This window comes from Streptomyces sp. NPDC088923, assembly GCF_044749745.1.
Classification (GTDB): Bacteria; Actinomycetota; Actinomycetes; order Streptomycetales; family Streptomycetaceae; genus Streptomyces.
In genome coordinates this window covers 114,236-171,906 of the sequence record NZ_JBIVIO010000007.1, presented here as the reverse complement: position 1 = coordinate 171,906, position 57,671 = coordinate 114,236, and the positions used below count along the sequence as shown (strand labels likewise).

43 protein-coding genes and 3 pseudogenes (2 of these 46 running past the window's edge) are annotated in these 57,671 nt (G+C 71.6%); 11 read left to right on the top strand and 35 right to left on the bottom strand.

Annotated elements, in window-relative coordinates; translation table 11 throughout:
* On the top strand, positions 1–888 hold the 3' portion of the coding sequence (locus ACIP4O_RS24505; protein ID WP_401577525.1) for a hypothetical protein. 81 nt of this gene lie to the left of the window's left edge; only the last 888 of its 969 coding nucleotides appear in the window; its start codon lies beyond the left edge, outside the window; it ends in the stop codon at positions 886–888.
* Positions 889–934: 46 nt separating this feature from the next.
* Here ACIP4O_RS24505 and ACIP4O_RS24500 read toward each other — a convergent pair whose 3' ends face one another.
* Positions 935–1,585, bottom strand: coding sequence for a TetR/AcrR family transcriptional regulator (locus ACIP4O_RS24500; RefSeq protein ID WP_164282977.1), 651 nt, complete (start codon positions 1,583–1,585; stop codon positions 935–937).
* Between the two features lie 80 nt (positions 1,586–1,665).
* Here ACIP4O_RS24500 and ACIP4O_RS24495 point away from each other — a divergent pair, with 80 nt between their 5' ends.
* Positions 1,666–3,051, top strand: coding sequence for a carotenoid oxygenase family protein (locus ACIP4O_RS24495; RefSeq protein WP_401577523.1), 1,386 nt, complete (start codon positions 1,666–1,668; stop codon positions 3,049–3,051).
* 146 nt (positions 3,052–3,197) lie between these two features.
* Here the strand turns inward: ACIP4O_RS24495 and ACIP4O_RS24490 are convergent, their stop codons facing one another.
* The 3 genes from ACIP4O_RS24490 to ACIP4O_RS24480 form a co-directional block, all read right to left on the bottom strand.
* On the bottom strand, positions 3,198–4,571 hold the full coding sequence (locus ACIP4O_RS24490) for an MFS transporter (RefSeq protein WP_401577782.1): 1,374 nt from the start codon (positions 4,569–4,571) through the stop codon (positions 3,198–3,200).
* Between the two features lie 284 nt (positions 4,572–4,855).
* Complete coding sequence (locus tag ACIP4O_RS24485) at positions 4,856–5,212, bottom strand: metalloregulator ArsR/SmtB family transcription factor (protein ID WP_361327177.1); 357 nt, start codon at positions 5,210–5,212, stop codon at positions 4,856–4,858.
* On the bottom strand, positions 5,209–5,655 hold the full coding sequence (locus ACIP4O_RS24480) for an SRPBCC domain-containing protein (RefSeq protein WP_164282983.1): 447 nt from the start codon (positions 5,653–5,655) through the stop codon (positions 5,209–5,211). The genes ACIP4O_RS24485 and ACIP4O_RS24480 overlap by 4 nt, the downstream gene beginning before the upstream one ends.
* A 473-nt stretch (positions 5,656–6,128) precedes the next feature.
* On the opposite strand from ACIP4O_RS24480, the gene ACIP4O_RS24475 reads away from it, so the two are divergent.
* The gene (locus ACIP4O_RS24475; protein ID WP_164282985.1) at positions 6,129–6,470 is read left to right on the top strand and encodes a glyoxalase/bleomycin resistance/extradiol dioxygenase family protein; all 342 of its coding nucleotides are present in this window, start codon (positions 6,129–6,131) and stop codon (positions 6,468–6,470) included.
* 140 nt (positions 6,471–6,610) lie between these two features.
* On the opposite strand, the gene ACIP4O_RS24470 is transcribed toward ACIP4O_RS24475, so the two are convergent.
* The 8 genes from ACIP4O_RS24470 to ACIP4O_RS24435 form a co-directional block, all read right to left on the bottom strand.
* Positions 6,611–7,018, bottom strand: coding sequence for a GFA family protein (locus tag ACIP4O_RS24470; protein ID WP_401577521.1), 408 nt, complete (start codon positions 7,016–7,018; stop codon positions 6,611–6,613).
* 98 nt (positions 7,019–7,116) lie between these two features.
* Positions 7,117–7,833, bottom strand: coding sequence for an NADPH-dependent F420 reductase (locus tag ACIP4O_RS24465; RefSeq protein ID WP_401577519.1), 717 nt, complete (start codon positions 7,831–7,833; stop codon positions 7,117–7,119).
* Positions 7,834–7,890: 57 nt separating this feature from the next.
* On the bottom strand, positions 7,891–9,075 hold the full coding sequence (locus tag ACIP4O_RS24460; protein ID WP_401577517.1) for an acyl-CoA dehydrogenase family protein: 1,185 nt from the start codon (positions 9,073–9,075) through the stop codon (positions 7,891–7,893).
* A gap of 33 nt (positions 9,076–9,108) precedes the next feature.
* Positions 9,109–10,056, bottom strand: coding sequence for an alpha/beta fold hydrolase (locus tag ACIP4O_RS24455; protein ID WP_401577515.1), 948 nt, complete (start codon positions 10,054–10,056; stop codon positions 9,109–9,111).
* 273 nt (positions 10,057–10,329) lie between these two features.
* Positions 10,330–11,076: an SDR family NAD(P)-dependent oxidoreductase gene (locus tag ACIP4O_RS24450; protein WP_401577513.1), complete on the bottom strand. Its 747-nt coding sequence runs from the start codon at positions 11,074–11,076 to the stop codon at positions 10,330–10,332.
* 141 nt (positions 11,077–11,217) lie between these two features.
* Positions 11,218–11,916: a DUF899 domain-containing protein gene (locus tag ACIP4O_RS24445; protein ID WP_164282997.1), complete on the bottom strand. Its 699-nt coding sequence runs from the start codon at positions 11,914–11,916 to the stop codon at positions 11,218–11,220.
* A gap of 23 nt (positions 11,917–11,939) precedes the next feature.
* The gene (locus ACIP4O_RS24440) at positions 11,940–13,502 is read right to left on the bottom strand and encodes an AMP-binding protein (RefSeq protein WP_401577511.1); all 1,563 of its coding nucleotides are present in this window, start codon (positions 13,500–13,502) and stop codon (positions 11,940–11,942) included.
* Entirely contained in the window at positions 13,499–14,323 is an 825-nt protein-coding gene (locus ACIP4O_RS24435; protein ID WP_401577509.1) for a p-hydroxycinnamoyl CoA hydratase/lyase, read from the bottom strand. The genes ACIP4O_RS24440 and ACIP4O_RS24435 overlap by 4 nt, the downstream gene beginning before the upstream one ends.
* Before the next feature lie 495 nt (positions 14,324–14,818).
* On the opposite strand from ACIP4O_RS24435, the gene ACIP4O_RS24430 reads away from it, so the two are divergent.
* Positions 14,819–15,592 (top strand): DUF6008 family protein, encoded by a 774-nt coding sequence (locus ACIP4O_RS24430; protein WP_401577507.1) that lies wholly within the window; start codon positions 14,819–14,821, stop codon positions 15,590–15,592.
* A gap of 1,300 nt (positions 15,593–16,892) precedes the next feature.
* A complete protein-coding gene (locus ACIP4O_RS24425; RefSeq protein WP_401577505.1) occupies positions 16,893–17,711 on the top strand; it encodes a helix-turn-helix transcriptional regulator in 819 nt (272 codons plus the stop codon).
* 342 nt (positions 17,712–18,053) lie between these two features.
* Here ACIP4O_RS24425 and ACIP4O_RS24420 read toward each other — a convergent pair.
* The 4 genes and pseudogenes from ACIP4O_RS24420 to ACIP4O_RS24405 form a co-directional block, all read right to left on the bottom strand.
* Positions 18,054–18,516: pseudogene (locus tag ACIP4O_RS24420) on the bottom strand (IS5 family transposase); the annotation flags it as partial.
* 70 nt (positions 18,517–18,586) lie between these two features.
* A pseudogene (locus tag ACIP4O_RS24415) lies at positions 18,587–18,721 on the bottom strand (IS5/IS1182 family transposase); the annotation flags it as partial.
* A gap of 143 nt (positions 18,722–18,864) precedes the next feature.
* Positions 18,865–20,079 carry a glycosyltransferase gene (locus ACIP4O_RS24410; RefSeq protein WP_401577503.1) on the bottom strand — a complete coding sequence of 405 codons (1,215 nt, stop codon included), beginning with the start codon at positions 20,077–20,079 and terminating at the stop codon, positions 18,865–18,867.
* Positions 20,076–20,876 carry a MerR family transcriptional regulator gene (locus ACIP4O_RS24405; RefSeq protein WP_401577780.1) on the bottom strand — a complete coding sequence of 267 codons (801 nt, stop codon included), beginning with the start codon at positions 20,874–20,876 and terminating at the stop codon, positions 20,076–20,078. The genes ACIP4O_RS24410 and ACIP4O_RS24405 overlap by 4 nt, the downstream gene beginning before the upstream one ends.
* Before the next feature lie 161 nt (positions 20,877–21,037).
* On the opposite strand from ACIP4O_RS24405, the pseudogene ACIP4O_RS24400 reads away from it, so the two are divergent.
* The 5 genes and pseudogenes from ACIP4O_RS24400 to ACIP4O_RS24380 form a co-directional block, all read left to right on the top strand.
* Positions 21,038–21,193 (top strand): annotated as a pseudogene (locus ACIP4O_RS24400) (IS5/IS1182 family transposase); the annotation flags it as partial.
* A 388-nt stretch (positions 21,194–21,581) separates the two neighbouring features.
* A complete protein-coding gene (locus ACIP4O_RS24395; RefSeq protein WP_401577501.1) occupies positions 21,582–32,552 on the top strand; it encodes a LamG-like jellyroll fold domain-containing protein in 10,971 nt (3,656 codons plus the stop codon).
* A 6-nt stretch (positions 32,553–32,558) separates the two neighbouring features.
* Positions 32,559–33,107 carry a HEAT repeat domain-containing protein gene (locus ACIP4O_RS24390; RefSeq protein WP_401577499.1) on the top strand — a complete coding sequence of 183 codons (549 nt, stop codon included), beginning with the start codon at positions 32,559–32,561 and terminating at the stop codon, positions 33,105–33,107.
* A 249-nt stretch (positions 33,108–33,356) separates the two neighbouring features.
* Entirely contained in the window at positions 33,357–33,860 is a 504-nt protein-coding gene (locus tag ACIP4O_RS24385; RefSeq protein ID WP_401577498.1) for a hypothetical protein, read from the top strand.
* 102 nt (positions 33,861–33,962) lie between these two features.
* The gene (locus ACIP4O_RS24380) at positions 33,963–34,547 is read left to right on the top strand and encodes a BMP family ABC transporter substrate-binding protein (protein ID WP_401577496.1); all 585 of its coding nucleotides are present in this window, start codon (positions 33,963–33,965) and stop codon (positions 34,545–34,547) included.
* A gap of 132 nt (positions 34,548–34,679) precedes the next feature.
* On the opposite strand, the gene ACIP4O_RS24375 is transcribed toward ACIP4O_RS24380, so the two are convergent.
* From ACIP4O_RS24375 to ACIP4O_RS24345, 7 genes are all read right to left on the bottom strand, one after another.
* The gene (locus ACIP4O_RS24375) at positions 34,680–36,383 is read right to left on the bottom strand and encodes a RecQ family ATP-dependent DNA helicase (RefSeq protein WP_401577494.1); all 1,704 of its coding nucleotides are present in this window, start codon (positions 36,381–36,383) and stop codon (positions 34,680–34,682) included.
* Between the two features lie 213 nt (positions 36,384–36,596).
* Positions 36,597–37,604 carry a YdcF family protein gene (locus ACIP4O_RS24370; protein ID WP_401577492.1) on the bottom strand — a complete coding sequence of 336 codons (1,008 nt, stop codon included), beginning with the start codon at positions 37,602–37,604 and terminating at the stop codon, positions 36,597–36,599.
* Between the two features lie 81 nt (positions 37,605–37,685).
* Positions 37,686–38,477 (bottom strand): phosphatase PAP2 family protein, encoded by a 792-nt coding sequence (locus ACIP4O_RS24365; RefSeq protein ID WP_401577490.1) that lies wholly within the window; start codon positions 38,475–38,477, stop codon positions 37,686–37,688.
* 3 nt (positions 38,478–38,480) lie between these two features.
* Positions 38,481–39,434 (bottom strand): YihY/virulence factor BrkB family protein, encoded by a 954-nt coding sequence (locus ACIP4O_RS24360; protein WP_361327231.1) that lies wholly within the window; start codon positions 39,432–39,434, stop codon positions 38,481–38,483.
* A complete protein-coding gene (locus ACIP4O_RS24355) occupies positions 39,435–41,180 on the bottom strand; it encodes a diacylglycerol kinase family protein (RefSeq protein WP_401577488.1) in 1,746 nt (581 codons plus the stop codon).
* 199 nt (positions 41,181–41,379) lie between these two features.
* Entirely contained in the window at positions 41,380–41,526 is a 147-nt protein-coding gene (locus tag ACIP4O_RS24350) for a hypothetical protein (RefSeq protein ID WP_401577486.1), read from the bottom strand.
* A 111-nt stretch (positions 41,527–41,637) separates the two neighbouring features.
* Entirely contained in the window at positions 41,638–43,863 is a 2,226-nt protein-coding gene (locus ACIP4O_RS24345) for a catalase (protein ID WP_401577485.1), read from the bottom strand.
* A 461-nt stretch (positions 43,864–44,324) separates the two neighbouring features.
* On the opposite strand from ACIP4O_RS24345, the gene ACIP4O_RS24340 reads away from it, so the two are divergent.
* The gene (locus tag ACIP4O_RS24340; protein ID WP_401577483.1) at positions 44,325–45,137 is read left to right on the top strand and encodes a SigB/SigF/SigG family RNA polymerase sigma factor; all 813 of its coding nucleotides are present in this window, start codon (positions 44,325–44,327) and stop codon (positions 45,135–45,137) included.
* A gap of 241 nt (positions 45,138–45,378) precedes the next feature.
* Here the strand turns inward: ACIP4O_RS24340 and ACIP4O_RS24335 are convergent, their stop codons facing one another.
* The 12 genes from ACIP4O_RS24335 to ACIP4O_RS24280 form a co-directional block, all read right to left on the bottom strand.
* A complete protein-coding gene (locus tag ACIP4O_RS24335; protein ID WP_401577481.1) occupies positions 45,379–46,272 on the bottom strand; it encodes a glycosyltransferase family 2 protein in 894 nt (297 codons plus the stop codon).
* Positions 46,269–47,201, bottom strand: a complete 933-nt coding sequence (locus ACIP4O_RS24330; RefSeq protein ID WP_401577479.1) for a glycosyltransferase family 2 protein — start codon at positions 47,199–47,201, stop codon at positions 46,269–46,271. Before ACIP4O_RS24330 ends, ACIP4O_RS24335 begins: the two co-directional genes overlap by 4 nt.
* Positions 47,194–48,168, bottom strand: a complete 975-nt coding sequence (locus ACIP4O_RS24325) for a glycosyltransferase family 9 protein (protein ID WP_401577478.1) — start codon at positions 48,166–48,168, stop codon at positions 47,194–47,196. The genes ACIP4O_RS24330 and ACIP4O_RS24325 overlap by 8 nt, the downstream gene beginning before the upstream one ends.
* 15 nt (positions 48,169–48,183) lie before the next feature.
* Positions 48,184–49,653 (bottom strand): PfkB family carbohydrate kinase, encoded by a 1,470-nt coding sequence (locus tag ACIP4O_RS24320; protein ID WP_401577476.1) that lies wholly within the window; start codon positions 49,651–49,653, stop codon positions 48,184–48,186.
* Positions 49,650–50,396, bottom strand: coding sequence for an SIS domain-containing protein (locus ACIP4O_RS24315; protein ID WP_401577474.1), 747 nt, complete (start codon positions 50,394–50,396; stop codon positions 49,650–49,652). Before ACIP4O_RS24315 ends, ACIP4O_RS24320 begins: the two co-directional genes overlap by 4 nt.
* Complete coding sequence (locus ACIP4O_RS24310; protein ID WP_401577472.1) at positions 50,393–51,652, bottom strand: glycosyltransferase; 1,260 nt, start codon at positions 51,650–51,652, stop codon at positions 50,393–50,395. Before ACIP4O_RS24310 ends, ACIP4O_RS24315 begins: the two co-directional genes overlap by 4 nt.
* A complete protein-coding gene (locus tag ACIP4O_RS24305; RefSeq protein ID WP_401577470.1) occupies positions 51,649–52,611 on the bottom strand; it encodes a glycosyltransferase in 963 nt (320 codons plus the stop codon). Before ACIP4O_RS24305 ends, ACIP4O_RS24310 begins: the two co-directional genes overlap by 4 nt.
* Positions 52,608–53,618 (bottom strand): glycosyltransferase family 9 protein, encoded by a 1,011-nt coding sequence (locus ACIP4O_RS24300; protein ID WP_401577468.1) that lies wholly within the window; start codon positions 53,616–53,618, stop codon positions 52,608–52,610. Before ACIP4O_RS24300 ends, ACIP4O_RS24305 begins: the two co-directional genes overlap by 4 nt.
* The gene (locus tag ACIP4O_RS24295) at positions 53,615–54,169 is read right to left on the bottom strand and encodes a D-glycero-alpha-D-manno-heptose-1,7-bisphosphate 7-phosphatase (RefSeq protein WP_401577467.1); all 555 of its coding nucleotides are present in this window, start codon (positions 54,167–54,169) and stop codon (positions 53,615–53,617) included. Before ACIP4O_RS24295 ends, ACIP4O_RS24300 begins: the two co-directional genes overlap by 4 nt.
* The gene (locus ACIP4O_RS24290) at positions 54,166–55,341 is read right to left on the bottom strand and encodes a glycosyltransferase family 2 protein (RefSeq protein ID WP_401577465.1); all 1,176 of its coding nucleotides are present in this window, start codon (positions 55,339–55,341) and stop codon (positions 54,166–54,168) included. Before ACIP4O_RS24290 ends, ACIP4O_RS24295 begins: the two co-directional genes overlap by 4 nt.
* Positions 55,338–56,975 carry a carbamoyltransferase gene (locus ACIP4O_RS24285; protein ID WP_401577463.1) on the bottom strand — a complete coding sequence of 546 codons (1,638 nt, stop codon included), beginning with the start codon at positions 56,973–56,975 and terminating at the stop codon, positions 55,338–55,340. The genes ACIP4O_RS24290 and ACIP4O_RS24285 overlap by 4 nt, the downstream gene beginning before the upstream one ends.
* Before the next feature lie 123 nt (positions 56,976–57,098).
* Positions 57,099–57,671: the 3' portion of an NAD-dependent epimerase/dehydratase family protein gene (locus ACIP4O_RS24280; protein WP_401577461.1), read on the bottom strand. 396 nt of this gene lie beyond the right edge of the window; 573 of the gene's 969 nt are visible here — the last part of the coding sequence; its start codon lies beyond the right edge, outside the window — the gene reads right to left on this strand; the stop codon is at positions 57,099–57,101.

The window sequence follows — 57,671 nt, the reverse complement described above, 5'->3', positions numbered from 1 at the left end:
CGCCGGGTCCTGCTCCTCGTGCTCAGCGTGCTCGGCGGCCTGCTGATCGCCTACGCGTGGTCCTCGAAGCTGGCGGACGACGAGATCGGCTTCCGCACCGCCAGCCAACTGCTCGGTCACGACGCCGAGGACACGCCGCTGTCCGGCATCGCCTCCGGGGTGCTCTTCGCCCTGGTGTCCGGGCTGGCGGGCTCCTTCACGGCCTGCAACGTGGCCGTGTTCGGAGCGGTGGGCCCGCTGGTCGGACAGATCAGCCTGACCCGCCGTCAGCGGCTGGCGCACGCGCTGCGGCCGCTGGGCTGGATGGCGGCCGGCATGCTGCCGGTCTCGGCCGCCTACGGGGTGCTGGTCGGTCTCGTCGGCACCCACATGCCGCAGTTCTCGACGGCGCAGACGCACGGCATCTCACCCCGGATCGCCCAGGCCATGATCGTGTACGGGGTGCTCGGCCTGTTCATGCTGGCACTCGGGCTGGCCGCGGCCGGTCTGATCCCCGACCCGCTGGCGGCTGTCTCGCGCCGGTATCCGAACGCCCCGCTGGTGCTGATCGGCGCCATGGTCGGCGCCTTCCTGATCGGCCGCCCCTACCCGCTGTTCCGCAACCTGTTCCGGCAGGCGGCCGAGGAACACAACCCGCTCTACGGGGCAGTCGCCTTCTCGCTCCAGTCCATCGGCAACTTCGTGGTGATGGCGGTGCTCTTCCTGCTCCTGTCCTACATCCTCAGCCGACCCGTCCAGCGCTGGCTGGCCACCAAGCCGGGCCGGGTGGCGACGCTGACGGCGTCCGCGTTCCTGGTGGCCGGCGCGTTCACGGTCGTTTACTGGGACATCCGGATGCTGGGCAGGCTCGATTACCTGTGGTTCCCGACAGCTCCCTGGAACGCGTAGCAATTTCTCCCCGCCCCGGCGGAACCACCAACGGCGGCTCCGGGCCCTACTGGGTCCGGAGCCGCCGTTGTGTCGCCCTGGCCAGGGATTCCTGGGCGCGCTGAGGGTCGTCCCCCGCGCCCAGGATCATTCCGCCCACCTGTGCCTCGAAGCAGACGTCCGCGGTGTTGGGCTCGACCAGGTAGCCGCCGAGGTCCAGGGTGACGAGTCCGTGCAGGGCGATCCACAGCTGATGGGCGAGCAGTTCGGGGTCGAAGGGGCGGAAGCGGCCGGTCGCGGCGCAGCGCTTGACCGCTCCGACGAGGATGTCCAGGGTGTAGCGGCCGTGTTGCCGGTCGGCGTCGGTGAGCGAGAAGCCGCTGAGGCTCGACCCGCCGAACATCACGTTGTACAGGTGCCAGTGCTCCCGGGCGTTGTCCCGGTACGCCCAGCCGAGGGCGAGCACGTCGGCGACCGGGTCGTCGCTCTCCTCGACGGCTCTCATCCGGTCGCCGAGCAGCCTGAACCCTTCGTGGACCATCGCCCGCACCAGGTCGTCCATACCACCGAAGTGCGTGTAGACGACCGTGGTGGAGGTGCCCACCATGGCTGCCAGTTTGCGGGTGGACAGTGCGGCCGGCCCCTCCTCGCCGAGCAGCTTCGCCGCGGCGTCGATGAGTTGGGGGCGCAGGTTCGGGTCAACTCGGCGTGGGCTCACCCTTGACAGTATGGCGGGCGGCTGTGACGCTATTCCGTGACAGCGTTACGTAACGATGATACTCGACGGAGGAGGCGGCCATGCCTCGCACCACTGACCCTGTCCGCGGCACACTCCCGCACAGCACGGTGCACCTTCTCGGGCGTGGCTATCAGCCGGTGCCGGCCGAGGCCGAACACACGGAACTGACGGTGCGCGGCACGCTGCCGCCGCAGCTCGACGGAACCTTCCTGCGGATCGGGCCCAATGCCCGGGGCCCCCACGACCCCGCCGTCGACCACGCCCTGGCGGGCGACGGCATGGTGCACGCGATCCGGCTGGGCGGCGGCCGCGCGCTGTCGTACCGCAACCGCTGGCTGCGGACCGACGCGATCAGCGGCGCGCTCAACGAGCTGCCCACTCCCGGGCCCCGCAACGGGCCGGACGACAACGTCAACGCGAATCTGGTCCGGCACGCCGGCCGCACCCTGGCCGTGGGCGCCGCCACCGCCCTGCCGCTCGTCCTCGACTCCGGCCTCGCCACCCGCGCTCGCACCGACTTCGACGGCACCCTCCCCGGCGGCTTCTGCGCGCACCCCCTCACCGACCCGGTCACCGGAGAACTGCTCGCGGTCGCGACCGATCATGCGCGGGACGAGGCGGTCCTGCTCACCCTCGACGTCGCGGGCCGGGTCCGCGAAACACTGCCGATCGTGGTCAAGGGCCGCCCCTGGATGCACTCCTTCGCCCTCACCGAACGCCACGCCGTCCTCTTCGACCTGCCGGTGACCCACGACCCCGCCGAGGCGCGGGCCGGCTCGCCCGTGCCCTACTCCTGGCAGCACGACCACGGTGCCCGGATCGGGATCGTGCCGCGCGGCGGCACGGACGCGGGCGCACTCTGGCTCGACGTCGCACCCTGCTTCGTCTTCCACCCGGTCAACGCCTTCGAAGAGGGCGACGGCCGGATCACCGTGGACGTGATCCGCCACGAGCGGGCCTTCGATCGCGACCGGCTGCACGCCAGCGAGTCGGCGCCAACCCTGTGGCGCTGGACCCTCGATCCGCGTGAGAACGCCGTGGCGGAGCGACAACTGGACGGCCGGGTCCAGGAGTTCCCCCTGATCGACGAGCGATACACGGGGCTGCGGTACCGGTACGCCTTCACCGTCGAACTCGACGCGGGCCAGGGCGCCGCGCTCTGCGGCCCGGCACTACTGCGGCACGACCACGCCACCGGCCGCTCGGACCGTCATGCCTTCGCCGGTGGACGGCTGACCGGCGAACCCGTCTTCCTGCCGCGCGAGGCGCGGGCCGCGGAGGCCGACGGCTGGCTGCTGACCCTGGTGTACGACCCCGCCGCCGACCGCAGCGAACTGGTGGTCCTGGACACCGCCGATTTCACCGGGCCGCCGGTCGCCGTGGTCCCGCTGCCGGTCCGGGTGCCGCACGGCTTCCACGCGCAGTGGGTGCCGGGGGAGAGGTGAGCGGGGCGGGGGACCACGAAGACCCGCCGAGGAAGGCCACCCGGCGCTCGCCCACGCCCACCGGCACGGACTCGGCGGAATCCGGCCCGGAAGACCGCGGGGTCGCACTCGGCCGAGTGCGACCCCGCGGTTTCCCCGGCCGGGTGTCAGTCCACAGGACGGGCCAACGCCTGGTCGGCGTCCCCCCGCAGCGGCACGCTTGCCGCCGGAGCGTCCGCGCCGCGGGCACGCAGCCCGAACCAGACCAGGACCATGCTCGCCATGGTCACCGCCACGTCCACGATCAGCGCGAGGTGGATGCCGTCCAGTTCCATCGCCTGGGTGGCGGCGACCGCGCTCAGGATCGGGATGCCGATCGTGACGGCCACCTGCTGGGTCATCGCCGTCATGCCCGTGGCCAGGCCCTGCTCCTCGTTGGGCAGGCCCGAGGTGCCGGTCACCGTGTAGGCCACGATGGAGGTCACGTGCCCGAAGAACCCGATGAACAGCGCGGGGACCAGGATCACGAGCGCCACCCGGTCGGTACCGAGGAAGATGAGGGGAAGGATCGCCAGGCCCTGCACGGACATGCCCACGGCCAGCACCTTCCGGCTGCCGTGGCGGCCGATGGAGCGCCCGGCGATGACCCCGGCGGCCACGGCCGCCAGGCCCGGGACGCCGAAGACCAGGCCGGTGGTCAGTGGGGAGTAGTGCAGGACGTTCTGGAGGTAGAGCGTCATCAGGAAGATCATGGCGGTCTCCATGGAGAACACCACGAGCCCCGCGTAGTTGCCCCACTTCACCGTGGGCCGCTTGAGGATGCGCACCGGGGCGAGCGGCGCGGGTGAACGGAGCTCGATCACCCAGAACGCGACCAGCAGAGCCGCGCCGATGATGCCCGGGTATATGTTCGTCTCGATGACCGCGTAGATGACGGCCAGCAGACCTCCGGCCGCGGTCACCGCCCCGGGCACGTCCAGCTTCACCCGGTCGGGGACGCTGCTCTCCCTGATCAGCGAGGGGGTGAACACCAGGATGACCGCCGCCACCGGCACGTTGATGAAGAACGCGGCTCGCCAACTGAGCAGGCTCACCAGGACACCGCCGACCAGCGCGCCGACCGTGAAGCCGCCGGAGAGCAGCGCACCGTTGAGGCCCAGGACCCGGTCCCGCTGCGAGCCTTCCGCGAAGGTGCTGGTGAGCAGGGACAGTGACGCGGGGATCGCCATCGCGGTGGCGAAGCCCTGCAGTGCGCGGGCGGTCAGCAACACTTCGGCGTTCTGGGCGAATCCGCCGAGTAGTGAGGCCGCGCCGAGCAGCGCCATCCCGGTGATGAAGAGTCGGCGGCGGCCGAACAGGTCGCCCATCCGTCCGAAGAGGAGGGCGAAGCCGGCCGCGGGGAGGGCGTAGGCGGAGGTGACCCAGGGCAGCCCGGACAACCCCAGCCCGACGCCCGCGCCGACCTCGGGCAGCGCGACGTTGAGGATCGAGAAGTCGACGGACAGCATGAATCCGGACCCGAGCAGGAGGAACAAAATCATCCGTTCCCTGCTGGTGAAACGTGGAACTGAGCTCACTTCGCTCTTGCCTGCGTCGGTCGTCATGAGATGGTTCCCTCGATCGAGAGTCCGATTTCGTGAACGGTCACCGCGTCGGCCGACCGTGCCGCCCGGCGGCACTCGTCACCGAGCGCCGGGCCGACGCCTGACCGGCCGTCAGTCCGGTGCCCCTGCGGGGTGACCTGGAGCTGGGGGAGTGCTGGGGACTGCCGCCCCGTTCCCGTCGTTCGCCGGGGGTGCGACGGACGGGAACAGGACGACAGCGTCTAAGGGGTGTCTCGCCGTTCCGCTGCCTCGGCGATGTGCTTGATCTTCGCCAGACGCCGATCCCAGTCGGCGGCGAGCATGGTCATCCACCGCGCCGTCGCGTCGAGGGTCGCCGGCTTCACCGCGTACCGCACCTCGCGTCCGACCCGGCTGCCGGAGACCAGCCCGGCGGCGTCCAGGACGGTGAGGTGTTTGGCCACCGCCTGTCGTGATATCGGCAGACTCTCGGCAAGCGTCGTCGCCGTGGCCTCGCCCTGTGCGGCGAGCAGTTGCAACAGCTCGCGTCGCGTGTTGTCGGCCAGCGCGACCAGCACGCTGTCCACCACCTCGACGGAGCCCTGGCGTTCGTCCGTCACACGGACGACGCCTCGACGCGCGTCTTGACCGCGTCGAGAACCTGTAGCCAGCCGTCGGCGTTGTCGCTGTGCGCCTTGGCCCGCACATCCTCGGACCCGGCCAGCGTCGCGAACCCGCTCTCGACGACGCGCAGCCGCGTCTTGTCACCCTCGGCGGTCAGCGTGAACTCCACCAAGGTGCTGTTGGTCTCGCTCAGTTCCTCACCGGGGAACGCGCTGGCCCAGCGGTACGCGACGTAGGTCTGCGGCCGCACCTTCTCCACCCGCACGGGGAAGCTGCCGTACTCGGGGTTCTTGGCCACCGTCGATTCGCCCTCGACGGCCACGGTGCCGGACGCGCTGGCCGGGTCGGCGACCCAGAAGCCCGGCTCGGTCACCAGCGACCACACCCGGTCCACGGGGGCCGCGATCAGGGTTTCGCGTTCGATCAGCCGTTCGCTCATGAGGAACTCCTTCATTGGTGCTCTTGCCAGCAACCCGACTGTTGCACATCGGATCGTCAGGCGCAATCGTAAGGTTGCGTTCGCGCGGAGGGGCGCGGTACTGCCGCAGGGGTGCGGTGGTGCATGGGAGCAGGGCACGCGCGGTGTCGCGCTTTCGGAGGCGGCGGCGGATCGCGCAAGAGTCGGGTTGCGTATGAGGTAAGTAACATGCAACACTTTGGTTGCGGAATCCGGCGGACCAGCTGCCGGGCAGGTCGGCTTGTCCTCGGCAACCGGTCGGGGCGCGCGGTGAGGCAACCCGCGGCTTCCCGACCGGACGGCGCCTACGGTGGAGGTCCTCGCGGCCGGCCGGTGCCATCGGGCGGTGGCCGTCGGGTGCGCCGCCGAGGCGGACGACTTCACAGAGCACCGAGAGGCGTGGCGTGGCGACAGCCGCCGTCGCGACCTCGGATCACACATCAAGGAGATGCGACATGGCGACACTGAAGCCCGGAAGCATGCTGGTCGGCTCGACCCGTCCCGAGGAACTGCGGGCCTGGTACATCAAGGCGCTGGCTCCGGGGTTCACCGGCGACGGTCCGATCGACTTGGGCGGCTTCCATCTGGTCGTCTGCGAGCGCGACGACATCGACGCGAAGAACGGCCAGCCGGGTCGCTCCATCGTCAACTTCCATGTCGACGACTTCGACGCGGTGGAGGCCCAGCTGAGCGCGGCCGGCGCCGAGTGGATCTCGATCGACGACCGTGAGCCGGGCAAGTTCGGCACGTTCGCCGACCCCGACGGGAATTACCTCCAGATCATCCAGTGGAAGTAGGACGCCCGAGGCCGAGTGTTCCCGCAGCTCCTCCTCCCGTCCGACACGGACCGGAAGAGGGGCTGCCCCCTTGTGCGTCCCTTGGGCGTCGGGGGCGCCCGCTCTTCTCATCGTGCCGCCCGCAAGGAGGCCGGCCGCGGTCACACGGCGGCCGTGGGCTCCGGTACCTGCGGGAGCCAGGACACGGCGTCGTCGCGGAAATGCTGGTTCCGCGGAACGAATCCACCGTCGTCGTCCAGGCTCATGAGGGTCACGAAGACGGTGTCCGAGCCCTCGTCGAGCGCGCACACCCGGGAGCCGCAGTCGCCGCAGAACCCGCGCCCGGCGCCCGGCGAGGTCGCGTACCAGGTGGGCTCGCCCCCCGGACCGTCCCAGGCGAAGCCGGACAGAGGGAAGCCCACGAAGGCCATCATCGGGCCGCCTGAGAGCTTCCTGCAATGCGCGCAGCTGCACACGTGGGGGTAGAACGGCCGGCTGTTCGCGCTGTACCGGATCTTTCCGCACAGGCAGCCGCCGGTATGGGTCCGCTGCTGGTCGATCTCGCTCATCATGGTGTCCCCAGGCTCTCGGTCCGTCGGTTGTGCCGCGCGGGGAAGCCCGCCGTCGCCGGCGGGCTTCCCTGTCTCATCCGGGCGTCGGGCAGAGGTCAGAAGGTGCGCTCCGCCACCCGGACCCTCTCCGCGTTCTCCAGTGCCGTTCGCAGCGCGGCGGCCGACAGGGGGGCTCCGAGGGCTTCGGTCCGGTCCTCGAAGGCGGTGTTCTTGTCGGCCATGTAGAGCCAGGTGTACGCGGAGGTCTCCGGCTCGAAGCGCCAGCTGTCCGCCAGTGAGCCCGCGTCGACGGTGTCGAAGCCGATCGTCTGGATCAGCGCCGACGCGCCGGCCTTCGCGGAGGCGTCGTTGCCGGCGATGGCCACGGCGCTGCGCTCCGGATGGCCGGAGGGACGGGCGAGCTGGGCGATGTGGTGGGCCAGGATGCCGCTGAACGCCTTGACCAGGTGGACCCCGTCGAAGTGCTGCTGGATCAGCTCGCTGGTGGTCAGCTTCTCCGAGTCCAGCTCCTCGATGCGGCCGTCGCGGATCGGGTAGTAGTTGCTGGTGTCCAGCAGGGTCCGCCCCCGCAGCGGCGCCGCCGGGACGTGCCGGTAGTCGGTGACCGGCACGGCCATCACGACGAACTCGCCGGCTCGGCTGGCTTGTTCCACGGTCCCGGCCGTGGCCAGCGGGCCCAGGTCCGCGACGAGGCCGGCGAGGCTCTCGGGGCCGCGGGAGTTGGACATCACGACCGGAATGCCGTTCCCGACGGCGAGCCGGGCGAGCACTGTGCCCATTACTCCGCTGCCGATGATTCCCAGGGTGGACATGACGACTCCTCAGGTTTTTCGGTGGACTCTCTCGTACCGGGGACGGCTCGGCACCGGTCAGATGTAGTAGGTGTTGGGCTCCAGGCCGCAGAGGATGCGGCCGTAGGTCTCGGCGTTGACATCCGGATTCATCATCGCGTGCAGGCCGAACGTCTGGAGGTCGTTGGCTATTCGCTGCATCGGCACCTTGGTATAGGCCGCGGAGCCGCCGCTGGACGAGGCGAGGATCTCCACCGCCTCCCGGGTCAGGCGCACGGCCGAGCCCTCGTCCGCCCGGCTGCGGCCGCGTTCCGCCATCTCCCAGGGCTCGGCCGAGGCGCACTTGGCGTCCAGCAGCGCGGCCAGCCGGGTCGCGTGGAACTCCGCCTCGTCGAGCTTCATCGCCGCTTCGGCGACCCGCAGATGGGTCACCGGGGCCTCGCTCTGGCTCGGGTACTCGGTGTAGGTGATCTTGCGACCGGGGAGCCGCTCGAAGAAGAGGTCCCGCACCGCCTTGCCCATGCCGACGGCGACCCCGACCGTGGACGCCGCGCCCACCACGATCAGCGGAGCCCGGTACATCGGCGAGTCGGCGTTCAGCTTGGAGACCGACTGGCCACCGAGCACCATGGGCGCCGGCAGGATGCGTTCCTGCGGGATGAACAGGTCCTTCGCGGTCGTGGTGACGCTCCCGGTTCCGCGCAGGCCGCCGGTGTGCCAGTCGTCGACGATCTCAAGCTCCGAGACCGGGACCGGGCCCATCACCGGGTACGGCTGCCCCTCCGGGTCCAGGAATATCGCCGCGACCTGCTGCCAGGTGCTGCTGAGGGCGCCGCTGATGAACGGCCACGAGCCGTTGACGAGGACGCCGCCGGGAACGGGGACGGCCGTCGCGGTCCCGGGCCCGATGGTGGCACAGAGCCCTGTGCCGGACTCCGCGAACACCTCGTCCTGGACCTCGTCCGGGTACAGGCCCACGCCCCAGCCGGCGACCCAGGAGCTGGCCACCACCCATGCGGCGGACCCGTCGGCCTTGGCTATCTCCTCGGCCACCGCCACCATGGTCTGCGCGTCGCTCTCGTACCCGCCGTAGCGCAGCGGGATACGCATCCGGAAGACACCCGCGTCGCGCAGGGCCTCCACCGAGTCAGGGTGCAGTCGGCGGTTCTCCGTCGACCACGCGGTGTTGGCCCGCAGCACGGGCGCGATCGCGGACACCTGCCGCACCAGCTCTTCCCGGGTCGGGATGACGAATGTCGACATGACTTCTCCTCGACGTGCTTGTGGGATCAGGGCTCAGACGAAGAACGTGTTGAACGCGTCGATGACGGCCTCGGGCGCCTCCTCGACGAAGTAGTGGCCCGCGTCCGGCACCAGCACGACCCGCACGTCGCTCCCCTGGGTGGGCAGCGTCGCCTCCATCTGCTTGGCGAACATGCCGTCGGCGAGGTTGGAGACCAGGCCGAGCATGGGCGCGGTCACCTGCCCGTAGGTTCCGAGGTCGGCGATGTCCTGGCCGAAGGTCTGGTACCAGCCGTTGCCGCCGCGGATACCGTCCGCCGTGTCGTAGGCCCGGGTGTAGACGGCCCGGTCCGCCGGGGTCACCGCGTCCGGGTCCAGCAGGAAGTTGTCGAAGACCCAGTCGATGAGGAAGTGGGCGCGTCCGGCCAGCAGTTGTTCCGGCAGGCCGACGACCTGGTTGAAGGCGAACCACCACGGGAAGAAGGGCAGCCCCGGGGCCGGCAGCACGGGGATCTGGTACATCGACGCGTCCGGGTGGAGCACATCGAGCAGGGCGACCCTGCGGGTGGCCTCCGGGTGGTTGACCGCGAAGCTGAAGGCGACCTGTGCGCCGACGTCGTGGCCCGCGATGTCCACCTGGTCGTAGCCGAGGGCACGGACGAATCCATGGACGACCGAGGCCATCGTCTTCTTGTCGTACCCGGTGGCGGGCTTGTCCGAGCCGCCCATGCCCGGGAGGTCGAGCGCGATGACCCTGCGGCCGGCCGCGGCGAGGGCGGGCATCACCTTGTGGAATTCCCACCAGGTCTCCGGCCAGCCGGGCAGCAGGACCAGCGGAGCGCCCTCCCCGCCGCTGACGTAATGGAGGCGGAGACCGTTCACGGTGGCGTATTCGCTGCTGAAGCCGCCGTCCAGGGAGCTCGCGAGTTCGGCGTCGGTCGGGACGCCGGCGGCTTCTCCGCCGGTGTCCGGTGTGCTCGTACCGCTGCTGTTCGTCGTCACTGTTCCCACTCCTCGTCGTCGTGGCCGAAACAGGTATGCGAAGGACCGGCCCACGGGCTCGGTGCTGCTCAGTCATCATCGAAGACGGGAATCCCCCCGGCCTCTTCCTACGTGCCCTCTCGCGTTCCCGGGTGGAGGGCGACGTCGGGTCCGGCGTACGCGTGCTCGACGGGTCTGTTCTCTCGGCCCGCCAAGCCGTATCCGGCAGTCGCGACGACGTACGGGGCAGGGCCGACCAGCGGCCCTGCCCCGTACCCGTGGCGCGGAAGCGAGTCAGGGCAGCTTCTTCAGGCCGGCCCCGGTCAGGAGGTAGCCGGGCGCGACCGCGGTCGCCTGCGTCCGGACCAGCTCGACCAATGCCGAGCCGGCGATCTCCGGGGTCAGCAGCGGCCCCATCTGCTTCACGTACTCCTCCTCCGACCGGCCGTCGCGAGCCGCGTACGCGCGGGCCGCCGACCTGCCCAGTTCGGTCACCGGGGTGATCCGGGGAAGCACCGCGGAGAAGGTGATGTCCAGTCCGGCGCGCTTCGCCTCGTCCTGGGCGTATCCGGTGAGGAAGCGCTGGGTTGCCTTGGCGCCCGCGTAGCCCCCGGAGAGCGGCGAACCCGCCATCGCGGCACCGCTGCTGACCACGATCACCCTGCTGCCGGGGCGCAGCGGAGTGAGCAGGACCTCGCGCAGCCAGTGGAAGGCGATCCTGACATCGGTCTGCCAGTTGACCGAGAAGGTCTCCCAGGTCTGGTGTTGCAGCGGACGCATGTGCGGGCTGGCCCCGGCCGCCAGGACGACGACCTCGGGCCGGTAGCGGTCGAGGAGGCTGCCCGCCACGGTGGGGTCGCCGGCGTCGGCGAGTTCGGGAACGGTGCTGCCGGCGCCGCCGGCCGGCTCGGCGAAGGTCCCCGCGGTGCGCGAGACGGCGACCACTCGGGAGCCGGCCTCGGCGAAGGCCGTGGCGATCCCGTGGCCGAGGCCGCGGCTCGCGCCGACGACGATGGTGGTCTTGCCGGACAGGTCGCTCATGATGTCCTCCTGGTAAGGGGCGTGTCCGGTCGCGGACGGTCGACAATTCCGGCCCCGGGACCTGTCGCGGGGAGGCAGCGGGTCCCGGAGCCGGAGTCAGGGGCCCTCCCGGGTGTCGCCCGGAGGGCGGGAATCGACGCGCTACGACTTGAAGCGTGTCCCGTTCCACCAGTTGTCGCCGGGCACGGCCGCGTCCGTGCTGTCGTAGCTGTCCTTGTAGCGCCACCAGTCCCAGGGGTGTTCGAGCTCGTCCTCCTGCCGGCCCAGGGCGGTGATGTCCAGGTAGTTGTAGAAGTTCTTGAAGATGTCCCCGCCCCGGTCGAAGACCGAGTAGGTGTGGTAGACGTCGTCGCCGTCACGGATGAACGCGCTCACCCCGGGCGACTCGCCCATCTCTGTGGCGGCCTCGTAGTCGTAGTTGAAGTCGCTGCCGAACGACGAGTACCAGGGGTAGTTCCAGCCCATCCGGGCCTTGAAGGGTTCCAGCTTCGCCAGCGGCGCCCGGGAGACCAGGGCGAAGCTGGTGTCCCTGGCCCACATGTGGGCGAGCTCGCCGACGCTGTCCGTCTGCATGGAGCAACCGATGCAGCCCTCGTCGTCGTCCGGGCCGAACATGAAGTGCCGGACGATGAGCTGGCGGCGTCCCTCGAACAGGTCGAGCAGCGTCACCGTGCCGTTCGGTCCCTCGAAGAGGTACTCCTTCTCCGCCTTCACCATCGGCAGCTTCCGGCGCTCCGCGGCGATCATGTCGCGGGCGGCGGTGACCTCCTTCTCCTTCTCCAGGAGCGCCCTGCGGGCCTCCAGCCACTCCGATCGGGAAACTATCTTCGGAAGGTTCATCGGTTCTCCCTGGATGGTGTGCTTCAGAGTTGCGGTGACCGGCCGGTCCGCTCGCGGGTCAGAAGACCGCGGCGGTGGATCTTGCCGACCGGAGTGCGGGGGATCTGATCGATGAACTCGATCTGCCGGACCTTCTTGTAGGGGGCGACTCGTTCGGCGACGAACGCCATGACCTCCTCCGGCGTGACCGGCTCGCTGGTCACCACGAATCCCTTGGGGATCTCGCTGGCCTCCTCGTCGGGCACGCCGATCACCGCCGCGTCCGTGACCTTCGGGTGCGACATCAGGACGGCTTCGAGCTCGACCGGGGACACCTGCTGACCCTTGTACTTGATGAGTTCCTTGATGCGGTCGACGAGGAAGAGCTCCCCGTTCTCGTCCACACGGCCGAGGTCGCCGGTGTGCAGGAAACCGTCCGGTTCGAGCACCTTGGCGGTGGCCTCCGGGGCGTTGAGGTAGCCCTTCATCACATGCGGGCCGCGGATGAGGACCTCGCCGTCCTGGTTGTGCCCGAGTTCCTCGCCGGTGGTGATATCGACGATCTTGCAGTCGATGTTGGGGGAGTTGGGGCCGACCGATCCAGGGACCACCGGGTCGGCGAGCTGCATGAACGAGACCAAGGCCTCGGTGAGGCCGTATCCCTGGCCGACGCTCACCCCCAGGCGCCGCCGGCAGAGCTCGGCCGTCCCGGGGTCGAGCGCGGCGCCGCCGGAGACGATCGAGCGGAGCGAGGAGAGGTCGTACCGGTCCACCAGCGGGCTCTTCGCGAGGAGGACGGCGATGGTCGGTACGACGTAGAGGCGTGTGACGCGGTGCTCCTGGATCGCGTTGAGGTAGGCCTCGGGGTCGAAGCGCGGCATCGTCACGAGTGTCGCGCCCTGGAGCAGACTGGCGTTCATCGTCATGATCAGGCCGAACGCGTGGTGGAAGGGCGGGACGGCGAGTACCGTCTCGTGCTCACCGAGGGGCGCGACCAGGCTGGTCTGGAGCACGTTGGCGATCATGTTCCGATGGGTCAGCAGCACCCCCTTGGGGTAGCCGGTGCTGCCGCTGGAGTGGAGCACGGTCACGACGTCCTGCGCGGGGTCGACGGCCGGCTCGGGCGGCACACCGTCGGTGAGCAGTGCGGAGAACGAAGTGGTGCCCTCCGCCTCACCGAAGACGATGATCTCTTCGACCTTCGTCCGCGCGGTCACCGCCGTGGCCTTGACCACCTCGGACGGCATGGTCACCAGCAGGCGCGCGCCGGTGTCGTTCAGGTGGGCGGTGAGATCGTCCGCCGTGTCGAGGGGATTGAGCACCACCACCGTGCCGCCCGCCAGGGCGGCGGCGTGGAACGCGATCGGGTAGGCGGGCACGTTCGGCGCGAGGAGGGCCAACACGTCGCCCTTGCCGAAGCCGCGGGCATGAAGCCCGGCGGCGGCGCGGCGCACCGCCGACGCGAGCTGGCCGTAGGTGTGACCGTTCTCCCCGTCGACGTCGACCGTCGCCAGGCGGTCTGGGTACTGCTCCGCCTGTCGCAGTACGAAGGAGGTGAACGTGGTCTCGGGGACGTGGACGCGTGGACGTGGGCCGGTGAAGATCATGACGCGGCTTCCACCCTGCTGTACGTGCTGAGACCGGGCTGGTAGTCGCGCTTCTCGAACTGCTTGAGCGCCACGTTGATCCACTCGTTGCCGCTGAGACGGGAGAGCTCCCAGAGCTTCGCCTGGTCGTAGTCGATCGACGCCGGAAGGTCCATGGTCGTGGTGCGCTCATAGACCTGCTTCGCCAGTTCCAGGGTGATCGGGTTCTTGTTGATGATCCGTCCGACGATCCGGTCGGTCTCCGCGTCCAGCTGATCCGCCGGAACGGCCTTGTTCACCAGCCCGTACGTCTCCGCCTGCCGCCCGGTGAGAGTGTCCCCGGTGAGGATGTAGTACAGCGCCTGCTTGCGCGGCAGGTTGTGGGTGGCCGCCCAAGTGGCTCCACCCGCCGGGAAGATGCCGAAGTTGATCTCGGAGAGTCCGAACTTCGCGGTCTCCGACGTGATGGCCAGATCGCAGATCCCCGCGACCAGGAACCCACCGCCGAAGGCGTACCCGTTCACCTTGGCGATGGTCACCGCGGGAAAGGCCTTGAGCCGCTTGAACCAATTGAGCGCCACCAGATTGGTCCGGTAGAACAACTGCGGGTCATCGAAAGGCTGCAGGAAGCACTCTTCGAGGTCCATCCCGGAGCTGAAACTGTCACCGCTGCCGGTCACGACGACCGCCTTCACGGTTCCGGCTTCCTCGATCGCGTCCAGGGCCTTATTCATATCCAGGTGCATCTGCGGATTCATCGCGTTCTTCTTGCCCGGCCGGTTCAGGTAGATCGTGGCCTTCGGTCCGTCGATCTCGACGTTCACCGTGTCCAGCGTGATCATTTTTTGCCTCTTCTCCAGACGAAGTGCGCACGCGCACAGCAATTCACCAGTCCACCGTCCGTGGCTCAGGTCACGGATGTGAGCATCACAGTTTCTGTATCGGGTCGACTTCTCCCAATGTGCTTTGCCGTGAACCGGTGCGGAGCGCTCCGAGGCGGTGCCGGCGGCCAGGGCGCCTGTCCGGTGTCGCGCGCGGGCGGAGGGCCCTGCCACCGGCGAGATCCGGGGCGCGCCCTGCCGAGACCCGAAGAGAGCAAATTGGAAGAGGCGAACTCCGCGGACCGGGGGCAGTTTGTTGTGCGGGAGGCACGCAGGCCGGCCGGTTCGCGATCGTGAGCAGCGGGAGGGTGCTGATTCTGCTCGTGCCGGGGAACCCAGGACGTGCTTTCTCGCTGGTCTCGTATTTCGGCCGCTGCCTCAGGGTGATGCCGAATGCCGACAGCTGTTTCCGCGATCTCTCCGCGCAGGTGAGAGACAACCAGGGAGGAACTTCATATGGATCACTCCGGCATGCCTGGGATGGCACCCGCCGTTTCGACGGTGGACACCGTGGGCGCTGTCCTCTTCATCGGCTGGGCCGTCGCGATGTGGGCCGCCGTCGCCGTGCTCGCGGTCGGGAACCGAAAGGCGGTGAAGCCCTGGCTGTACAAACTCGCCGTAGGGCTCGTGGGCGTGGGCGTGGTGGGTCAGGTCGGCCATTTCCAGGAACATGTCACACAGGCGGGCTACTGGATCGCCCACCCCTATGCCCCGGCGTGGATGACTCCGTGGGCTGACAGCTTTGCCCGCGGGCTGGGTCAGGTCGACGCCGGCAAGCCCGCCCTCGGGATGGAGATCCTGCACCTGGTCGGCAATTTCATCTTCCTTGCCGGACTGGTCGGCATCGTGCAGATCACGCACCGGGTCGCCGGGCCGCTGAAGTCGCGCAAGTGGGCCAGGGCGGGCGTCTGGATGCAGGGCATGCACGGCATCGAGCACGTCGTGCTGACGGCTTCCGTGGCGCTGGGCGCGAGCCGGGCCATCGGCCTGTCCACCTGGTTCGGGGCCATCGAACCGGGCCCGGCGCTGACGACGTACCGGGTGTGGTGGCACTTCGTGGCCAACGCGGTGGGCACGGTCATCCTCGGCATCGCCGTCTACCACCTCTGGAAGGAGAAGCGGGCGGTCAAGGAGAGTTACGGTCTTCTGGAGGACGTGGAAACAGTGGCTGCCCCGGCCGGCTCCGAGGAGGATTCCGCGAGCGCCCTCGAACCTCTGGTGCGGCGCTGAGGGGCGGTGGCTCCCGGGCCTGTTCGATACCGAGCCCTTCGCGGCGCGATGCGGCCCGGCTCGGGTAGCCGCGCTCCCCGATGGGGATCCCCCGGGAGTCCAGGGCACACTTCGGGGGCCCTTGCCTCTGCGGCGGGTGGCCCTCGTGGGGCGTGATGAGCGTGACAGGAACATCAAAAGGGCGCCCGTGCGGACGAGTTGAGGCTTCGATTGTCTCCTCGGCGCACGGGCGCCTCACGCATTGTGCCTTCGGTGCCGTCATCTCAGCGGTGGCCACTGCGAATTGCTCACTTACGGGCGCGATCCCGGGCCTTGGACCGTGAAAGCCGCACCCCCCGGTGGTGCGAGCACTTCAGGAATTCGTGCCGCGCATTCTCGGCTTCGTCGCGAGAGCCGTGCGCGAATACCGCGAAGCAATGCTCGATGAGCGTGGGCAGGGGGCGTGGAAGTACGGCGGGGCCACAGGAACCGCCGGCCGACGCGTGCGGCGTCGGGCGGAGCGTTGAGGCGTGCGGGGTCGGGCGGAGCGTTGAGGCGCGCGGGGTCGGGCAGAGCGTTGACGCGTGCGGCGTCGGAGAGCGCCGACGTGGCGGTGTGGAACAGAGGCGGAGACAGGCCACCTCGCCGTGACGTCCCGGTGCCGGCAGGAGCTCCGGTCCCCGACTCAGGCAGGGACAGCGGACCTGAGGAAGGACCTCATCACGGCCACGGCGATGAGGTGCCGCGCGGAGTCGTGAGCGAGTAGACGCGTCCCGGTTCTGCCGTGCCGCCGCGAACACCCGCGACCGGCCTCCGGCCCCACCAGCGGGTGAAGCCGTTGAAACCCGTTCGGGGTCGGAGATTCAATCTGCACCGCGCTAAACCCCGTCAAAGGAAGCTGTACCGTAAACGCGATTTTCGGCCATCTTCTCCAGGCGTCCATCTCAAACCGCAATTTTGAAGATGCGAGCGGTTTCGAACGGCTAAACGATATTCCTCCGCCAGACTCGGCCGCCACGGCATCGGCCGGGTTCGACACGTTCGGGAGGGGTGTACCGCCACATGAGGGAGCCACCGCGCGACCGGTACGGAACGATCAGGCGACCCGAGGCGGACCCGCCAACCCGCAGGGCAACGCGCTGTGGTGAACGCCCCGGTGGGCCGGGGCGCTGCGACGGCTCAGCGGAACGATTCCCATCGGGATTCCGAAATTCCCGACGGGCAATTGGCACTTCCGTGCACATGCAAATGCATTCTCAGCGTCCAAGGTCGGGGGATACGGGTGACCGCAGAGGCAGCGATCGAGCGCAGCATAAAAGCTATGTGGAATCACCATGCCGGACCGCTCTCCTTGGGACAGCTGGCGGACACTGCCTTTTACAGCAAGTTCCACTATTCGCGGATGTTCAACGAGGTGACCGGGACGTCGCCGGGCCGGTTCCTCGCCGCGATCAGGCTCTTCATGGCCAAGCGGCACCTGCTGGAGACCGCGGCCAGCGTCTCGGACATCACCCACCGGGTGGGCTACAACAGCCTGGGCACGTTCACCAGCCGCTTCACCCGCAGCGTCGGCATCGCGCCGACCAGGTACCGATTTCTGGCCCGCTGCGGCATGCCACCGCTCACCCTGCCGGCCGCCCAGGCCGGACACGGGCTGTCCACGGTGGCCGGTCGACTGCACTTCCCGGCGGACGTCGGCCCGGTCCGGGTCTACGTGGGTGCGTTCAGCACCCCGATCATGGAGGGACTGCCCCGCTCCTGCGACATTCTGGACGAGTGCCGCCCGTTCCGCCTGAACGTCCCCGACGGACTGTGGTTCATCCGGGCGGCGGCCGTGATGCTGCACGATGGCGCGCCTGGCCCGGAGGTCCGCCTGCCGAGGCTGATCGGTTCGGGGTGGGCGGTCCGCGCCCGCGGAGGACGCATGTACAACGCCGATGTGCAGTTGCGAGCGGCCACCCCGCTCGATCTGCCGATCCTGCTGGCCCTACCGGAACTGGACGGCCCGTACCACCAGCCGCCGCACGCCGCCCCGTCCGGTGAGGCCGGGGCCGCCGCCAGCGGTGTCGGGCGGACTCCCCGCGCGGGCGACTGGCAGGCGGATCATCCGTGGGGGGCTCGGCCGGAGCGCACCGGCTGAGGTCCGTGCGGGAGGGCTCACCGTAGGAGGAACCCTGCCCGGCCCCTGAGGGGCACCACGGATGCGAGTCGGCCGGGCGGTCCGGGCCCGGCCGAGCGGTCCGGCGAGGAAACGAAAACCTCGCCGGACCAGTTGCCGCCAGGCACCTCCTGCGCACTCAGTACCCGAAATCGTCATGCTCTCCGAGCGCTTCGCGCACCGCCGACGCCACACGCCCACGCAAATCTGCACCCGCCGTAACGACGGCGGTGTTTCCCCCGGCGCCTTCCTCGTTCACCGTGCCGCCGACCAGCACGAAACGCGTCTTCGGCCGCCCACCGGCCGCCTCCCGCACCGCCGCCATCTCCGCCCGCCGGTCAGCGTGAAGGCGAGTGGGATACCGGTGGCGCCGGTGATCAGATGGTGCTTGCTACCCGTCCCGCCCCGGTCGACAAAGCTTCGTCCTGTCTTGGGCCCCCTTTAACGCCCGGATGTGGGCGCCGTCGACTGCGGCCCGGGAGAAGTCCAGCACGTTCGCTCTGCGGAGTCCGTCCAGGAGAGCCTCGTGAAGCCGGGGCCAGACTCCGGCCTCGGTCCACTCGGCCAGGCGGCGCCAGCACGTCATGCCCGAGGCGAAGCCGTGCCCCTGCGGGAGGTGTTCCCAGGCGATCCCGGTGTGCGGCACGAACAGAATGCCCTGGAACACCAGCCGGTCCGAATGCCGCTTCCGCCCGGCATGACGAGTGCGACGTTCGACTTTCGGCAGCAGTGGATCGATCACCGCCCACAGCTCATCGTCAACCTGCCACGGCTTCGGCCGAGCCACCCCACACCCCCGGATCGTCACTCCCAGAGCGATCCAACCACCTCGAAGATCATTTCGTGAGGAGTTCTGAGTACACGAGCGCCACCATCGCGCGTGGAGACGGGCGCAGCTTGCAACGCCGGTTCCCCTCACGGGTGAGGATGAGCATGGTGACCCACTCGGCGAGCGCATGCTGCACGTCGAGTGCGGCAGGACAGATGACCAGCGAGGCCCCCAGGGCTGCTTGGCTGAGACGTCAGACATCTCCATCGACAAGCCGGGGCCTCGCCTGTTACGCGCCCTTAGTCGCCACCCGATCGGTGCCCAGACTGAAGAAGCGCAGTGACGAGGACGAGGAACGGATTGGCGTCATCCACTGGTCAGCCGCTGGATGGCCTTGAGCGCCTTACCCGCTCCATCCTCGGCCGCCAGGTGTTGCGCCGCTTCCGCGGCGGCTCGACTGTGTGCCTGCTGCTTCACTACTTGGTCGAGTGAGTCGGCGAGCCGTTCGACGGTGAGGGACTGGAAAGGGATCGGTTCGGTGGCGGCGCCGAGGGCGGCAAGCCGTCCCGCCCAGAACGGCTGGTCCGCGGTCACCGGTACGGTGACCGCGGGCACTCCAGCGCGCAACGCGGCGGCCGCAGTGCCGGCCCCGCCATGGTGGACCACCGCAGCCAGCCGTGGAAACAGCAGGGCGTGCGGTACGTCCCCGATGGTGAGCACGTCGTCCCCGGCGGCGGCGAGCCCGGCACTGCCGGCTTGGAGGATGCCGCGCAGCCCGGCGCGGCGCAGGGCTCGCACAGCGATCTCGCTCAGCCGTTCCCCGTCGCCGGACGCCATGCTCCCGAAGCCGATGAGGACGGGCCGGGGTCCGGCACGCAGGAAGTCCTCCAGGCCAGTAGGCAGCCGTTCGGTCGCGTCGTGATGTGGCCACCAGTTGCCCACGACCTCCAGGCCAGAGCGCCAGTCGGAGGGACGGGGCACCAGGGCCGTGCTGAAGCCGTGCAAGATGGGCCAGTTCGCCTGTTCCTGTCGTCGACGCATCTCGGAAGGTGAGGTCGGGGGCAGCTGGAGGCGGTGGCGCAACTTTGCGACAGCCTGCTCGTAGACGCGGTCGGCCATCCGCAGTGCGAAGCGTCCGGCTGCTCGGTTGGCGAGACGGCCCAGTGAGCGGGAGCCGGTGACGACGGGTGGGAAGTGGCTGGTCGGTGCGGTGGGTTGGAGGTACACGCCGAGGCTCGGTGTGCCCGTGGCCTCGGTGAGGTGCCAGCCAAGCGGGGCTGTGGTGGTCGACAGCAGGAGCAGGTCCGTGCCCTCGTCCATCACGTCGGCGAAGCCCTGACCCAGTTCGGTGATGAAGGCGGCAGCGGTGCGCATCAGTTCACGTTTGCCTGTGACGCCACCACGCACCCGTGTGTCGGCCGGGAGGCGGCGGAATTCCAGCCCTGCGTCGCGTACGGGGGGCGCGAGGGTGTCTGTGGTGGCGAGTGCAACGTCGTATCCGGCCCGGCACAGTTCGGCGCCCAGACCCGTGTAGGGCGCGACGTCGCCGCGCGATCCGGCCGCGGCGATCAGGATCCTCATCGGTCCTCCTCAAAATCGGTACGGCCACCTGCGTGGCGGGCCGCGTTGGCGTGAACCGCCTTGCGCGTGTAGGCGGCCAGGCCCGGGCGTTGCTGCGACGGCGGTATGACCAGAGCGAACGCGCGCGGGTCGGCGACGAAGTCGTCCGCGATGCGCCGGTGCATGTCGGGCGGGCAGGAGGTGAACCATCGTGAGATGTGCGAGCGGTGCTCCTCGGCGAGGTCCATGGCCCGCTCGCCGTTGCTCGGCTCCCCCTCGTCGAAGGCCGCGAGCAGCTCCGCGCGCCAGGCGGCGGCCTCGCCCATGAGCCGGCGCCAATCCTCTTTGGTGTGAGCAGCCGCGCGCGCCATCGCCTCGCGCTGTCCCTGCGAGTGCGCCCACTTCACTTCTGCCTCGGTGGCATAGCTCAGGTCGAAGGTGATCTCACCGAAGACCTCGAAGCGTTCCTGAGGAGTCAGGGACACCCCGGTCCTCTGGACCTCTATCGCCCGTTCCGCCACCTCGGCCAGGCGCTGCAGCCTGGCGATCTCCTCGCCCAGCTGCCGCTGCCGGGCCCGGAGCCGCTCCAGGGGGTTCACCTGCGGATCCTTGAAGATCGCGGCGATCTCGTCGAGGGGGAAGCCGAGCTCACGGTAGAAGAGGATCTGCTGGAGACGGACCAGGTCGGCCTCACTGTAGAGCCGGTAGCCGGCGTGGCTGCGGTCACTGGGCGAGAGCAGCCCCGCCTTGTCGTAGTGATGCAGTGTCCGCACCGTCACCCCGGCGAAGGCCGAGACCTGCCCCACGGAGTAGCTCATCCACCTGCCCTTTCGTCGGTACAAGCCTCAAGCCTGACGTAAGGGGAGGGTCAACTCGCGCTCGCTGGGCCTCGGAGGTGAGGACGGAAAATACTCACCGGTCCGCGAGCTACGGCCGGTTTTTCAGGGTGGCCACCGCGCTGCGACCTCACCTCCACCCACAGCAGACCGCGAACCGGGCGTTGGCCCGGATCGGCGCCTCGGTCAAGCGCGGCGTTGCCCGCCTCAAGTACTGGCGGATCTTCCGTCACACCCGCTGCGGCCCGAACCGCACGACGTCAATCGCCAAAGCCGTCCTCACCCTGGAGCGGTACCGCTGGAGAACCTCACTGAGTAAATCCCGGAGTCGAATTGATGCCACCGCATGGTTGCGAAGGGCTCCTCGCTCTCGATCACCAGATGATCCTCTTCGCGGAACAGGGAGGCCGTCACGTTGTCGGTGGTGGGACCCCGGAGCAGGAACCGAAACCGTTCGCGTGGTCTCAAGCCTCGCCTCGCGATTGGCATATGCAGAGCAAAACCATGTGTCCGATCTCGTCGGTTAACCGCCGGTTCGGTGCTTTGCGTGAGCCAACAGTGCGTCAAGTTCCGGTGCGAACGTCTTTTCGCTTCCTCCACAGGTGTGCGGATACGGCAAGATCCTCTCCGTTTCCTGTGACCGGCCTGTCCTCGCTCTGAGCCAGGCCCCTGCCGCCCGGAGCCCCCGTGCCCTCCCCCCGCCGCGCCCGCCGACGGCTCGCCCGCCGCGTCGCGCTCCTGGTCCTCACGGCCCTCGCCCTCATGCTGACGACTCAGCAGGCGGTCGCCGACGGACGCGAGCTGCACGCTGTCGACCTGCCCTCGCTCTCCTCGATCGGCGGCTGGTTCAAGGACCCGCACTGGGGCAAGCTCCCGCACCAGGACGGCGGCACGGCCGCAGGCCACCCGCACCACGTCTCCGCGACCCGTACGGCCGCGCATCGTGGGGCCGGTCACGCGCGCGGCAAGGGGCGCGGCGAACTGTCCGCGTACAAGGCGCACAAGCCGCAGCTCGCGCACGGTCGCAGCGGGCACCCGCGCGGACGCTTCAACGCCACGACGAGCAAGCGCAACGCCAAATCCTCATCGCGCACCGTCACCGTCTTCGACAACGCCGACGGCTCGCAGACCCGGCGCATCTCCCCTCAGGCGGTCAACTACCGTACGAAGAAGGGCACCTGGGCGCCCATTGACATCGACGTACGCGCCGGACCCGCCGGGCGCTGGTACGAGAAGGCCAACTCGCTCGCCGTCGACTTCGCACCCCGCGCCACCGACCCGGCCCTGGTCTCCTTCGCCAAGGACGAGAACCACGCGCTCGCCTACGGGCTGAGCGGGGCCGAGCCCGTCAACGGCACCCGCTCCGCGGACGGCTCACACGTCACGTACCCCGGTGTCCTGCCCCACACCGACCTCCAGGTGGCTGCCACCGCCACCGGTGTCAAGGAAGCGATCGTCCTCGACGCTCCCGAGGCCGGCCACGAGTGGACCTTCCCGCTCCACCTCGACGGACTCACCCCCGTACAGCTCCACGACGGCTCCATCGACCTGCGCGACACCGCCGGGAAGACCGTCGAGCGCATCCCGCACGCCTACGCGTACGACGCCAAGGTCGACCGCCGCTCCGGTGACCCGGCCACCACGTACGACGTCGACTACCGCCTGCGTCAGGACACCGCGGGCTGGTCGCTCACGGTCACTCTCGACCCCGCCTGGCTGCACGACCCGGCACGCCGCTTCCCCGTCACCGTCGACCCGACCGTGGTGGACGGCTGGACGACGACGTACGCCGAGTCCGGCTACGACCAGGACCACTCCTACGAACAGACCATCAAGGCGGGCTCCTACGACGCGGGCCCGCACTCCGCCGCCGCGTACATCAACCACTGGGACACCGCCTGGGACGGCTCCAAGGCGACCGTGACCGCGGCGAGCCTGCACCTCTTCGACACCTGGGCCGCGACCTGCACGGCCACCCGCTTCGACGTCGCACTCGTGACGAAGGCATGGACTCCCGCCGGGGTCCACACCTACCCGGGGCCCGCCTACGGCGCCTCGATCGGCAACGCGACCCCCTCCGTACCGCACGCCTGCACCAACACCGCGGCTGACCGCACGGTGGGCGACGACGTCACCGTCAAGCTCTCCACCTCCGCGATCCAGGGCTGGTTCAACGGCACGACGCCCGACTACGGGCTCGCGGTCTACGCGGCCACGAACGACACGGACCACTGGAAGCAGTTCGGCTCCTTCAACGACCCCGGCAAGGGCCCCTACCTGGACGTCACCTACACCGGTACGACGCCGCCGCAGGTCTACGAGCAGTTCCCCGCCGACAACGCCGTCGTCCACACGACGACCCCCGAGCTGACCGCCTGGTCCGGCGGCGCCGACTCCCAGGCCAACACGACGACGAAGTACCTCTTCCAGGTCTTCGACGCCCAGGACAAGAAGGTCGCCGACTCGGGCCTCCAAGCGAAGGGCGACTGGACCGTCCCCACCGGCAAGCTCAAGTGGAACACCGGCTACTACTGGACCGTCCAGGGCTACGACGGCGGTATGTACTCGGATGCCACGCCCTACTCGTTGAGCGTGCAGGTTCCCGAGCCGGTCATCACGTCAGGGCTCTCGCAGAACAGCAGCGACCACGGTTTCGACGCCTCTATCGGCAACTACACGACCTCCGACACCGACGCCTCGATCTCGACCGCCGGGCCCTCGCTCGACGTCGAACGCGACTACAACTCCCGCGACCCGCGCTGGGACGGCGCCTTCGGCGCGGGCTGGTCCTCGATCCTCGACTCGCGGGCCACCGAGCAGTACACCCCCGCCGGGGCGGTCGCCGCCGTCAACGTCACCTACCCGGACGGCTCGCAGGTCGGATACGGCAGGAACAGCGACGGCACCTTCACCCCCGGCAGCGGACGCTTCGCCACCTTCAAGGCCGTCACCGGCGGGTACACGCTCACCGACAAGGACGACACCCTCTACACCTTCACGCAGTCCCTCGGCTCGGGCGGCTATGGGCTCACCTCCGTCACCGACGCCGACGGCCGGGCCGTCAAACTCACCTGGACCTCCGGCCACGTCAGCCGCATGGCCTCCTCCGTCTCGGGGCGCGCCCTCGGCTTCACCTGGTCCACCCCCTCCGGCGCCGCCGCCGCGCACGTCGCCACCGTCGTCACCGACCCGGTCACTCCCGCGGACACGGCCACGGCCCAGACCTGGACGTACGGCTACAACGGTGACCAGCTGACCAAGGTCTGCTCCCCGCTCTCGGCGAGCAAGTGCACGACGTACGGTTACACCTCGGGTTCCCAGTACCGCAACGCCTCCCTCGACCTCGACCCGCACGGTCTGTGGCAGCTCGCCGAGACCAGCGGCACCAAGGCCAAGGACGCCGTCCTGGCCAACCAGGGCACCAACGACGCGACCTACGAGCACGTGACCCTCGGCGCCGCCGGCCCCTTCGCCGGCTCGCGCGGCGCCACCTTCGACGGCGCCACCTCGGACGTCGTCCTGCCCGACAACCTCGGCAACGACACCGACTCGGGCGCGCTCTCTCTCTGGTTCAAGACCTCGGCCGGGCCCGGCGTCCTCTACTCCTACGCCTCGCAGCCCATCACCTCGGGCGAGGCTGCGGGCTTCTACACCCCCGCGCTCTACGTCGGCAAGGACGGCAAGCTCAACGCCGAGTTCTGGTACAGCGGCGGCATCAACCCGATCGTGACCAGTGCCTCCGTCGCGGACGGCAAGTGGCACCACGTCGTCCTGTCGGCGGCGGGCAACTCGCAGACACTGTTCCTCGACAACGCCAAGGTCGGCTCCCGTACCGGAACCGTCTCGATCAAGTCCGCGACCGCCTTCGGCAAGAACCAGGTCTTCAACTACCTCGGCACCGGCTACCTCGGCGGCGACTGGCCCGACGCGCCCGCGCCCAAGAGCGCCGACGACACGGACGGCCACCCCGTCTGGTTCAAGGGCACCCTCGCCGACGCCGCCTTCTACGACCACCCGCTCGTCGCGGCCGACGTCAACGCCCTCTACCAGTACGGCAGTCACCCGGCGGCCCTGCTCAGCTCCGTCAAGCGCCCCTCCGGCAAGACCTTCGCCGCGATGACGTACGACGGCGACACCGCCGCGCTCACCCAGCTCACCGACGAGAACGGCGGCACCTGGAAGCTCCTGGCCCCCACCGTCGCGGGCTCCAGCCAGACCTATCGCGGCGCGGTCCTCGGCCAGAACCCCGCCCAGTACTACCGCCTCGGCGAGGCGGCGGGCGCGAGCAAGGCGGTCGACGAGGTGCGCGGCGGGGACGCCACGTACACGAGCACGACCCTCGGCTCCGCCGGACCCTTCAGCGACGCCAAGGCAGCGACGTTCAACGGCACGTCGTCGGTGCTCACGCTGCCCTCCGGCATGGCCCCGGGCACCGGCGCCGAGTCCCTCAGCATGTGGTTCAAGACCTCCACGGCCAACGGCGGCGTCCTGCTCGGGACCTCCAAGGACGCCTTCGGAGCGACCACACCGACCCACTACACCCCGGTCCTCTACGTCGGCGGCAGCGGCAAACTCCACGGCGAGTTCTACTTCACCGGGGGGACGACGAAACCCCTCGCCTCCACCACCTCGGTCGCGGACGGCAAGTGGCACCACGTCGTCCTCGCGACCTCCGCGACCAGCCAGAGCCTCTATCTGGACGACAAGGCGGTCGGCACCCAGACGGGCACCGCCGCACAGTCGGGCCAGGACACCGTCACCCTCGGCTCCGGCTTCAACGGCGGGAGCTGGCCCGACGAGCCCCACTCCTCGACGACCGTCTCCACCGGTTACGCGAGCTACTTCAACGGTTCCATAGCCGACGTCTCCTTCCACCGCGCGCAGCTCTCCGCCGACGACGTGGACGAGCTGTGGAGCGCCGCGAAGAAGTCGGGCGGCCTGCTCCCCGTCGAGACGGTCAAGGTCACCACACCCACCGGCTCCACGGCCACCTACACCTACGACGTCACGCACGGCGGACGCGCGCTCACCGAGACCGACGGCCTCGGCGCGAAGACCAGCTTCGGCTACGACACCGCCGGCTTCGAGCACACCGTCACCGACCCCAACGGAGTCGTCACCGTCACCGGCCACGACGTACGCGGCAACATCGTCTCCTCCACGACGTGCCAGGACCAGGCGAAGAACCACTGCTCGACCGAGTACTACACGTACTACCCGGACGACACGACCGCCCAGCTCACGACCGCCGACCCGCGCAACGACCAGCTCCTCACCTCCCGCGACGGCCGCTCCGCCTCCGCGAGCGACACCAGCTACCTGACCTCGTACGCCTACGACGCGAACGGCGACCAGACGGCGATCACGGGCCCCGCGGTCCCCGGTTTCCCCGACGGCCGGACCACGACGACCGTCTACGCGGACGGCACGAGCGCCTTCCCCGCCACCGGCGGCGGCTCCGTCCCCAAGGGCCTCCCGGTGCGCACGGTGAGCCCCGGTGGCGCGGTGAACTCCGTCGCGTACTTCAAGAACGGGGACGTCGCCTCCACCACGGACGCGGGCGGCCTCGTCACTACGTACACCTACGACGGGATCGGGCAGGTCCTCAGCCAGAAGGCCGTCTCCGACACCTACCCGGACGGGCTGACGACGGCCTACGTCTACGACGCCGCCGGACAGGTCGTCGAGGAGCACGACCCGCGCCTGACCGACCGCGTCACCGGCGCCACCCACGCCGCCGTCACGAAGACCGTCTTCGACGACGACGGTGATGTCCTCAGCCAGTCCGTCAGCGACGCGAGCGGCGGTGACAAGCCGCGTACCGAGGCGCAGACCTACGACGCCTTCGACCGCGTCGCGACCGAGACCGACGCGAACGGCACCGAGGGCGCGGCCAACGGCAACACGACGACGTACACGTACGACACCTCGGGCAACCGTGTCAAGGAGGTCGACTCGGCGGGCACCGAGACCCGCTACACGTACGACGACAACGGCGAACTGCTCACGCAGACGCTCATGACGACCGGCGACCCCGACCACCCGAGCGACCCCACGCCCCTGGTCGAGTCCTCGCGCGCCTACGACCCCTCGGGCCGGCTCGCCTCGGTGACCGACGCGATGGGCAACACGACCGCGTACACCTACACCGACGACGGTCTGACCGCGACGGTCACGCGGACCTCGGCGGACGGCAAGTCCTCCTACGTCCTGGAGTCGCACACCTACGACGCGGCCGGGAACACCCTGTCCACCACCGAGGACAACGGCGAGACGCTGACCACCTTCAAGGTCGACGCCGCCGACCGCACGACCGAGAGCGCCGTCGACCCCGGTGGCGTCAATCGCGTCAGCACCGTCTCCTACACCCCGGACGACGAGGTCGCCAGCGAGAACGACCACGACTCCTCCGGCTGGTCGCGCACCACGACGAGCACCTACGACGCCATGGGCAACGTCCTCAAGGAGACGCTCTACGGCGACGCGTCCGGCCACCCCGCCGGCTGGTGGAAGCTCGACCAGGACAGCGGACGCCACGTCACCGACGCGTCCGGCACCGGGAACACGGCCGCCGTCTCCGGCTCCGGCGTCACCTGGGGCGACGGCTCCGCGCAGTTCAGCGGCGCGGCGGACGAGAGCATCGCCACGAACGGCCCGGTCGTCGACACGACCGCCTCGTACACCGTCTCCGCCTGGGTCAAGCTCTCCTCGCTGCCCACGAAGAACGCCACCGTCGTCGCCCAGTCGGGCAGCAACAACAGCGCCTTCATGCTCCAGTACAACTACGCGCACACCAGCGCCCCGCTCTGGAGCATGGAGCAGACCAACGGCGACGCGGCGAGCGGAGTCACCTTCCCCTCCGCCTACGGTTCCACCAGCACCAAGCCCACCACGGGCACCTGGACCCACCTCGTCGGCGTCTACGACTCCTCCGACAGCGGCATCAAGCTCTACGTCAACGGCTCCCTCGCCGGGAGCGGCACCAACACCTCCGCCTGGAGCGCCGGCGGACCGCTCACCATCGGCCGCGCCCTGTACGCCGGCAAGAACACCGACCAGCTCCCCGGCTCCGTCGCGAACGTGCAGGTCTACCCGCGCACGCTGAGCGCGAGCGAGGTCACCTCGCTCTACGGCAAGGGCCGCGCGGGCGGCACGGTCGGCTCCTCCGGCGAGCAGACCACGACGTACACCTACGACAAGCGCGGACTCCCTCTCACCGAGACGGACGCCGAGCACCACACGACCGAGTACGCCTACGACGAGGCCGGGAACCTCGCGACGACCACCGCGCCCGCCGTCCAGGCCGAGCCGGACGGCACGGAGGCCAACCGCGCCACCGTCCGCCCGGTGACCACGAGCGGCTTCGACACCTTCGGCGAGGCGACCGAGGAACAGGACCCGAACGGCCTCGTCACGACCACCGCGTACGACGCCAACGGCCAGAAGGTCTCCGAGACCCTGCCGCCGTACACGCCGGACGGCGAGTCCTCGGCGCTCCCCGGCACGACGGTCTACACCTACGACAGCGAGGGCAACCAGACCTCCGTCACGACCCCCGCCGGCCGCACGACCTCGTACGCCTACGACCGCTCCGGCAACCTCACCCGCACCACGCTGCCCGACGGCAGCAGCCAGCACGCGACCTACGACGCGGCCGGTGACACGCTCAGCGCGACCGACGCCACCGGTGGCGAGTCCCAGGCCACCTACGACTTCCTGGGCCGTCAGCTCACCGCCACGACCCTGGAACGCAAGCCGGTCGCCAAGTCGTTCACGACGACCAGCTCCTACGCCGTCACTGACGGCAACCCCTATGGCGTACACCTCGCCAAGACGACGAGCCCGGGCGGCGTGACGGCCTCGTACGGCTACAACCGCGCCGGGGACGTCACCTCGGTCACCGACGGCGCGGGCAACACGACCCGCTACACGTACGACTTCCAGGGCAACCAGCAGAAGACGACGCTCCCCGACGGCACCTGGACCGAGGTCGACTACAACGCCTCGGACGACCCGACCGACACCTACGCGCACGCCGCTGACAACTCCGTGCTCACCCACACGTCGAACCAGTACGACGGCGTCGGCGACCTCACCGCCGCCACCGACGCCAACGGGCACACGACGCGCTGGACGTACGACGCGGCGGGCACCATCACCCAGCAGGTCGAGCCGGTCGACGCGAACACCTCCATCACGACGAGCTTCGGCTACGACGCGGCGGGCAACCGCACCCGCTTCACCGACGGGCGCGGCAACAACTGGCGCTACGCGTACACCCCGTGGGGCCAGCAGAGCACCGTGACCGAGCCGACGACGAGCCGCTGGACCTCGGCCGCCGACTCCACGACACGCTTCGTCTACGACGCGGACGGCCGCATGACCCGGGCCACGCTGCCCGGCGGCACGTCGACCTCCATGACGTACGACGACCTCGGCCAGCTCACCCGCATGTCCGGACAGGGCGCCGACGCGGCCACGGCGAGCCGCGGCTTCACCTACGACAAGAACGGGCGGCTCACCGTCGCCGACACCGACGAGGCCGGTATCGCCGGGGCCGTCGACCACCAGGCGGCGAGCCACGAGACCTTCGGCTACGACGACCGCGGCGACCTGCTCGACGCGGCGGGCTCGGCGGGCACCTCGTCCTTCACGTACAACGCCGACTCGCAGATGCTCACCCGCAAGGACGCGGCCGGGACGACCAGTTACGGCTACGACACGGCCGGCCGCCTCGCGAGCCTCGACGAACCGGCCACCGGCACCCGGCTGACGTACTCCTACGGCAAGCTCGACGAACTGCGCTCGATCAACTATGGAAGCGGCGGCCAGACCCGCACCTTCTCCTACGACGACGACCACCAGCTCACCGGGGACGTCCTCACCAAGGGCGCGGCCACCCTCGCGAGCTTCGCCTACGGCTACGACCCCAACGGCAACCTGACCGCGAAGAAGACGACGGGCGTCACAGGCGCCGCCGCCAACACGTACACCTACGACTGGTCCGACCGGATCACCTCGTGGAACGACGGCGCGAAGACGACCGCGTACAAGTACGACGCCTCGGGCAACCGCGTCCAGGTCGGCGCCGACGTGTACACCTACGACGCCCGGGACGAGTTGACCTCGGACGGGAAGACGACGTACGAGTACTCGGCACGCGGCACCCTGACCGCGGAGTCCTCGGCCACCGGCACCAACGCCCTCTTCCGCACCGACGCCTTCGGCGACCAGATCGTGGCCGGGGAGCAGTCCTACACGCAGGACGCCTTCGGCCGGAACCTGACCGACACGAACACGGCGGACGGCGCGGGAGGCGGCCGCGCGTTCACGTACTCCGGCGCCGACAACACGATCGCGTCGGACGGCGACAGCACCTACACCTACGACCCGGCCGGTGGCCTCACCGGCGTCAAGGACGCGACCGGGGGCGTCCTCGCCCTCACCGACGAGCACAACGACGTCGTGGGCACCTTCGGCCAGAACGCGAGCGCGCTGACCGGCTCCGCCACGTACGACCCCCTGGGCAAGGTCCTCGCGAGCAACGCGATGAGCGGCCACCTCGGCTTCCAGTCCGGCTGGACCGAACCGGGCACCGCACCGGGCGCGACGGACGCGGCTTCCGACAGCGACGGGACGGGGAACACCGGCAACGTCGGCACGGCCTCGCGCTGGTACGACCCGCACACCGGCCAATTCCTCAACAAGGACAGCCTCGCGCTCGGCGCGATACCCGACTCGGTGGCGGCGAACCCCTTCGCCTACGTCGACGACAACCCGCTCGCCGGGACGGACGAGTCGGGCAACTGCTCCTGGTACGACGTCGTGTGCGGCGCCAAGAAGGTGGCGCACAAGGCGAAGAAGAGCGCGAAGAAGGCCGTGCACAAGGCCAAGAAGGCGGTGCACAAGGTCTACCACGCGGCCAAGCACGTGGCCCGCAAGGTCGTTCACGCCGTCAAGCACGCGGTGCACAAGGCCGTGCACAAGGTGCGGGACTACTACCGCTCCACGGTCCGGGTCGTGCGGCGCGTCTACCACTACACGGCGAGACATGTGAAAAAGGCGGCCCATCGCGTCGTGCACGCGGTGCACACCGCCTATCACAAGGTCAAGAAAACAGTGCACCGCGTGGTCCACGCGGCGAAGAAGACCGCGCACAAGGTCGCGCACACCGTCAAGAAGGCGGCACACGCCGTCTCGCACGCGGCCCGCACCGCCTACCACGCGACCGTCAAGGCCGCGAAGTCCACGGCCACCTTCGTCAAGCACCACGCCGCCGCCATCACCTCGTTCGTCGTCTCGACGGCGGTGTTCGCGGGGTGCGAGGCGGTGACCGGCGGGGTCGGTTCGATCGGCTGCGCCGCCGTCGCGGGGGCCGCGGGCTCCCTCGTGACCCAGGGCTTCGCCTGCGCCCAGTCGGGCGGGGACGAGTGCTCGGTGGGCGCTTTCGCGGGCTCGGCGGCGGAAGGCGCGCTGGCGGGGGCGGCCGGTGGGCTGCTCGGCAAGGCGGGCGGCGCGCTGCTCGCCAAGGCGGCCCCGAAGGCGATGAAGGTCGTGGGCGGCCTCTTCGGCCGGGGCGCCACGGACGCGGGCGAATCCGCGGCGGCGGACGCGACGGACCAGGCGGCGCTCGCGCAGGAGACACGCGGGGCGGTGTCGGAGTCGGGTTCCCGTCCGGGGTGTACGACCCCGCACAGCTTCACCGGGGCGACCCGGGTACTCCTGGCGGACGGCACGACGAAGCCGATCGATCAGGTCAGGGCCGGCGACAGGATCGCGAACGCGGTACCGGGGCTGACGGCGACGGAGGCGCACGAGGTCACAGCGGTGATCGTGACGCGCACGGACCGGGACTTCGTGGACGTGAAGGTGCGCGACCACGCGACGAAGAAGCCGCGCACCTCGCTCTCGGCGAAGGCGCGGGCGAAGGCCCGCAAGGCGGCGGTGGCGCTCACGGCGCTGGGCGCCCTGGCGGGAGCGGCGGGCCCGGCGGCGGCCTCGGCACCGGCTGCGACCGCGGCTTCGGCGTCGGCCTCCGCAGCGTCCTCGCCTTCGTCTTCGTCCGAGCTGCACACCACCTTCCACCACCCCTTCTACGACGTCACCCGCTCCGCCTTCGTCGAGGCGAAGGACCTCCACAAGGGCGACCTCCTCCAAACCCCCACGGGCACAACGGAGATCACGGGAGTCCGCCCCTACCACGCGCACACCACGACCTACGACCTGACGGTCGGGGAACTGCATACGTACTATGTGCTGGCAGGCGCTACGCCAGTCCTTGTACACAATTGCAACGAAATATTCTATCGAGCCATGGGTGACAAGGAGCTTGCGCGGTTGGGGCCGAACGGAGAGATAACGCCGCGCGGCGAGAATTTCGTGACGCAGGACCTTGGTTACGTGAATGGTCTCCGCCGGACATTCGCGAAGCTTTCTGGGCGAAAGGGTGAAAGCTTCATCAATCTCGTTCGGTATGAAATGGAGCCGGGCACGAAGGATGCATTGATCGCCCAGGGTAAGTGGTCGGACGAGATCGGGAAGAACAACGTCGATGATGTACATCTTAAAATGGAACGAGGGGCCTTGAATTTCGGCCTCCGTTCCAGGTCGGTTGACGTTTTCAATAGTCGAATTATCGGCCACGGGGTGATTGGGTGACAGTGCATGCATAATCTCGATGACTCGTCCAGGCGGTTGATCGGTCAGGCAGAGAGGTTGCTTGGGGGCGGCTACCTCGAAGAGGAAGTGATTCAAGGCGCGGCACGATCGATTCCCGATATCGCCCCCAATGTCATCTCGTGGCTGCATCACTTCCGTTCTGAGCAGGACTGGAGGAGGCTGGAAAAGTTTTCAGAGGTAGCCCGAGTCCTGCATCCCGAGGGGTTGGGAGCTATCCTCTGCGACGTGCTCGACAGTGACTCTGACGGTGTACTCAAGGAGGATCTGATTGAGATACTTGGAGAGATCGAGTACTCGGAAGCGGTGCCCGTTATCGAAAAGGTATTGCGCGATTCCGTGTTGTCGGATGCCCCCTACTATCTGCTGTGTGTGAAGTGCATACATTCGCTGGGCAGAATAGGCACAGCTGCAGCGCGAGATGTGCTTCACCAGTTCGTGGATTCCGCTTGGCCGGATCAGATTCGCTGGCATTCAGCCGTCGAGTTGGAGATCGAGGAGGAACTCGGCTTCGACGAGGATGAAATGCTGGGATAGTGTCCAGTGTTTCCTGATAAACGCAGAGCGCCTGCGACTCGGGGTCCCTTGAAAATGATTGCGGCATCACGCCCGTTCTGTGGCCCGGGTCGGCAGGATTGCCGAGCAAGAGTGGCCGGTTTCCCGAAGATCGAGGGGTTTGAACAGGCGAGGGTGGCTCCATGGGACCGTTAGGAGCTACTCCGGCAACTGGGTGTGGCAGTTCTGGCAAGGGAGGGATTCGGTCCGTAGTCGCGAGGACGGAACGTCATGTTGTGCTGGGATTATGAAAGCGAAGGCTGGGAATCGCGAATCTCCAGTATGCCTGAGGCGGGGCAGAGGGAATTGGCTCTTTCCTGTCTTGAGCGTACGCTGGATATGATGGATGCTCCTGTTTCAGGGGAATTCAGTGGCCCCTCGATAGTTTTCTTCAGGGATGCTGTTCAGGACTTCAGGGCGAAAGTGGCCTCTCCTGGACAATGTGTCGCGGTGCTGGATGAAGAGAATTTCTTCGAAGCTCTTCATGTCCTTCCGGATATCGATCCAGCACCTGGCGTTCCCCCGCTCGTCATGGCCTTCTCCGATTACGCGGATTGCCTCCGTAATCGCCCACTGAGTAGTCGCGAGGTGCTGGGCATCATGTCTTCGTGCTACGAGGTGATCTTGAATGAGACGGGCCTTCCGAGGGTCACTGTGGAAGCGGAACGTGAGAATGAGATGTGTCGTCGTGCCTTGCAGATGCAGCGACAACTGATCGGCAACGCACTGTCCTGAATGGGAAATGGTCGCCGAGCGTTTGTCGAGTGGGTCGTGCGTGAGGTGAACGGGAAAGCCGTGAAGAGCCGTTTGAGTAAGAGGACGAGGCAGCGTAGGGGGATGGCCAGGGTGAGGAGTGCCGGAGACAGGCCGGGGCGCGGTGTGCTGGGCCGGCAGTCGCGGGGGCGGCTCGTCGTGTTCGGGGGGCTGGGGCTCGTGCTCCTGGCCGCTGTCGTCAGCACCGTCGCGGTGGTGGCCGGTGGGGGCGGGAGCGGGCGGCCGCCGGTGCCGCCGACCAGAGCGCGGGCCTATAGCGAGCAGGACGCCTGTCTGCTCACCGGCTCGTCCGGGGTCGCGAAAGGTGGCGAAGCCGCGAGGGTCTGGGACGGGATGCGCGAGGCCTCCCGCGACACGCGCGCACGGGTCGCGTACACGCCCGTGACCGGGGCGCGGACCGCCGCCAACGCGACTCCCTTTCTCAACGGCCTCTTCCAGCGGTCCTGTGATGTCGTCGTCGCCTCGGGCCGGGCAGAGGTGGCGGCGGTGCGGGAGGCGGCCGGTGGGCGGCCGAAGACGCGTTTCGTGCTGGTCGGCGGCACGGTGAACGAGGAAGGCGCCGGAGGGAACACCACCGTGGTCGCGGCGGGTGCCGGTCTGGGCGGGCGCGTGGCATCGGCGGTGCGTGAGGCGCTCCAAGAGCACTGAGGGCTTCCAGGCGTCGCGTGCCCGAGAAGGTGCTCGGCTTGGGTGCGGGCGATCGCTCGGTGAGGTCCGGCGGCGTCGGAAGACCGGTCAGCGGTGGCCCCTTGGAGCGGCCGTGCGCACGTGCGGACCGCCTCAGGCCTCGACGAGCGGAGTCAGCAGTGACTGTTCCCGCACCGCGCTGAGCGACAGGGTCCGGTAACCGGCCTCGGTGAAGAGCACCGTCAGCCGGTCCGGCTCACCGCTCATCACCTCGCCCTCGCCCCACACGCGGTGGCTCACCCTGGTGCCGGGCGGGAAGACGGGGCCGGCCGGGATCTCGACGGTCGGTGCCGTGAACCCACCGGTGCCCGCGAGTACCGCGATTCCGCCCGCGCCGCTCCCGCGCTCGCTCGCCTCGCAGTTGTCGCAGCCGGCGCACTCTCCCGCGTCGAGGTCCTCGCCGAAGTAGCCGAGGAGCGCGCGCCGTCGGCAGCCCTCGCTCTCGGCGTAGCCGCGCATCATCTCCACCCGGCTGTGCTCCAGGCGCGTACGGGCCTCGGCGAGGCGCACCGCCTCGCGCGCGCACGTGTCCCTGCGGGCACCGGGCACCGCCCGTATCCCCGCCTCCTCCAGCACGAGCCCGCCGGCCTCCGCGAGCAGGTGCAGCAGCGAGGTGAGCGTGGAGTGCGTCAGGCCGGTCTCCTCGCGCAGCACCGTGGCCGGTACGGGCCCCGGGTGGGCGCGCACGCGGTCCATGAGCCCGGTGAGCGTGCTCTCGTCCGGGTGGCCGGAGGCACGGTAGCGCTGGACGCCGAGATCCTCGGACCGGTAGCCGAGGATTGCGCGGGCGGGCCGCCCGTCGCGGCCCGCGCGGCCCATTTCCTGGTAGTACGCGTCGAGCGAGCCCGGCACGGAGGCGTGCAGTACGAAGCGCACGTCGGTCTTGTCGATGCCCATCCCGAAGGCCGAGGTGGCCACCACGACGTCGAGTTCGCCCGCGTGGAAGGCGTCGTGGACCGCGGAGCGGCTCGGCGACGTCATACCGGCGTGGTAGGCGGCTGCGCAGAGGCCGAGCGAGGACAGTTCCGCCGCGTACTCCTCGGTCTCCTTCCGGGTGCCGGCGTAGACGATGCCGGGCTTCGCCTCTCCCGCCGCCCGCTCGACGACCCAGCGGCGCTTCGCCTCCTCTTCCTGGTGCCGGACCACTTCGAGGTGGATCTCGGGGCGGTCGAAGCCGGCCACGATCTCGCGTGCCCGCGGCATCGCGAGGTGGCGCAGGATGTCGGCGCGCACCGGGGGTGCGGCGCTCGCCGTCAGGGCGAGGAGCGGCGGGCGGCCGATCCGGTCCCGGACGCGCCCGAGCGCCAGGTAGTCGGGGCGGAAGTCGTGGCCCCAGCTGGAGACGCAGTGCGCCTCGTCCACGACCATGAGAGCCGGTCCGGCGGCGCCGACCATGGCGAGCACGTCGGGCTTGGCGAGCTGTTCGGGCGAGACGAAGAGGAAGTCGAGCGCTCCCTCGCGCACCCGCTCCCAGGCCTGGGCGTTCTCGCGCGCCCGCTGCGCCGAGTTGACCGCCGAGGCCCGGGCACCGGCGCTGCGGCCCAGTGCGGTGACCTGGTCGCGCTGGAGCGCGATGAGCGGGCTCACGACGAGGACGGGTCCTTCGAGGAGCACTCCGGGGACCTGGTAGACGGCCGATTTCCCGGCGCCGGTCGGCATCACGACGATGGTGTCCTCCCCGGCCATCACGGCCTCCATGGCGAGAAGCTGCGCGGGGCGCAGTTCCTCCCAGCCGAAGACCTCGCGCGCGGCGGCGCGCAGCCGGGAGCGGACCGGGGAGCGGCGGGCGGTGGGCATGGGGCCTCCTGGTACGGGTGTGGCGGGAACCCCGTCCGGTGGGCCCCGGCGAGGACGCCGGACGTGTACCCGGGTCGGGCCCGCCCACGACGCGCGGAGCGGAATTTCCGGGGGCATTCGCACGGGAGCCGTCGTGCCTGACGCCTCCTCACCGTGAACGGGTCGCTCCCCGGCATCCGCCGGTCGCGCACGTGCCACCGTCCGGACACGCCGTTACCGGCTGAGCCACCACACGAGCGCCCCGCCGAGGACCAGGAGCAGGCACAGGGCGATGTTGGTGCGCCGGTAGTCGACGAGGAGCGCGACGAACTCGCGGATCATGGCGCTCGGCCAGAAGTACGTCGCCGTGGGCGCTCCCATGACGTGGCCGCGCACGCCGACGCGGCGCGCCGTGACGGCAGTGCGGAAGACGTGGTAGTTGCTCGTCACGACGACGCAGCGATAGCCGGGATTCGCGCCCGCCATGAGCGCGTGGCTGTTGCTCAGATTCTCCTCGGTCGTCGCGGACCGCTCCTCCCGCACGAGCAGCCGCTCGGGAAAGCCCTTGGCCTGGACGTACCGTGCCATCGCCTCCGCCTCGGACAGCGCCTCGTCATCGCCTTTCCCGCCGGAGACGAGCAGGAATGGTTCCCGCTTGCGCTTCGAGAGCGCGCGGTGCGCGGTGAGCCCCCGGTCGAGCCTGGCGGCGAGCAGGGGTGAGACGCGTTCACCACCGAGCAGTCCCGCGCCGAGCACCACGACGTAGTCGGTCCTGCGCCGTATTCGCAGGTGCCCGTAGAGCATGGCGTAGGCGAGCACACACGCGAAGAGGAAACCGACGTACCCGGCGATCGCGGCGATGGTGACGGCGATCGCGAGCAGCGTGTGGGCGTGCAGGACGAAAGCGGTGACGAGCAGCGCGGCGAGCGCGAACAGGGCGAGACCGGCGAGGAGGGAGAGGAGGTTCGCCGGGCCCCGGCCCTCCTTGCGCACCATCGTGACGCCGTTGGCGAGGAGGAGTGGCGCCGGGACGAGGACGCACAGCGCACCGACGACGACCGCCGCCACCGCCACGTCGCGCCCGGCGAGGGTGCCGCCGTGGACCAGCGTGAAGCACCAGGCGGCGAGGGCGAAGACGAGAGAGAGGCCGAGGAGGACCGCGTTGCTGAAGCGGCGGCGGTCCCGTAGCACCCCCACGCAGAAGACGAGGAACGCCACGGCCGCGGGGGCGTAGGCCAACATGCGGAGAGTGTAAGCGGCTTGGGGGAGTCGCGGAGGGCGGGGGAGGGGCGCCCCCCGCCGGGTGTCCTGCGGCACCCGGCCTCAGGGGGTGACGGGTCGGCTCTCGTCCGGGTCCGGCTCGGGGTGCGGACCGGTGAGTTCGGGTTCGAGGCCGTCCGTGAGCGCTTCGCCCGAGTGCCCGGTGTCGGTGCGCCAGCCGCGGAAGGCCCACGCGGTCGCGGCGACGACGGCGAGGCCGAGGAGCCAGCCGCCGACGACGTCGCTGAACCAGTGCACGCCGAGCGCGACCCGGGTGAAACCGACACCGAGGACGGAGACGGTGCCGAGGGTCCAGCACACCGGCCGCCAGGCACGCGGCACGAAGGGCAGCAGGGCCAGGAGGATCACGGCGATGGACGTCAGGGCCGTCATCGCGTGCCCCGAGGGGAAGGAGTAGCCCGGCGCGTGCGCCACGGGGTCCGCGAACGCGGGGCGGGCCCGCTCCACCACGAGCTTCACGAGCAGTCCCACGACGCCGCCGGCCACCGCCGTCACCCCCGACCAGACGGCGAGCCGCCAGGCCCGCCGGTAGAGCAGCCAGCAGGTGAGCACGGCGACCGCGATCCGCAGCGTCACCGGGTCCCACACGTGGTCGGACAGGACGCGCAGCGCCCTGGTCCAGGCCGGGTGGTCGAGCGCGATCCGGTTCAGCCGCCCGGCCGCGCCCGCGTCGACGCGGTGCAGCGGCCGCCACTTGGTCTCCACGAGTACCACGAGCAGGCCGAAGGGGACGGCGGCGAGCGCGGTGACGGCGGCGGCGCCGAGCAGCCGGACACCGAACCTGCGGTCGGCGGGCCGCCGGTAGCGGTCGGCGAGGCGGCGCAGCAAGGGCACGGGTCACACTCCTGGATCGGGTTGTTCGGGCCCCGGCACGTGGGCGCGCGAGGCTTCGAGCTGGGCGGCGAAGGAGAGACCGAGGAAGAGGGCGACCGAGGTGAGGTACGCCCACAGCAACAGCGACATGAAGGCGCTGAGCGGCCCGTAGACGGTGTCGAAGGAACCGCTGAGCCGCAGGTACAGGCTCAGCAGCCAGGTGAGCAGTGTCCACAGGCTCAGGTAGACGCCGGCGCCGAACGCGAGCCACGTGTAACCCGGTTGCTTGCGGCGCGGGGCGCTGCGGAAGACGACGCTCGCGGCGATGAGCGCGAGCAGGAGGCCGAGGGGCCAGCGCCCGTACTCCCAGACCGTGCGGGCGCGCTCGCCGAGCCCGTAGACGGTGGTCGCGGAGGCGGCGAGGTCGCCGCCCGCGATCATGACGACGAAGCCGAGGCCGAGGGGGAGCCCCGCGGCGACCGCCATGACGAGACCGCGCCCGTACTTGAGATGGAAGGGGCGGTCGCGCTCGTTGCCGTAGATGCGGTTGGCGCCGCGCTCGATCTGGCACATCGCGGTGGTGACGTTGACGAGCGAGAAGATCGCACCGAACCACAGCGCGATCTCGTCGCCGTCGCCCGCCGCGCTCTCGCCGCGATCCAGCGCCTCGTCGACGACCTCGGCACTGGGCCCGGCGGCGATCCGGTGGAGGGTGAGCTGCGCGAGCCGCCCCAGGTCCTCGGTGTGGAGCGAGGTGGAAAGGCCGACGAAGGCGATGACGAGCGGGATGACGGCGAGCACGGTCTGGAGGGCGAGGGCGCGCGCGTTGGTGAAGCCGTCCGCGTACCGGAACCTGACGAACGAGTCCCGTACCAGCTGCCAGCGGCCGTAGCGGCGCAGCGCGGCGAGCGCTTCGTCGGCGGAGAGTTCCTCACCGGTCATGTCCCGGGTCACCGGGACCTTCGAGACGCTGCCCATCTACTCGGTCACCACCCGCGCCGGCGTCCGCGTGCCCCGCGCGGCGTCCTCCTGTCGCGGTACGAGGACGGTCAGCGCGCCGGGGAGCACGGAGACCGTCAGCCGGGTGCCGTGCGCGGCGGTCTCGCCGTCGTACTCGCGCGGCTGCGGGGCGGTGAAGGTGAGTTCGGCGTGCCGGAAACGGAAGTACTCGACGGGCGGCAGCCCGGTGTCGTGCGCGGGGCCCGTGCCCTCCTCGCGGCGCAGCAGGGTGCGCAGGGAGCGCAGCCAGCCGCCGGCCCCGCGCGGGTCGAGGATCAGCAGGTCGAGGTGGCCGTCGTCGGGGCGGGCCCGGGGGACGAGCCGGACACCGCCCTGGAGGGCGCCGACGTTGGCGACGAGGGCCATGCGCGCCGTGCGGCGCAGTTCCGGGCCGCCGTCCAGCCGCAGGACGACCTCGGCTCGGCCGCCGCCGATCTCCTCCATCCCGGTGAGGACGTAGGCGGGCCAGCCGAGCGCCGACTTGGCGCGGTCGCCGGTGCGCTCCATGACGGCGGCGTCGAGCCCGGCCCCGGCCATGACGGCGAAGACGGTGGAGGGGAGTGCGTCGCCCTCGACGCGGCCCAGGTCGATGCGCCGGGTCCGCCCGGCCAGCGCGGCCTCCAGCGCGGTGGCGGGGTCGAGGGGCAGGCCGAGGTTGCGGGCGAGGAGGTTGCCCGTGCCGCTGGGCACGATGGCGAGGGGCACGCCACTGTCGACGAGCTCCTCGGCGGCCGCCCGTACCGTTCCGTCACCACCGCACACGACGACGAGCGCGGCTCCCCTGCGCACCGCCTCGCGCGTCTGGCCCGGGCCCGGGTCCTCGGGCGTCGTCTCCAGGAACTCGACGTCCCGCCTGCCGTACCGCCCGAGCAGCGCGCGCAGTTCCTCGCGGGCGCCCGCACCGGTGACGGAGGGGTTGTGGACGACGAAGACCGTGCCCTCGACGAGGCCGGGCGCGTCGGCGGGCGTGGGGTGCGCCTCGGTGCTCGCGGGGTGCGGCTCGGCGGTCACCGAGGCGTCGACCAGCAGGAGCCGGGCGGCGACGGCGATGGAGAGCGTGCCGTTGACGAGTCCGCCGACGACGTCGGTCGGATGGTGCATGCCGCGGTAGAGGCGGGCGAGGCCGACGAGGAGCGGCAGGAGCATGAGGAGCCCGGCGAGTGCCTTGCGCCAGGGGCCGCGCACGCGGGTCAGGACGAGGACGGCGAGTCCGGCGTAGAGGGCGGTGGCCGCTCCGGTGTGCCCGGAGGTGTAGGAGGAGGTGGGGGGTGAGGCGTCGAGGCGGTGCACGTCCGGCCGCTCGCGGTCCACCGAGAGCGTGATGGCCAGGAAGACCAGCGCCTGTGAGGAGACCGCGACGGCGAGGAAGACGGCCTGGCGCCACATGGGCAGCCGCGGGATCAGCAGCAGGCCGAGGCAGACGATCAGGGTGCCGATCACGACGGTGAGGGTGTTCCCGCCCTCCGAACCGACCGAGGAGAGCGTGGTCAGCGTGCCGGTGCGTATCCCCTCCAGCCCCTCGTCGACGCGGTCCTCCACCGTGAGCGGCCATATGTGCTCGGCCGGGCCTGTGATGAGCAGTCCCGCGCCGACGAGGAGCCCGGCCTGGCTGACTGTGAGCACCGCGATACGGCCCAGCGCTCCGGCGCTGCCGCGCGGCAGGGTGCGTCTCCTGCCGCGCGGCCGTGCGCTCGTCGCTGCTGTCGCGGACACGGATACGGACATGGGACCCCCACCTTCGGCGCCCTGGTGGGCGCGCTCCCGCCGGCTCTCTTCCGCCGGTCCCCAGCCGTTTGCCCCTGCGGGAGGAAAACAGGCCGACCGGTGTGCGAACCCTGTCCGGCTCCCGGCGGCTGTGACGTGGTCGCCCGGGGAAGCCAGGAGGCGGTACGCCCGCGCGGCTCGTGGCCTGGCCGCACGAGCTTCAGGGAAAGGGATGCCCCCGTGCCGGGAGCGCCGGCACGGGGGCGTCCCCGCCGCGGTACTTGCCGGAGGGCAGGGCGATCGCCTGCCCGGTGGACTTGACGAAGTTCTTGCCGCTGCCGTCGGTCGGGGGTGCCTGGTAGGTCACCCCGCCGAGGGTGACCGGGCCGGGGGGAGCGGCCTTCGGCGAAAGGACAGGGGGCACGCCGTTGGTGCGGTGCGTGCCCCCTGCGCGGTCTGTGTCCTCTCCGCGGACGGGTCAGGAAGCGGCCGGGAAGCGGTCCCAGACGCGGTGCGTGCGCAGCAACGCGGTGAGCTGCTCGAACACCTCCGTGCCGGAGCCGCCGAGCACGACACCAGGCGCGTCCCGCGGCACCCGGGCCGCCGTGAGGGCGGCCTCGGCGCCCGCCCAGCCGCCGATCGCCTTGCCGTGCCGGTAGGCCTCACCGAGCAGCAGCGCGAGCCGCGGCTCCACCTCCGCGCCCTGGACGCCCGTCTTGGCGTCCCGTACGGGCAGCGAGTCGGCGGCCGGGGCCGGGGAACCGGCGACGAGCAGGGCGTCGAACTCGATGGACCGCGCGGTCGCGAAGGTCCGCTGCACCGGTACGCCGTCGAGCGTCCCGCCCGCCGGAGCGATGACCAACGGCACCATGTCCGCCGCGAACACCGCGTCGCGCAGCGCGCGCACGCCCTCCGGGTCGGCGTCCGGCGCGACGACGATGCCGATGTTGCGGCCCTCGGTGGGCCACTCCCGGCCCAGCTGCGAGAGCGCGGGGCTCACGAGGCCGTCGTCGGAACCGGTGTCGGGGGCCGGGGCGGGCAGCCCGAGCGCGGCGGCGACCTCGGAGCACAGGCGTGCGTCGATGTGCGCGAGCGTCAGCAGCACGCGCTCCTTGACGGCCTGCTCGTAGCACTTGCCCAGCTCGAAGCTGTACGCGCCGATGATGTGCTCCTGCTCGACCGGCGTCATGCTGCGCCAGAAGAGGCGCGCCTGACTGTAGTGGTCGTCGAAGGACTCCGGTGCCTCGCGGACCTTGCGCGAGGCGGGCAGCGGGACCGGGACCTCGATGTCCGCGCCCCGCACCGCGCCCGCCTGGAAGGGGCAGCCGCCGTCGAGCGAGTTCGGGCGGTACGGGGCGACGCCCTGGTGCACGGCTGTCTGGTGCATGCCGTCCCGCAGCATGTCGTTGACCGGCGCGTGCGTGCGGTTGATGGGCAGCTGGGCGAAGTTGGGGCCGCCGAGGCGCGTGAGCTGGGTGTCCAGGTAGGAGAAGAGCCGTCCCTGGAGCAGCGGGTCGTCCGTGACGTCGATGCCCGGTACGAGGTGGCCGACGTGGAAGGCGACCTGCTCGGTCTCGGCGAAGTAGTTCGAGGGGTTGCGGTTCAGGACGAGCCGCCCGATCGGCTGGACCGGTGCCAGTTCCTCCGGCACGATCTTCGTCGGGTCGAGCAGGTCGATGCCCTCGAAAGTCTGCTCCGGGGTGTCGGGGAAGGTCTGGATGCCCAGCTCCCACTCGGGGAACGCGCCCGCCTCGATCGCGTCGGCGAGGTCGCGCCGGTGGAAGTCGGGATCGGCCCCGGCCGCGAGCTGGGCCTCCTCCCACACGAGGGAGTGCACACCGAGCTTCGGCTTCCAGTGGAACTTCACGAGCGTCGTCTCGCCGGCCGCGTTCTGCAGCCGGAACGTGTGGACGCCGAAGCCCTCCATCATGCGGAACGAGCGCGGGATGCCCCGGTCGGACATGTTCCACAGGGTGTGGTGGGTCGCCTCGGTGTGCAGCCCCACGAAGTCCCAGAAGGTGTCGTGGGCGCTCTGCGCCTGCGGGATCTCGCGGTCCGGGTGCGGCTTGCCCGCGTGGATGACGTCGGGGAACTTGATGGCGTCCTGGATGAAGAACACCGGGATGTTGTTGCCGACGAGGTCGAAGACGCCCTCCCCGGTGTAGAACTTCGTCGCGAAGCCCCGCGTGTCGCGCACGGTGTCGGCCGAGCCGCGCGAACCGAGCACCGTCGAGAACCGCACGAAGACCGGGGTCTCGGCGTCCTTCGCGAGGAAGGCCGCCTTCGTCACACCGCTCGCCGTGCCGTACGCCGTGAAGACACCGTGCGCCGCCGCGCCACGCGCGTGCACCACGCGCTCCGGGATGCGCTCGTGGTCGAAGTGCATGACCTTCTCGCGCAAGTGGTGGTCCTGGAGGAGCACCGGCCCGCGCGGCCCCGCCTTGAGCGAGTGGTCCGTGTCGTGCATGCGGTCGCCCTGCGCGGTCGTCAGCCACTCGCCCTGCTGCGCCACCGCCTTCCGCGGGGCGCCCGTGGGCGCCCCCGTGGGACTCCCCGTCGCGGGGCCGCTCTGGTCGCCCTTGGGCGGAGCGGGCTCCTGGGGCTCGACGGGCTCGGCGACCTCCGGGGTCACCGTGGACGGCACACCGGGCACGCGCGGCTCGTCCGAGGATTCCGGTGGTACGGCGGCGGGACTCGTGGGCATGGGGGTGGCCTTCTCTCGTACGCGGCGGGTGGGCCCCTCTCTCGCGGGGGCCGCTCACGGGGTACCCGGTGCACGGTGGATCACGCGTGCCCGGCCGTGGATGGGGCCGGGGGAGTGAAACGGAATCACTGCCATGGCGCGGCGACCGCGAGCGGTACGATAGGCCAGGCCACGGCCCCCGTGCCTCGCGAGGTCCACGAGACACCACCGTGCCGGGCTGGGGCGGTGGCCGCCGCGCGGTGACGCGGGAGGAGCGGGCGCTTACCCGCGCATCCGCGAAAACGGCGCGGCAAGGAAGCCGACAAGATGCGGTATGGCGAGGAACCGGGAGGATGGACGAGACAGCGGTGCTCAGGAACCAGGCACGCGGTGGCTTCGCTGGTCACGTGGGCGCGGATCCCCCGTCGCTCGTGTGACGCGACAAGGCCATCCCCACGGCCGGCGTTGACAGGAGCGACGTGGTGGAAACGACCACCTCCCAGCAGAAGCCGGAACAATCCGGCGGCTCCGGCGGGGCGTGCGGCTTCACGCTTCTGCGACGCCTTCCGCCCGGCCCCGACAAGGAGCGCCAGCGCGCCTTGCTCGTCGAGGCATGGCTCCCCATGGCACACCGCATCGCCGGCCGTTACCGAGGACGTGGCGAGACGCTGGAGGACCTGTGCCAGGTCGCCGCGCTCGGCCTGCTCAAGGCCGTCGACCGCTTCGACCCCGAGGTGTCCGAGGCATTCGAGACCTACGCGGTGCCCACCATCCAGGGCGAGCTGAAGCGGCACTTCCGTGACAACACCTGGGGCGTGCACGTACCGCGCCGCGTGCAGGAACTACGGAGCGCCGTACGCGTGGCACTCCACGAACTCGCCCCGCACACCGCCCCCCGCAGCCCCTCGGTGGGCGAACTCGCCCGTTGCGCGAAGCTGAGCGAGGAGGAGGTGCGTCAGGGGCTCGAAGCCCTCGACAGCTATCGGTCCGTCTCCCTCGACAGCACCGCGCCGTCCGAGGACGAGCACGCGCTGCGCGACCGGCTGGGCGCGGAGGACCCGGCCTACGCGACCGTGGTCGACCGGGAGTCGGTACGACCCGCTCTCGCCGAGCTGCCCGAGCGCGAGCGGTACATCCTCTACCTGCGGTTCTTCCACGCGCGTACCCAGCGTGCCATCGCCGCCGAACTCGGTCTCTCGCAGATGCACGTCTCCCGGCTCATCACCCACGCTTGCGGGCGGGTCAGACGCCGGGTCGAGGCCCGCCCCGCGCGCGGGGGAACCACCGGTCCCTGAGCCCCCGCACGTGTCGGACGGTCCGCACCGGCCACTAAGCCTTGGCCGCTCAGCGCCTCGGCCGCTCACCGCGTCGGCACCGCTCGAACGGACCCACCGCACCGCACGAGCGGGACGCAGACCGGCAGGACCAGGACGGCACGCGCCGCCGCTCGGCCTCTCCCGCCCCCTTCCGCACGCCTTTCCGCGCGGGCGCGCACAGCGCCGGGCACGGCACCGGGCACGGTGCCGCCGAGGGTGCTCAGCCCACGTAGCGACGTGCCGTGCCGGAGCGTTGCGCGGCTTCCAGGGCGGTGAGGCGGTCCTCCAGCCAGGGCGGTACGGCGGCGCGTTGGCGCAGGACCCAGGGCAGCCCCGCCAGAGCGTGGGCGAAGGCGCGGGCGGTGGCGCGGTCGTGCGGGGTGGTGCGGGCCAGGTGGAGGGTGCGGCGCAGGGCGGCGGGCGCGGGACGGCGCAGCCAGGTGAACCACAGGGTGTTGCGCAGCCCGAGGACCCGTCGGCCGGTGCTGTCGCGGACCGCGGAGGGAGCGTGGTGCACCGTCAGCTCCGGGCTGTACGCGAGCCACCAGCCCGCGCGCTGGAGGTCGACGGCGAGCAGTTCCTCCTCCCCGCCGAGCCAGAGCCCCGGGTGGAAGCCGCCCGCCGCGGTGAAGGCGTCGCGGCGCAGCACGGTCGCCGCCGCGAGGAAGGAGCCGAGGGCGGGGCCCGGCAGCCAGTCGGGCCCGGTGAGCGGCGAGTCGCGCAGCTCGGCGACGACCGGGTCCTCGGTGCCGCCGGGTTCCACGACGATGCGCGCGGTGACGGAGGCGAGGCCGGGGGCCGCGTCGAGCAGAGCCGCGGCGTGGCGCAGGGAGCCGGGCGCCCACCACGAGTCGTCGTCGCAGAAGGCGAGGTAGGGCGTGCGGGCCAGCCGGGCCGCGAGGTTGCGGGCCACCGCGCCGTGGTTGCGGCTCAGGCGCAGCAGCCGCATCTCCGGGAAGCGCGCGGCGACCGCGTCCGCGCTGCCGTCCCGCGAGGCGTTGTCCGCGACGATCACCGGGGGCCGCTCCGGCAGCGCGCGCAACTTCTCCAGGGTGCGCAGGAGTTCGGGGCGGCGATTGTGCGTGATGACGAGCACGGTGACGGGGTGGCTCATCGCGAGACCTCCGTAGGGGCGCCCGAGGCGGGGGAGTGGTGCGCTGTGCCGCGCTCGACCTCCCGTACCGCGCGCTCGGTCGCGGGCGGGAGCGGGGCGCGGTGGCGCAAAAGCGCGCGCGGGAGCCGGTCGAGCGTCCCGGCGAGCGCGGTGGCCGCCCCCGGCCTGGCGCGCAGCGCGTCGAGGGCGCAGCCCAGGGTCCGGCGGGTGGCGAGCGGCAGGGGACGGCGCAGCCAGTCCGTGAGCAGGGCGTTGCGGCGCACGAGGGCCGCGCGCCCGGGACGCGGGGCCCCGTCGGGAGCGTGCCGCGCCACCACCTCGGGCACATAGGCGACCCCGTGGCCGCGCGCGGTGAGGTCGAGGGCGAGCAGCGTCTCCTCCGCGCCGAAGAACAGCAACGGGTGGAAACCGCCGATGGCGAGGAAGGCGGAGCGGCGTGCGACGGCCGCGCAACCGAGGAAGCCGAGCACGGGCAGGCCGGGGAGGCGGGGGTCGGGCGGCAGCGGGGACGCGGCGAGTACCGCGTTGAGCGGGTCCTCGGCCCGGCCGGAGGCGCCGACGAGGGTGCGGGCCGCGAGCAGGTCGAGTGCGGGGTGCGCGTCCAGGAGCGCCGCCGCCCGCGTCAGGGAGCCGGGCTCCCACCAGGAGTCGTCGTCGCTGAAGGCCACGTAGGGGGTACGGGCGTGCCGGACCGCCAGCGTACGGCCCACCGCCCCGGTGTTGCGCCCGGGCCGCAGGACGCGCGGGGAGCTGGGATGCGAGAGGAGGGCGCGCGCCGTCGCGGGGTCCGTGCCGTTGTCCACCACGATCACGGGCGGGCGCTCGGGGAGCGCGGCGAGGCGGTCGAGGGTGTGCAGCGCGCCGGCGGGCCGGCCGCGGGTGATCATCGCGACGGTCACCAGGGCGGTGGGCGGCTCCGGCTCAGCCATGGACCCCACGCTCCCGGGGGACGGTCAGCCGGTTGCGTACGGCGGTGAGGACCTCGGACACGGTCAGGCACAGCAACTGCCGGTCGGGGCTTCGCCCGTGCGGGTCGCCCGGCGGGCCCGGGTGCCACAGCGCCGCGTGCCGGGGCTCCTCCGGCGGGCCCCACCGCCAGGGCGGGACCGGGCCGAAGAGGGTCACGGAGGGCGTGCCGCACGCGGCGGCGAGGTGGGCCGGACCGGTGTCGGAGCTGAGCAGCAGGGCGGCCCGGGAGAGAAGCGCGGCGAGCGAACCGAAGGAGAGGGTCCCGGGGAACAGGTCGTCGTCCCGCAGTCCGGCGGCCCGGCCGAGTCCCGCGACAAGGTCCTTCTCGTTCGGGCCGCCCGTGAGCACGACACGCCTGCCGTCCGCGCGCAGCGCGCGGATCACCTCCGCGTACCGCTCCGCGGGCCACTCGCGCGCCGGGGCGTTCGCGCCCGGGTGGACGACGACGGCCCCCGGCGCGGGCGAGGGCACGGTGGGCGGGGCGAGGAGGAGGTCGGTGGGGTCGGCGGGGATACCGTGCGCGGTCAGGAGCCGGCACCACAGGACCCGTTCGTGGTCGTCACCACGCGATCGCGGGGCGGCCGGTCGCGCTCCGGCGTACGACAGGAGGCGCAGGGGGGAGAGCGCCGCGAGCGCGCGGTGGCTCTCGGGCCCCGTCCCGTGCAGGTCCACGGCGAGCGCGGGAGCAGCACCGGGCCAGTGCCCCAGATCCGGAACGCCCCGGTCCGGTGCCTCGGCCGGGAACAGCTCGTCCACGGCGCCGCTCGCGTGCGCCGCCTCGCGCAGCGCGGCGGGCGCGGCGAGGACGAGCCGGTGGTCCGGGTGTGCGCGCCGCAGCGCGCGGAGCGCGGGGACCCCGGCGAGCAGGTCCCCGAGACCGAGGGCGCGCAGCACCAGGAGGGTGGGGGGCGGCGAGCTGGGAGGCATGGCGGCTCCGGGAGGTCAGGGGAGGGAGCGGGTCGCGGCACGGTGGGCGAGGGCGGTCGTGGAATGGCCGGCGAGGTACGGGACGAGGACGACCTGGCCGCCCCAGCCCTCCACGAGGTCCGCCTCGGGGAGCCCGTCGCGCGTGTAGTCGGCACCCTTCGCCCACACGTCGGGCCGCAGCGCGCGCAGCACCCGCTCCGGGGTCTCCTCGCCGAAGACGAGGACGGCGTCGACGCAGCCGAGCGCGGTGAGCAGCCGGGCACGGTCGCGGGCCGGGACGAGCGGCCGCCCCGGGCCCTTCCCGCGCCGTACCGAGTCGTCGGAGTTGAGGCACACGATCAGGCAGTCCCCGGCGGCGCGGGCGGCTTCGAGGAGCGCGACGTGTCCGGCGTGCAGGAGATCGAAGCAACCTCCCGTCGCCACGACGCGCCCGCCGCGCGCCCGCACCCGCGCGACGACCTCGTACGGGTCCCCGTACGCGTCGCACGGAAGAGCGTCCGCAGGCAGCGGCGCGGGGGAGCGGGAGCCGGAGCGCGCACCCGGGCCGGAACCGGAGGCGGCCTCCGGGCCGGCCCCACGCCCCGCCTCCCGCCGCGTCCCGCCCGCCCGCTCCCGCACCGCCGCCGCCCCGCCCTCCGCGACGTAGCGGGCCGCCGCGTCGACCGCGCCGACGACGGCCTCCTCGGTGAGCGCGCCCTCCGCGAGGAGCGCCGCGGCGGCGGCCGCGAAGCGGTCGCCCGCACCGCAGGGGTCGCCGGACGCCGCGAAGGGCGGGGGGACGAAGAGGGGCGCCTCGCCGTGGGTGAGCAGCGCGCCGCGCGCGCCGAGCGTGACGCACACGGACGCCGCCTCCCACTCCCGTACGAGCGACCGGGCGGCCCGTGCCGCGACGGCGAGCGCGTCGCCGGTGCCCGCGTCGCGCGCCCAGCTCGCGGCCTCGGCGAGGGAGGGCGTGACGAGCCGGACGCCGGGGACCGGGGCCACGCCGCGCGGGTGCGGGTCCCACACCAGGAGGCCGCGCCGGGCCGCCTCGGTCAGCGGCGCGCGCAGCGCGTCGGCCGTGCCGCGCCCGTAGTCCGACACGAGGATCGTCGTCGCGCGGGCCACCGCTTCGCGCGCGGCGCGGCTCGGTCCCGCCGCACGGCCCTCGCCCTCGTCGAGCCGCAGCAGGCTCTGCCCGTCGCCGCGTACGCGTGTCTTGCGCGCGAGCGCGCCGCTCAGCGGGAGCGGCACGAGGTCCATCTCGCCGTCGAGCAGCCGGCGCAGTTCGGCGCTCGCCGGGTCCTCGCCGAGGGCGGTGACGAAGGTGACGGGGTGCCCGGAGCGGGCGGCGAGCAGCGCCGCGAGTGCCGCGCCGCCCGGGCGGGTGCGACGGCGCGCGTCGTGCACCACGGGCACGGGCGCGTCCGGGGCGAGCCGCGCGACCTCGCCCTCCAGGTCGCAGTCGAGCAGCGCGTCGCCGACCACGAGGAGCGGGGCGCTCATGCCGTGCCCCCTTCCCCGTCCGGGCCCGAAAGCCCTGCCTCGCCCCCGCCATCGGCCGCGAGCCCCTCCACCGCGACGTCCCCCGACGTGAGGCCCTCCACCGCGACGCCCTGCGGCGCGAGTGCCGCGTCGAACGCCTCGCACAGCATGTGCACCGCCACGAGGTGGAGCTCCTGCACCGTCGCGGCGACGGGCGCGTCCACGCACAGCGCGGCGTCGCTCGCCGGAGCGAGCGGATTGGGCGCGGGCCCCGTGAGCGACCACACGGTCAGGCCCAGCGCGCGGGCCTCCTCGGCGGCCGTGAGGAGATTCGCGCTCGCGCCGCTCGTCGAGAGCAGCATGAGGACGTCGTCCGCGCGGCCGTGCGCGCGCACTTGCCGGGCGAAGACGGCCTGCACCCCGTAGTCGTTCGCGATCGCGGTCGTCGAGGAGGTGTCGGCGTGCAGGGCGAGCGCCGAGTACGCCGGGCGGTCCTCGCGGTAGCGGCCGACCAGTTCGGCGGTCAGGTGCTGGGCCTGCGCGGCGGAGCCGCCGTTGCCCGCGACGAGGAGCCTGGCCCCCGCGCCGAGGCGGCCCGCGAGCTCGCGGCCCCAGGCGTCGAGCAGGGCGGCCTCACCGCGGAACCGGGCGAGGGCCTCGTGGAGGGCGTCGCAGTGGGCGCTCGCGGCCCCGGGTGACGACGCACCCGGTGTCGCGGCGTCGCGCGCGTGCGAGGGGGCCGAGGCGGGCGTGAAGGACGTCATCGTGCGGCCTCCGGTACGGGAGAGGGCTGGAGCAGAGCGGATTCGTAGACCTCGTGCACCCCGGCGGCCACGCGGTCCCACGTGTAGGTGCCGAGAGCGCGCCGTCGCCCCGCCGCGCCGAGCCGGGGCAGCCGTGCGGGATCGGCGAGCAACTCGCGGACGGCGCGCACGAGACGCGGATCGCCGCCCAGCCCCTCGTGCGTGGCGGTCGCGGGCACGTGCGCCCCGGTCACGCCGTCGCGCACGGTGTCGAGCTGACCGCCGACGGCCGTCGCGACGACGGGCGTCCCACAGGCCATCGCCTCGATCGGGACGATGCCGAAGGGTTCGTAGACCGGGAGTGACAGCACCAGGTCGGCGCGCGAGAGCAGCGCGGGCATCTCGGCGTGGCGCACGCCGCCGAGGAGCGTGACGCGGTCGGTGACGCCGCACTCCGCGGCGATCTTGCGCAGCCGTACGGCCTCCGGCTCGGCGCCGAGCCGGTCGGCGGGCGGCCCTCCCGCGATGAGCAGCCGCACCTCGGGCAGTTCGCGCAGGGCGCGGATCGCGCGGTCGAAGCCCTTGCGCGGCACGAGCCGGCCCACGGCGAGCAACGTCGGAGGGTCTCCACGCCTCGTGGTGTCGGCGGGGCGCGGCGCGAAGTGCTCGGTGTCCACGCCGCACGGCACGACCGCGATCCGGTCCGCGGGCAGCCCCATCGCGCGCAGTTCGCGCACCTCGTCGGCGCACGTCGCGAGGAGCCGGTGGGCGAGCCGCCCGACTCTCTCCTCGATCGCGAGGCGCGGTGCCGGGCTCGTGTCGGCGGCGCCCTGGTGCCGTCGCTTGACGGTGCCGAGCGCGTGGAAGGTGTGGACGACGGGCACCCCGAGGGTGCGGGTCGCCGCGACGGCGGCGAGCCCCGACATCCAGAAGTGGGTGTGCACGAGATCGGGCGGCCGGAGGCGGAAGTCGTGGTGCAGACGGGCCGCGAACTCCGGGATGTGGGGCAGCAGCTCGTCCTTCGGTACGGAGGTGGCCGGGCCCGCGTCCACGTGTGCGACCCGTACCCCCGCCCCGGTCGTGACGACGGGCGGCAGCGCGGGATCGTCGCGGCGCGTGTAGACGGTGACTTCGTGGCCGTCGCGGGCCAGTCGCTCGGCGAGCCGTGCCACGTAGACGTTCTGGCCGCCCGCGTCGGCCCCGCCGAGTGCCGCGAGCGGGCTGGCGTGCTCGGACACCATGGCGAGCCGCCGGGGGACGGGAGTCAGTGGCCTCATCGCACGACCTCCTTCATGAGCTGGTCCCAATCGGTCAGGAAGCGCCGCACCCCGTAGCGGTCACGCACGGCGGCCCGGGCGGCGGCGCCGGTCTCCCGCGCGTGCTCCGGGTCGGCGAGCAGCCGCCGTACGGCCGCGCGCAGGACCTCGGGCCGGTTCGACACGGTGCCCGCACCCGGCGGCACCGCCTCGCGCGCCTCGGTCGTGTCGAGTGCCACGACGGGCATCCCGAGGAACATCGCCTCCAGGAGCGAGAGGCCGAGCGAGGTCCACCGCACCGGGTGCAGGTAGAGGCGGCGCAGCGCCATCGCCGCGTGCAGCCCCGCCTGCGGCAGCTCCCGCACCCGCAGTCGTTCGTCGTGGACGCCGAGGTGGGCCGGGAGCCTGCTCGTGTCCATGCCGAAGACGTCGAGGGGGACCTCGGCGGCGAGGACGGGCAGCAGGTCGGTCCCTGTGGTCCGGCCGCGCCGCACGGGCTCGTTGACGACGACGGCGGCCCGTTCGATCCCGCCCGTCCACAGCGGGCCCGGGTCCACGATGCCGTGCTCGACGACGGTCGTCGGCGCGCGCCCGCAGTCCCACATGAGGCGGTTGAAGTGCGTGACGTGCGCGACCGGGATGTCGTCGCGCGCGGCGAGCGGGTGCCGGGTGCGCTCGGCGGGGCCGTCAGGGGCGTTGTGCTCGACGTAGACCGCGGGAATGTCCCTGCCGGGGCGGCGGCCCGTCCACTGCTCGGCGAGCGCGATCTCGTGCGGGCGCTGCAACACGATCAGGTCGACGGAGCTCTCGCGCAGCTCCCAGGGCGTCACCTCGCGCGCGGCGGCCGGCCACTCCCAGGTACGGGCGCGGCCGAGGCCGTCCGCGTCGCGCTCCGGCGTGACGGGGAGCAGGTAGGTGTGCGAGCCCTGGAGGAAGGCGGTGAGCCAGGAGCCGTGCACGTGCCAGACGAGGATGTTCACACGGCCTCCTTGAGGAGCTTGCCGACGGCGGCCACCACGTCGTGCGCGGTGACGCTCTCCAGACAGGGATGGCCGGGTACGGGGCAGGCTCGCGCCCGCGTGTCGGCGCACCGCTCGTGCTGGTCGCCGAGGAGCACCGACGGCACCCCGTACGGTGCCCAGCGACCGGCCGGGACGACCGGTGCGTACAGCGAGACGACCGGGGTGCCGACCGCCGCCGCGAGGTGCGCGGGTCCGGTGTTGCCGCACACCACCGCGTCCGCGTGCGCGAGGACACCGGCGAGCGTGCGCGGCTCGGTGCGCCCGCCGAGATCGACTCCGACGCCCGCGCTCACGCGGCGGGTCAGCGCCCGCTCGCCGGGACCGCCGGTCACCACGACCCGGTGCCCCGCGTCGGCGAGTGCCGCGACCGTCTCCGCGCAGCGCTCCGGGCTCCAGGCACGGGCCGGTGCACTCGCTCCCGGGTGCAGCACGACGTACGGGCCGTTGCCGGTCAGTGCCGCCGTGTCGGGTCCCGGCAGCACGCGCAGCCGCCCGTCGTCGCCCGGACGCGGCGGGAAGCCGCTCGCGATCGCGGTGTCGAGCGCGGCCTCGGCCTCGTGCCGGTCCGGCAGGCGCCGATGGCGCACGTCGAGGAGTGAGCCCGGCGCGTCGGCGCTCGCCGCGCCGACGCGCTCTACGCCCGCGAGGCGCAGCAGCAGCGCGGCGGGCAGGGGGCTCTGGTGGTACGAGGTGAGCACGACGGCCGCGTCGAAGGCGCCCGCGCGCAGCCGCGCGACGATCCCGCCGATGTCCTCGGGATCGACGGCCGGGGGTGCGACGCCCTCCCAGGGCGCTTCCCACTCCAGGACCTCGTCCACACCCGGCAGCAGCCGCGCCGCCGGAGCGCCCCGCGGCCCGCACCAGAACGTGACGTGGTCCGAGCCGGCCGCGACGGCGCGTACCGCCGGGCCCGCGAGGAGCACATCGCCGAAGCTGTCGAGCCGGACCACGACGGACCGCGTCATCGCGCACCCCCTCCTACCGCGGGGCGGGGGGCGAGCAGCGCCCGGACCGCCGCCGCCGGGTCGGGGAAGCACCAGCGCGCCGCCGCGACCTCCGCCTCGCGCGTCGCCGCGTTGGGTACGAGCACGCCGGTCGCCCCGGCGGCCTCGGCCGCCGCGACGTCCGCGCCGATGTCCCCGACGACGGCGCACACGCGCGGGCTGACGCCGAGCCGCCGCGCGGCGGCGAGTACGAGGCCGGGACGCGGCTTGCGGCAGGCGCAGCCGGCCCCCGGCGCGTGCGGGCAGTAGGCCCACACGCCGAGACCGCCGAGCAGCGCGTCGGCGCGCGCGTTCACGGCCCGTACCTGCGCGTGCGTCAGGAGACCGCGCGCGATGCCCGACTGGTTGCTCACGACACCCGTGCGCACACCCTCGGCACGCAGCAGCCCCACGGCCTCCACCGCGCCGGGCAGCGGGCGCACGCGCGTGGGATCGCCGTTGTAGGGCACGTCCTCGACGAGGGTGCCGTCGCGGTCGAAGAGCACCGCGGCGAAACGGGGCAGTCCGCTCATGCCGCCACCTCCCCGGTCCACGGCCCGGCCGCGCGGTGGCGTACCCGGCCCACCAGCCGGTGGCCCACGGCGAGGGGCGGAATGACCGTGCTCGTCGCGAGCATCGTCACGACCTCCGTACGATCCAGGGGACCCGGCCGCAGCCGCGCCCACGCGAATTCCGCCGTCCCCAGCGCCCACACCGCCGCGGCGCCGGCCGCCGCGCGCCGCCGTCCCGCGAGCGCGCACAGCGGTGCCGCGAGCGCCGCCGCGCTCACCGCGAGGTGCCGGCGCAGCCGCCCCCGCGGGGCCGGGGCCCGCTTCCACCAGTCGCCGCCGTGCAGCCGCACCATCAGCGCGTCGTCGGCGTTGCCGCGCTGCGCGCGCACCGACACCCAGCGGTCGGCGGGGCGCACCGGGTGCAGCGTCCGCCTGTGCCCGCGGCGCAACTCCCAGCCCGCCGCGGCGATCCGCAGTGCGAGATCGGCGTCCTCACGGAACGCGCGCGGGAACCGCTCGTCGAAACCGGCCACCGCGCGCAGCGCCTCGGCCCGGTAGGCCATGTCGGCCGTCGCCCAGGCCGCGTCCTCAAGGCCCGCGGTGCCGCGCTCCCAGTCGGTCGGGGCGCGATCGGCGGGCAGCGGCACCCGCAGCACGCCCTGCACCCCGGCGGTACGCGGCCCCGCCTCCCGCAGATCCTCGGCGAGCAGTCCGGCCCACTCGGCCCCGACCCGTACGTCGTCGTCGAGGAAGACGACCCACGGTGTGCCGGTCGCCGCGAAACCGGTGTTGCGCGCGGCGGCGGGACCGCGGCCGCCCGAGCGCAGCACCGTCACGGGCCGACCGCCCACCGCGGGCACCTCCAGTGGCATGGGGTCGCCCGCCCTGTCGTCCACGACGACGACCTGCTCGGGAGCGGGTCCCGCGCTCGCGTCGAGCGCCGCGAGGCAGTCGCGCAGGCACGCCCGCCCGATGGTCGGCACGACGACGGCGTACCGCACCCGCGCACCGTCGTCCTCCCGGGTCTCCCCTCGCGCCGCCCGTGCCCCGAGCGCCTCCGCACCGAGCGGCCCGGCCCCGGCCGACGCCGCGCCACCGCCCGGCCGGCCGCCGACGCCCCACCGCTCACCGCGTCCGGCCACGTGCCCGTGCGCGCCGCCGCCCCCGCGCGCGCCTCCGTTCCCGCGCGTCATGCGAAGACCCCCGCCCGCCGCACCGCGAACGGCCCCAGCGCCAGCAGGTCCACGGGAGCCGAGCCGAAGCACTCCAGGGCGTCGCGCGGGTCGTCGACCATCGGACGGCCCGCCGTGTTGAGGCTCGTGTTGACGACGACGGGCAGGCCCGTGCGCCGCTCGAAGGCCGCCAACACCCGGGCCATGAGCGGCTCGTCCGCCTCGTCCACCGTCTGCACCCGCGCCGTGCCGTCCACGTGCACCACCGCCGGTATCCGGGCCCGCCACTCCGGCGCCACCTCGTGGACGAAGAGCATGTACGGGCTCGGCAGCGGCCCGCCCGAGAAGATCTCGGCGGCGCGCTCGGCCCGCACCATCGGCGCCACCGGACGGAACTCCTCGCGCCCCTTCACGGCGTTGAGCCGCTCCAGGTTCTCCGCGCGCCCCGGATGGGCGAGCAGCGAACGGTGCCCGAGAGCACGCGGCCCGTACTCGGAGCGCCCCTGGAACCAGGCGACGACCCCGTCCGAGGCCAGCACCTCGGCGACTGTCTCGGCGATGTCGGCGGGCTCCTCGAACGGGACGGCGGCCGCCTTCAGCCACTCCCGCAGCTCCGCGTCGTTCCAGCCACGGCCGAGCGCCGCCGTGCCCATCGGTTTCACGGGCTCCCGCTCGCGCGCCACGTGCAGCGCGGCACCGAGCGCCGTCCCCGCGTCCCCCGCGGCGGGCTGCACCCACACCTCGGTGAACGGCCCCTCGCGGTACAGGCGGGAATTGGCCACGCAGTTGAGCGCGACGCCGCCCGCCATCGTCAGCACCTCGGCCCCGGTGCGCGCGTGCAGGTCGCGGGCGAGCGCGAGCTGGGTCTCCTCCAGGACGTGCTGGGCGCTCGCCGCGAGGTCCGCGTGCTCCGGGAGCCACGCCGCTCCCGGCGCGCGGGGAGCGGTGAACTCCGTCCACGGCACGGGCCGCGCCCGGAAGTCCCCGTCCGCGAGCGGCCCCACGTACGCGCCGAGCCGCTCGGCGAAGCGCGGCACGCCGTAGGAAGCGAGCGCCATGACCTTGAACTCGTCGCTGCTGCGCAGGAAGCCGAGGTGCTGGGTGAGGTCCTCGTAGAAGAGCCCGAGCGAGTCCGGCAGGTCCCGCGCCGCGAGCACCTCCAGCTCCCCGTCCCTGTAGTGCCCCGCGAGGTGCGCCCCGCACTCGCCGCGCCCGTCCAGGACCAGCACCGCGCTGTCCGGGTACGGGCCCGCGAGTCCGGCCGACGCCGCGTGCGCGACATGGTGCGGTACGAAGCGCACCCGCTCCGGGTCGAGTCCCGGCAGCGCCTCGGCGAGGAACCCGGGCGCCTGGCGCGCGTAGTCCTGCCGCAGCCAGTCGTACGGGTCGTGCAGCCCCAGGTCGTCGGCGGGCCGGGCGAGCGCCGGGTCGTACGCGTACGCGACGGCGTCGAGGTCCCCCGGGGTGAGCCCGGCCCGTTCCAGGCACCAGCGGGCCGACAGCTCCGGCAGCTCCCACGCCGCGAAGGGCACCGGGCGCTTGCCGTGCTTGCGGCGGCTGAAACGCTCCTCCTCGGCGGCGGCCACCACGACACCGTCGAGCACCAGGGCGGCGGCGGGGTCGTGGAAGAGGGCGTTGATGCCGAGTACACGCATGAGGGCTCCCGGGGGTCACGCGGGGGTGGGGGAGAGGCGGGGCGGGGACGGACGGGCTCGGGGGTGGGCGTCCTCCGGGGACGAGGCGGTCCTTCGGTCGGAGCACGCGAGGGACCGGCGGCCTCAGCCGGCGGCGACCACGGCGGAGATGGTCCGTTTGAGCCCTTCCTCCCAGTCCACGGAGGGTTGCCAGCGGAGCAGTTCGCGCGCGAGCGTGGTGTCCGGCTTGCGGCGCGCCGGATCGTCGACGGGGCGTTCGACGAAGGCGATGCGCGAGGTGGAACCGGTGAGCTGGAGGACCTTCTCCGCGATCTCCAGGACACTCACCTCCTCCCCGCCACCGATGTTGACCGGCCGCACCGCGCGGCTCGCCGCGACGAGCAGAACGCCGTCCACGGTGTCGTCCACGAAGCACAGCGAACGCGTCTGGGTGCCGTCCCCCGCGACGGTCAGCGGCTCCCCGGCGAGCGCCTGCGCGATGAACGTGGGCACGACACGTCCGTCGTGGCCACGCATCCGCGGCCCGTACGTGTTGAAGAGCCGCACGATCCCGGCGTCCGTGCCGCGGGCCGAGGCGTGCGCGGTGACGAGCGCTTCCGCGAAGCGCTTCGACTCGTCGTAGACACTGCGCGGGCCTATCGGGTTCACGTTGCCCCAGTAGTCCTCGCGTTGCGGGTGCACGAGGGGGTCCCCGTA

Coding starts and splice junctions, on each gene's coding strand:
- ACIP4O_RS24430 (WP_401577507.1), top strand. CDS start 14,819: ATGGATCACTCCGGCATGCCTGGGATGGCACCCGCCGTTTCGACGGTG.
- ACIP4O_RS24385 (WP_401577498.1), top strand. CDS start 33,357: ATGTTGTGCTGGGATTATGAAAGCGAAGGCTGGGAATCGCGAATCTCC.
- ACIP4O_RS24380 (WP_401577496.1), top strand. CDS start 33,963: ATGGCCAGGGTGAGGAGTGCCGGAGACAGGCCGGGGCGCGGTGTGCTG.
- ACIP4O_RS24460 (WP_401577517.1), bottom strand. CDS start 9,075: ATGTCGACATTCGTCATCCCGACCCGGGAAGAGCTGGTGCGGCAGGTG.
- ACIP4O_RS24410 (WP_401577503.1), bottom strand. CDS start 20,079: ATGAGGATCCTGATCGCCGCGGCCGGATCGCGCGGCGACGTCGCGCCC.
- ACIP4O_RS24470 (WP_401577521.1), bottom strand. CDS start 7,018: ATGAGCGAGATCGACCAGCAGCGGACCCATACCGGCGGCTGCCTGTGC.
- ACIP4O_RS24495 (WP_401577523.1), top strand. CDS start 1,666: ATGCCTCGCACCACTGACCCTGTCCGCGGCACACTCCCGCACAGCACG.
- ACIP4O_RS24300 (WP_401577468.1), bottom strand. CDS start 53,618: ATGACGCGGTCCGTCGTGGTCCGGCTCGACAGCTTCGGCGATGTGCTC.
- ACIP4O_RS24475 (WP_164282985.1), top strand. CDS start 6,129: ATGGCGACACTGAAGCCCGGAAGCATGCTGGTCGGCTCGACCCGTCCC.
- ACIP4O_RS24360 (WP_361327231.1), bottom strand. CDS start 39,434: ATGGGCAGCGTCTCGAAGGTCCCGGTGACCCGGGACATGACCGGTGAG.
- ACIP4O_RS24295 (WP_401577467.1), bottom strand. CDS start 54,169: ATGAGCGGACTGCCCCGTTTCGCCGCGGTGCTCTTCGACCGCGACGGC.
- ACIP4O_RS24370 (WP_401577492.1), bottom strand. CDS start 37,604: ATGTTGGCCTACGCCCCCGCGGCCGTGGCGTTCCTCGTCTTCTGCGTG.
- ACIP4O_RS24435 (WP_401577509.1), bottom strand. CDS start 14,323: ATGATCACGCTGGACACGGTGAACGTCGAGATCGACGGACCGAAGGCC.
- ACIP4O_RS24490 (WP_401577782.1), bottom strand. CDS start 4,571: ATGATTTTGTTCCTCCTGCTCGGGTCCGGATTCATGCTGTCCGTCGAC.
- ACIP4O_RS24480 (WP_164282983.1), bottom strand. CDS start 5,655: ATGAGCGAACGGCTGATCGAACGCGAAACCCTGATCGCGGCCCCCGTG.
- ACIP4O_RS24465 (WP_401577519.1), bottom strand. CDS start 7,833: ATGTCCACCCTGGGAATCATCGGCAGCGGAGTAATGGGCACAGTGCTC.
- ACIP4O_RS24325 (WP_401577478.1), bottom strand. CDS start 48,168: ATGCCTCCCAGCTCGCCGCCCCCCACCCTCCTGGTGCTGCGCGCCCTC.
- ACIP4O_RS24425 (WP_401577505.1), top strand. CDS start 16,893: ATGTGGAATCACCATGCCGGACCGCTCTCCTTGGGACAGCTGGCGGAC.
- ACIP4O_RS24335 (WP_401577481.1), bottom strand. CDS start 46,272: ATGAGCCACCCCGTCACCGTGCTCGTCATCACGCACAATCGCCGCCCC.
- ACIP4O_RS24330 (WP_401577479.1), bottom strand. CDS start 47,201: ATGGCTGAGCCGGAGCCGCCCACCGCCCTGGTGACCGTCGCGATGATC.
- ACIP4O_RS24440 (WP_401577511.1), bottom strand. CDS start 13,502: ATGATCTTCACCGGCCCACGTCCACGCGTCCACGTCCCCGAGACCACG.
- ACIP4O_RS24310 (WP_401577472.1), bottom strand. CDS start 51,652: ATGAGGCCACTGACTCCCGTCCCCCGGCGGCTCGCCATGGTGTCCGAG.
- ACIP4O_RS24355 (WP_401577488.1), bottom strand. CDS start 41,180: ATGTCCGTATCCGTGTCCGCGACAGCAGCGACGAGCGCACGGCCGCGC.
- ACIP4O_RS24375 (WP_401577494.1), bottom strand. CDS start 36,383: ATGCCCACCGCCCGCCGCTCCCCGGTCCGCTCCCGGCTGCGCGCCGCC.
- ACIP4O_RS24390 (WP_401577499.1), top strand. CDS start 32,559: ATGCATAATCTCGATGACTCGTCCAGGCGGTTGATCGGTCAGGCAGAG.
- ACIP4O_RS24445 (WP_164282997.1), bottom strand. CDS start 11,916: ATGAACCTTCCGAAGATAGTTTCCCGATCGGAGTGGCTGGAGGCCCGC.
- ACIP4O_RS24450 (WP_401577513.1), bottom strand. CDS start 11,076: ATGAGCGACCTGTCCGGCAAGACCACCATCGTCGTCGGCGCGAGCCGC.
- ACIP4O_RS24320 (WP_401577476.1), bottom strand. CDS start 49,653: ATGAGCGCCCCGCTCCTCGTGGTCGGCGACGCGCTGCTCGACTGCGAC.
- ACIP4O_RS24290 (WP_401577465.1), bottom strand. CDS start 55,341: ATGACGCGCGGGAACGGAGGCGCGCGCGGGGGCGGCGGCGCGCACGGG.
- ACIP4O_RS24405 (WP_401577780.1), bottom strand. CDS start 20,876: ATGAGCTACTCCGTGGGGCAGGTCTCGGCCTTCGCCGGGGTGACGGTG.
- ACIP4O_RS24345 (WP_401577485.1), bottom strand. CDS start 43,863: ATGCCCACGAGTCCCGCCGCCGTACCACCGGAATCCTCGGACGAGCCG.
- ACIP4O_RS24285 (WP_401577463.1), bottom strand. CDS start 56,975: ATGCGTGTACTCGGCATCAACGCCCTCTTCCACGACCCCGCCGCCGCC.
- ACIP4O_RS24315 (WP_401577474.1), bottom strand. CDS start 50,396: ATGACGTCCTTCACGCCCGCCTCGGCCCCCTCGCACGCGCGCGACGCC.